The organism is Xanthomonas sp. 3793, from assembly GCF_024806835.1.
In the GTDB taxonomy this organism is placed as follows: domain Bacteria; phylum Pseudomonadota; class Gammaproteobacteria; order Xanthomonadales; family Xanthomonadaceae; genus Xanthomonas; species Xanthomonas arboricola_F.
This window is the reverse complement of the sequence record NZ_JANTYU010000006.1, coordinates 57,157-114,827: the sequence shown is the minus strand read 5'-3', so window position 1 is coordinate 114,827 and position 57,671 is coordinate 57,157. Positions and strand designations below refer to the sequence as shown.

General features: G+C 66.2%; 41 protein-coding genes and 1 pseudogene (2 of these 42 only partly in view). 27 read left to right on the top strand and 15 right to left on the bottom strand.

All coding sequences use genetic code 11. The features are described 5' to 3' along the window. From yidC to mnmE, 3 genes are all read left to right on the top strand, one after another. A protein-coding gene (gene yidC / locus FHY18_RS18745; protein ID WP_259158831.1) for a membrane protein insertase YidC crosses the window boundary here: on the top strand, positions 1-388 show its end. The gene continues 1,337 nt to the left of window position 1, outside the view; the window shows 388 of its 1,725 coding nt (coding positions 1,338-1,725); the start codon falls outside the window, past its left edge; it ends in the stop codon at positions 386-388. Between the two features lie 79 nt (positions 389-467). Then, positions 468-3,173: a polysaccharide deacetylase family protein gene (locus FHY18_RS18740; RefSeq protein WP_259158830.1), complete on the top strand. Its 2,706-nt coding sequence runs from the start codon at positions 468-470 to the stop codon at positions 3,171-3,173. A 144-nt stretch (positions 3,174-3,317) separates the two neighbouring features. Next, entirely contained in the window at positions 3,318-4,661 is a 1,344-nt protein-coding gene (gene mnmE, locus FHY18_RS18735; RefSeq protein ID WP_259158829.1) for a tRNA uridine-5-carboxymethylaminomethyl(34) synthesis GTPase MnmE, read from the top strand. A gap of 106 nt (positions 4,662-4,767) precedes the next feature. Here mnmE and FHY18_RS18730 read toward each other — a convergent pair whose 3' ends face one another. Further along, complete coding sequence (locus tag FHY18_RS18730) at positions 4,768-7,827, bottom strand: carboxypeptidase regulatory-like domain-containing protein (RefSeq protein ID WP_259158828.1); 3,060 nt, start codon at positions 7,825-7,827, stop codon at positions 4,768-4,770. Between the two features lie 765 nt (positions 7,828-8,592). Continuing rightward, the gene (locus FHY18_RS18725; protein ID WP_259158827.1) at positions 8,593-9,435 is read right to left on the bottom strand and encodes a phosphatase PAP2 family protein; all 843 of its coding nucleotides are present in this window, start codon (positions 9,433-9,435) and stop codon (positions 8,593-8,595) included. Between the two features lie 195 nt (positions 9,436-9,630). On the opposite strand from FHY18_RS18725, the gene FHY18_RS18720 reads away from it, so the two are divergent. Both FHY18_RS18720 and FHY18_RS18715 read left to right on the top strand, forming a co-directional pair. Continuing rightward, positions 9,631-11,937 (top strand): TonB-dependent receptor, encoded by a 2,307-nt coding sequence (locus FHY18_RS18720; RefSeq protein ID WP_259158826.1) that lies wholly within the window; start codon positions 9,631-9,633, stop codon positions 11,935-11,937. A 249-nt stretch (positions 11,938-12,186) separates the two neighbouring features. Beyond that, on the top strand, positions 12,187-13,287 hold the full coding sequence (locus FHY18_RS18715) for a glycerophosphodiester phosphodiesterase (RefSeq protein ID WP_259158825.1): 1,101 nt from the start codon (positions 12,187-12,189) through the stop codon (positions 13,285-13,287). An 86-nt stretch (positions 13,288-13,373) separates the two neighbouring features. Here the strand turns inward: FHY18_RS18715 and FHY18_RS18710 are convergent, their stop codons facing one another. Both FHY18_RS18710 and FHY18_RS18705 read right to left on the bottom strand, forming a co-directional pair. Further along, positions 13,374-14,162 (bottom strand): rhomboid family intramembrane serine protease, encoded by a 789-nt coding sequence (locus FHY18_RS18710; protein ID WP_259158824.1) that lies wholly within the window; start codon positions 14,160-14,162, stop codon positions 13,374-13,376. Positions 14,163-14,918: 756 nt separating this feature from the next. Beyond that, positions 14,919-15,875, bottom strand: coding sequence for a TerC family protein (locus FHY18_RS18705; protein WP_259158823.1), 957 nt, complete (start codon positions 15,873-15,875; stop codon positions 14,919-14,921). 260 nt (positions 15,876-16,135) lie between these two features. Between FHY18_RS18705 and FHY18_RS18700 the strand changes: the two genes are divergently transcribed. After that, on the top strand, positions 16,136-17,302 hold the full coding sequence (locus FHY18_RS18700; RefSeq protein WP_259158822.1) for a class I SAM-dependent rRNA methyltransferase: 1,167 nt from the start codon (positions 16,136-16,138) through the stop codon (positions 17,300-17,302). Positions 17,303-17,609: 307 nt separating this feature from the next. After that, complete coding sequence (locus tag FHY18_RS18695; protein WP_259158821.1) at positions 17,610-17,930, top strand: hypothetical protein; 321 nt, start codon at positions 17,610-17,612, stop codon at positions 17,928-17,930. A gap of 338 nt (positions 17,931-18,268) precedes the next feature. Here FHY18_RS18695 and FHY18_RS18690 read toward each other — a convergent pair whose 3' ends face one another. Then, positions 18,269-20,134, bottom strand: coding sequence for an Svx/AvrXca family virulence/avirulence protein (locus FHY18_RS18690; protein WP_259158820.1), 1,866 nt, complete (start codon positions 20,132-20,134; stop codon positions 18,269-18,271). 576 nt (positions 20,135-20,710) lie between these two features. Between FHY18_RS18690 and FHY18_RS18685 the strand changes: the two genes are divergently transcribed. From FHY18_RS18685 to FHY18_RS18625, 13 genes and pseudogenes are all read left to right on the top strand, one after another. Beyond that, on the top strand, positions 20,711-21,298 hold the full coding sequence (locus tag FHY18_RS18685) for an RNA polymerase sigma factor (protein ID WP_259158819.1): 588 nt from the start codon (positions 20,711-20,713) through the stop codon (positions 21,296-21,298). 2 nt (positions 21,299-21,300) lie between these two features. Next, entirely contained in the window at positions 21,301-22,284 is a 984-nt protein-coding gene (locus FHY18_RS18680) for a FecR domain-containing protein (protein WP_259158818.1), read from the top strand. 177 nt (positions 22,285-22,461) lie between these two features. Then, on the top strand, positions 22,462-25,224 hold the full coding sequence (locus FHY18_RS18675; RefSeq protein ID WP_259158817.1) for a TonB-dependent receptor: 2,763 nt from the start codon (positions 22,462-22,464) through the stop codon (positions 25,222-25,224). Positions 25,225-25,235: 11 nt separating this feature from the next. Continuing rightward, a complete protein-coding gene (locus FHY18_RS18670) occupies positions 25,236-27,368 on the top strand; it encodes an acylase (RefSeq protein WP_259158816.1) in 2,133 nt (710 codons plus the stop codon). A gap of 82 nt (positions 27,369-27,450) precedes the next feature. Further along, positions 27,451-27,927: a hypothetical protein gene (locus tag FHY18_RS18665; RefSeq protein WP_259158806.1), complete on the top strand. Its 477-nt coding sequence runs from the start codon at positions 27,451-27,453 to the stop codon at positions 27,925-27,927. Positions 27,928-28,076: 149 nt separating this feature from the next. Beyond that, on the top strand, positions 28,077-29,330 hold the full coding sequence (locus FHY18_RS18660) for a dipeptidase (protein ID WP_259158804.1): 1,254 nt from the start codon (positions 28,077-28,079) through the stop codon (positions 29,328-29,330). A 473-nt stretch (positions 29,331-29,803) separates the two neighbouring features. Next, the gene (locus FHY18_RS18655; protein WP_259158791.1) at positions 29,804-31,114 is read left to right on the top strand and encodes an MFS transporter; all 1,311 of its coding nucleotides are present in this window, start codon (positions 29,804-29,806) and stop codon (positions 31,112-31,114) included. Between the two features lie 23 nt (positions 31,115-31,137). Continuing rightward, positions 31,138-32,307 (top strand): glycerate kinase, encoded by a 1,170-nt coding sequence (locus FHY18_RS18650; RefSeq protein WP_259158783.1) that lies wholly within the window; start codon positions 31,138-31,140, stop codon positions 32,305-32,307. A 368-nt stretch (positions 32,308-32,675) separates the two neighbouring features. Continuing rightward, the gene (locus FHY18_RS18645) at positions 32,676-33,854 is read left to right on the top strand and encodes a sugar diacid recognition domain-containing protein (protein WP_259158775.1); all 1,179 of its coding nucleotides are present in this window, start codon (positions 32,676-32,678) and stop codon (positions 33,852-33,854) included. Positions 33,855-33,992: 138 nt separating this feature from the next. Then, positions 33,993-35,741, top strand: coding sequence for a diguanylate cyclase (locus tag FHY18_RS18640; protein ID WP_259159303.1), 1,749 nt, complete (start codon positions 33,993-33,995; stop codon positions 35,739-35,741). A gap of 270 nt (positions 35,742-36,011) precedes the next feature. Beyond that, positions 36,012-36,401, top strand: a complete 390-nt coding sequence (locus FHY18_RS18635) for a DUF2628 domain-containing protein (protein ID WP_259158768.1) — start codon at positions 36,012-36,014, stop codon at positions 36,399-36,401. A gap of 472 nt (positions 36,402-36,873) precedes the next feature. Further along, positions 36,874-37,119: pseudogene (locus FHY18_RS18630) on the top strand (hypothetical protein); the annotation flags it as partial. Between the two features lie 95 nt (positions 37,120-37,214). Then, positions 37,215-39,689, top strand: a complete 2,475-nt coding sequence (locus tag FHY18_RS18625) for a GH92 family glycosyl hydrolase (RefSeq protein WP_259158766.1) — start codon at positions 37,215-37,217, stop codon at positions 39,687-39,689. A gap of 290 nt (positions 39,690-39,979) precedes the next feature. Here FHY18_RS18625 and FHY18_RS18620 read toward each other — a convergent pair whose 3' ends face one another. The 4 genes from FHY18_RS18620 to FHY18_RS18605 form a co-directional block, all read right to left on the bottom strand. Then, complete coding sequence (locus tag FHY18_RS18620; protein ID WP_259158760.1) at positions 39,980-41,395, bottom strand: amino acid permease; 1,416 nt, start codon at positions 41,393-41,395, stop codon at positions 39,980-39,982. A 474-nt stretch (positions 41,396-41,869) separates the two neighbouring features. Continuing rightward, positions 41,870-42,490 (bottom strand): glutathione S-transferase, encoded by a 621-nt coding sequence (locus tag FHY18_RS18615; protein WP_259158754.1) that lies wholly within the window; start codon positions 42,488-42,490, stop codon positions 41,870-41,872. 200 nt (positions 42,491-42,690) lie between these two features. After that, on the bottom strand, positions 42,691-42,921 hold the full coding sequence (locus tag FHY18_RS18610) for a hypothetical protein (RefSeq protein WP_259159301.1): 231 nt from the start codon (positions 42,919-42,921) through the stop codon (positions 42,691-42,693). Between the two features lie 317 nt (positions 42,922-43,238). Next, entirely contained in the window at positions 43,239-44,162 is a 924-nt protein-coding gene (locus FHY18_RS18605) for a LysR family transcriptional regulator (RefSeq protein ID WP_259158751.1), read from the bottom strand. Between the two features lie 95 nt (positions 44,163-44,257). On the opposite strand from FHY18_RS18605, the gene FHY18_RS18600 reads away from it, so the two are divergent. From FHY18_RS18600 to FHY18_RS18580, 5 genes are all read left to right on the top strand, one after another. Beyond that, positions 44,258-45,265 (top strand): zinc-binding alcohol dehydrogenase family protein, encoded by a 1,008-nt coding sequence (locus tag FHY18_RS18600; RefSeq protein WP_259158748.1) that lies wholly within the window; start codon positions 44,258-44,260, stop codon positions 45,263-45,265. A gap of 723 nt (positions 45,266-45,988) precedes the next feature. After that, positions 45,989-47,509 (top strand): DNA recombination protein RmuC, encoded by a 1,521-nt coding sequence (gene rmuC / locus FHY18_RS18595; protein WP_259159300.1) that lies wholly within the window; start codon positions 45,989-45,991, stop codon positions 47,507-47,509. A gap of 361 nt (positions 47,510-47,870) precedes the next feature. Then, a complete protein-coding gene (locus tag FHY18_RS18590) occupies positions 47,871-48,254 on the top strand; it encodes a hypothetical protein (RefSeq protein WP_259158737.1) in 384 nt (127 codons plus the stop codon). A gap of 152 nt (positions 48,255-48,406) precedes the next feature. Next, the gene (locus tag FHY18_RS18585) at positions 48,407-48,958 is read left to right on the top strand and encodes a glutathione peroxidase (RefSeq protein WP_259158735.1); all 552 of its coding nucleotides are present in this window, start codon (positions 48,407-48,409) and stop codon (positions 48,956-48,958) included. 55 nt (positions 48,959-49,013) lie between these two features. Continuing rightward, a complete protein-coding gene (locus FHY18_RS18580; protein WP_259158732.1) occupies positions 49,014-49,256 on the top strand; it encodes a hypothetical protein in 243 nt (80 codons plus the stop codon). A gap of 197 nt (positions 49,257-49,453) precedes the next feature. Here FHY18_RS18580 and FHY18_RS18575 read toward each other — a convergent pair whose 3' ends face one another. Genes FHY18_RS18575 through FHY18_RS18550 form a run of 6 tightly spaced genes read right to left on the bottom strand, consistent with a single transcriptional unit; the run spans position 49,454 to position 53,562 of the window. Then, the gene (locus tag FHY18_RS18575; RefSeq protein WP_259158730.1) at positions 49,454-50,509 is read right to left on the bottom strand and encodes a VacJ family lipoprotein; all 1,056 of its coding nucleotides are present in this window, start codon (positions 50,507-50,509) and stop codon (positions 49,454-49,456) included. A gap of 10 nt (positions 50,510-50,519) precedes the next feature. Next, positions 50,520-50,813, bottom strand: a complete 294-nt coding sequence (locus FHY18_RS18570) for an STAS domain-containing protein (protein ID WP_259158728.1) — start codon at positions 50,811-50,813, stop codon at positions 50,520-50,522. Further along, a complete protein-coding gene (locus FHY18_RS18565; RefSeq protein WP_259158720.1) occupies positions 50,803-51,465 on the bottom strand; it encodes an ABC transporter substrate-binding protein in 663 nt (220 codons plus the stop codon). The genes FHY18_RS18570 and FHY18_RS18565 overlap by 11 nt, the downstream gene beginning before the upstream one ends. Beyond that, positions 51,462-52,010: an outer membrane lipid asymmetry maintenance protein MlaD gene (gene mlaD / locus FHY18_RS18560; protein WP_259158713.1), complete on the bottom strand. Its 549-nt coding sequence runs from the start codon at positions 52,008-52,010 to the stop codon at positions 51,462-51,464. Before mlaD ends, FHY18_RS18565 begins: the two co-directional genes overlap by 4 nt. 8 nt (positions 52,011-52,018) lie before the next feature. Then, entirely contained in the window at positions 52,019-52,768 is a 750-nt protein-coding gene (locus FHY18_RS18555; protein WP_104535395.1) for an MlaE family lipid ABC transporter permease subunit, read from the bottom strand. Then, a complete protein-coding gene (locus tag FHY18_RS18550) occupies positions 52,768-53,562 on the bottom strand; it encodes an ABC transporter ATP-binding protein (protein WP_259158691.1) in 795 nt (264 codons plus the stop codon). The genes FHY18_RS18555 and FHY18_RS18550 overlap by 1 nt, the downstream gene beginning before the upstream one ends. A gap of 327 nt (positions 53,563-53,889) precedes the next feature. Between FHY18_RS18550 and FHY18_RS18545 the strand changes: the two genes are divergently transcribed. Next, complete coding sequence (locus FHY18_RS18545) at positions 53,890-54,210, top strand: autotransporter domain-containing protein (RefSeq protein ID WP_259158688.1); 321 nt, start codon at positions 53,890-53,892, stop codon at positions 54,208-54,210. A gap of 501 nt (positions 54,211-54,711) precedes the next feature. Continuing rightward, positions 54,712-57,671, top strand: partial view of an exodeoxyribonuclease V subunit gamma gene (recC, locus tag FHY18_RS18540; protein ID WP_259158682.1) — the 5' portion only. It continues 445 nt past the right edge of the window; only the first 2,960 of its 3,405 coding nucleotides appear in the window; it begins with the start codon at positions 54,712-54,714; its stop codon lies beyond the right edge, outside the window.

The following is a 57,671-nucleotide window of genomic DNA, read 5'->3' as shown; positions in this document are numbered from 1 at the left end:
GGGCGGCTGCCTGCCGCTGCTGATCCAGATGCCGATCTTCTTCGCGCTGTACTGGGTGCTGGTGGAATCGGTGGAGCTGCGTCAGGCACCGTGGCTGGGCTGGATCCAGGACCTGACCGCGCGCGATCCGTACTTCATCCTGCCGCTGCTCAACATCGCCATCATGTGGGCCACGCAGAAGTTGACCCCGACCCCGGGTATGGACCCGATGCAGGCCAAGATGATGCAGTTCATGCCGCTGGTGTTCGGCGTCATGATGGCCTTCATGCCGGCCGGCCTGGTGCTGTACTGGGTGGTCAACGGCGGCCTGGGGTTGCTGATCCAGTGGTGGATGATCCGCCAGCACGGCGAGAAGCCGAGCAAGATCATCCAGGCCAACGCCAAGTAAGTTCAAGAAGGCCCGCCGCAAGGCGGGCTTTCTGCATGCACGCCTGTTTCCGTTTGTTGCCATCGCCAAGGACGCCATCGTGAAGCCATTGCCGTTGCATCGCCTGTTGCTGTGCGCAAGCTGCGTGGGACTGCTGGCGCTGGCCGGCTGCGGCAAGCGCGATGCCGGCACCGCGGCACCTGCTTCGGCAGCGGCGACCGGTGGCGCTGCCGATGCCGCTGCGCAAACGGGCGACGCCGCCAATGCGCGTGCGCTGATTGCCCAGCTGCGCGAACAGCTGGATCGGCACCGCCGCATCATCGTGTTGCTGGCCGACGAGGACAAACAGAGCCCGCGCGATCGCGCCACCTCCAGCAGCGTGGGACAGCAGCTGTTCCATGAAAATCTGGAGCAACGCGAACGTATCGCAGCAGCGTTCGAAACGGTGCTGATCTCCAGGGATGCCAGCCGGTTCGCGACGATCGGCGCGGTGCTGGACGAAGTGGAATCGGCGCCGGATCTGTTCGATGCCGACCGCCTGGCGTTTGCCGAGGTACTGCGCGAACTGCATGCGCGCATCGGCAAGGATTCGGCGCTGCCGGCAGTGAAACTGCATCAACGTATCGGCGAGGACCTGGAGGCGCTGGATGAGATCGAACGCAGTTACAACACCGAGCTGACGCAGATCTTCAGTCGCTTCGATCGCAGCCGGGCGATCGTGCCCAAGCGCGAAAAGTGGGACGACTACGTGGCGCATCTGCGAAAGTTGTACACGCGCGAAACCATCCTGCGCGACCACGGCGTGGTGGAACCGTATCCGTTCTCCGCGCGCGATAGCGACAGCGAAGTATTCGGCCGCGACCTGCCGCCAAAGACGGTGGTGCTGACCTTCGACGACGGCCCGCACAAGGCCTATACCGAAGAGATCGTGGCGATCCTCAAGCGGTACGACGTGCCTGGCGTGTTCTTCGAAGTGGGGCGCAACCTCGGCAGCCTGGACGCCGACGGCAAGCCGAAGCTGGCGCCATTGTCCAAGATCAGCCACACGCTGATGGAGGAAGGCTATGCGGTGGGCAATCACAGCCTGACCCATGCGCAGTTGTCCAAGACCACCGGCGATGCGTTGCGCAGCCAGGTGCTCGATACCGACACCTTGCTGCGTGCGGTGGACGACAAACGTGCGCCGCTGTTCCGGTTTCCGTATGGCGCGCGCAATGCGGAAGGGCTGCAGCTCCTGGGCGAAGCCGGGCTGAAATCGATCATGTGGAACATCGACTCGCTGGACTGGGCCGACCCGGTCCCCGAATCGATCGTGCAGCGCGTGCTCGACCAGGTAAACAAGGAACAGCGCGGCATCGTGCTATTCCATGATATTCACGACCGCGCGGTGAAAGCCTTGCCGCAGATCCTGGATCGGTTGATCGCCGACGGCTATCAGTTCGCAGGCTGGAACGGCCGCGAGTTTTCGGTGGCACGGGCACCCAGTGCGGTGGCCGACGCAACGGTGACCACCGGTTACGCCAAGTCGTGGGCCATCGTGATCGGTATCGACGACTACGCGCACTGGCCCAAGCTCGAATACGCAGCCAACGATGCGCAGGCGATCGCCAGCACCCTGACCGGGCCGCTGGGATTTCCGTCCTCGCAGGTGATCGTGCTGAAGAACAGCCAAGCCACCCGCAACAATATCCTCGCCGCCTTCCATGACCGACTTGGAGAGGGCCGCGCGCAGACCAACGACCGCGTGTTCGTGTTCTTTGCCGGCCACGGTGCCACGCGTCGGCTCGCCTCCGGACGCGACCTGGGCTACATCATTCCGGTCGATTCGGACCCGGAGCATCTGGCCAGCGATGCGATCGCGATGAGCGACTTGCAGAATATCGCCGAAAGCCTGCAGGCCAAGCACGTCTTGTTCGTGATGGATGCCTGCTACAGCGGGCTTGGGTTGACGCGTGGCGGGCCGACCTCAAGTGCCTACCTGCGCGAGAACGCGCGGCGGATCGCGCGCCAGATGCTCACCGCCGGTGGAGCCGATCAACAAGTGGCCGATAGCGGCCCGAACGGACATTCGGTCTTTACCTGGGTGCTGTTGCAGGCACTCGCCGGCAAGGGCGATCTCAATGGCGATGGATTGATCACCGGCACCGAGCTGGCTGCGTATGTCGCGCCGGCAGTATCGGCGGTGTCTGCGCAGACGCCGGCATTTGGTAGCTTGCCGGGATCGCAAGGCGGCGAGTTCGTTTTCCAGGTGCCCAGCGGCGAAGAATTCCTGACTGCGGGCACTGCGCAGTTGTCGGCCGATGCGATCGCGCTCAACGGACGCGTGGATGCGGCGCGTCCTGCCGCCACGACCACCGGCGCGGCGGCGGCGGCGGCGCCGATCACCGTAAAGACCTTGCAAGGTGGCGAAGCCAGGCTGGTCTTGCCGACGGCAGTCAAGAGCAGCGATCGCCAACGTGCGCAACTGGCAAACGAGCGTGGTCTGCAGCTGTACAAGGAAAAACGCTATGCCGAAGCCGCCGAGCAATTTGCCGAAGCCTTGAAGCTACGCCCGGATTTTGCGCTGGCGGCGAACAATCTTGGGTTCGTGTATTACCGCCAGGAGCGCTTTGCCGAATCGGCGCGCTGGCTGGAAAACACGCTCAAGATCGATCCATCGCGCGCGGTGGCCTATCTCAATCTTGGCGATGCCTACGCCAAGGCGGGCGAGCGCGACAAGGCGCGCAAGGCGTACTCGACTTATCTGGAACTGCAGCCACAAGGCAGCGGTGCGGCACAGGCGCGTGCGCAGTTGCAGTCGCTTTGATGCATGGTGGCGAGCAGCATGGGCATGTGCACTTTCGAAGAAAAACGCGTGCCATCTAAAGCCCGGCCACCGGTCATGCGCCTGAACGCGATGCCGGTGGTTCGATCACCTGTCTGATTTCCAGTCCACGCAAGAGCAGTGCCCATGTCCGCTTCCACGTCCACCATCGTTGCCATTGCCAGTGCTGCCGGAACCGGCGGGGTGGGCATCGTGCGGCTGTCCGGGCCGCAGGCGGTACAGATCGCAACGCAGCTGGGCATTGCGCCATTGCAGCCGAGGCATGCGTACTACGCGCGCTTTCGCGATGCGCAGGGCGATGTCATCGATGACGGCATCGCGGTGTGGTTCAACGCGCCACGCAGTTTCACCGGCGAAGACGTAGTGGAGCTGCAGGGTCATGGCAGCCCGGTGGTGTTGCGCCAACTGGTTGCACGCTGCATTGCACTGGGCGCACGCCAGGCGCGTGCCGGCGAGTTCAGCGAACGCGCATTTCTCAACGGCAAACTCGATCTGACCCAGGCCGAAGCGATTGCGGATCTGATCGCTGCCGGCGATGCGCGTGCGGCACGTGCGGCGCGGCGTTCGCTGGACGGCGTGTTCTCGCGCCGCATCGATGCGGTGGGCGAGCGCCTGACGCGCTTGCGCGTGCATGTGGAGGCGGCGATCGACTTTGCCGACGAACCGCTCGATACATTGGGCGGCACGCAGGTACGCGAAGGATTGCAGCAGGCGCGTGGATTGCTGGCGCAGCTGCTGCGCGATGCCGAACGCGGGCGCAAGCTGCGCGATGGCCTGCATGCGGTGTTGATCGGACCGCCCAATGCAGGCAAGAGCTCGTTGCTCAATGCGCTGGCCGGTAGCGATCGTGCCATTGTCACCGATGTCGCCGGCACCACGCGCGATACATTGCATGAAGCGATCCAGCTCGATGGGTTCGAGTTGACCCTGGTCGACACCGCCGGCCTGCGCGATGGCGGCGATGCGATCGAACGCGAGGGCATGCGCCGCGCATGTGCCGAATTGCAGCGTGCCGATCTGGCGCTGGTGGTGGTCGACGCACGCGACCCGCAGGCCGCGCGCGATGCGATCGGCGATGGCATCGACGCCGTGCCGCGTCAGCTGTGGATTCATAACAAATGCGATCTGCTGGACAACAGCGCGCCGCTGCTCGATGCCAACGCAGTGGCAGTCTCGGCAACGACCGGCCTGGGACTGGAGCAGCTGCATACCCGCCTGCGCGAGCTGGCGTTAGGCGACGGCATCGAAAGTGCGGGCGGCGAATTCTCCGCACGCACCCGGCATGTGGATGCGCTACGACGTGCCGAGCAACATGCGGACGCGGCCGATCTGGAACTGGGGTTCGAACAACTCGAACTTGCCGCCGAAGAGCTGCGGCTCGCGCATGCAGCGTTGGGCGAGATCACCGGCAAGCTGAGCGCCGACGAGTTGCTGGGCAAGATCTTTTCGAGCTTTTGTATCGGCAAATGAGGCGGGTACGGCGCAATGTGCCGCGACTTCGCTACATCGGTTGGTGCCAAAAAACATCCGGCCTCATTCGAGGCCGGATGTACTGGGCAAACAGCGCCGCTGCGACTTAGAAGTCGTAGCGAGCGGTCAGGCGAAACGAGCGAGGCGTCTGATAATTTTGATCGTTCAAATAGTTCGGACTGATCACGTCGCGAGAGGCTTCACTAAACTCGTTGTACTCGGTAACGCGGTCGTTGTTGAACAGGTTGAAGACATCGAGCTTGATACGCAGCTTGTTATCCGCCCAATTCGGCATGTACACCGCCGCCAGGTCGAACGTCCAGGTCCAGGGTGTCCGCCCTTCGTCACCACGCTGACGCAGCACACGTGTGCCTTCAGCATCCAAGCAATAGAAACTTGAACCACTGTAGTTGGTCAGCGTCCCTTGGTCGGGCTGCGGGATATCGTCCAGCGGGATATAACCTTGGCAATTGACCGGACGGCCGGACTGCAGAATCAGGTTGCCGCCAAGCTGCCATTCCGGTGTAAGCGCGTAAGCGCCGAACAGCTTGAGTGTGTGTTGGCGATCGTTCGGTGTCGGCCCGTAGGTGCCGTCGGTGAACAGACGGTGGTCGAAGTCCTGAGTCAGGCCCGGATCTTCCTGTTCCAGGGTGGAATTGACGTAGCCCTCCACATTGCCGCGTGTTCTGGCAAACGTGTAGGAACCCTGGAAGTTGAACTTTTCCCCGGTGCGCTCCCAGAAGAACTCCAGTGCGGTGTGAATACGACGGTACTCGGGCAGGCCGAGATACGAGGCTGGCAGGGTCGCCAGTTCCACTTCACCATCGCCATTCAAGTCGACATTGATGGTGACGTCGCTACCCGGATTCAGGAAATAGCAGCTGGGAACGGAACTCGGATCGAAGTCGGTAAAGCCATTGTCTGTTGCCCAATCAATCCACGGATTGGTTGTGCAGGTATCGTCCATGCCGGACTTCACTTCGCGGCGGATCATACGTGCGCCCGCCATCCAGTTTTCCGTCAGTTGCAGTTGCCCGCCCAGGATCACCTCATCCTGATACATGGGCGAAAGATTGGTGGATGCAACTGAAGCCGGGTTCGGCGCAACCAGCGAACCGTTGGTCTGGGTTGCACCGATCTGCGCGCCCTGGCCGACTGGCGTGCCGTCGGCCTCACTCCAACCGTTGACGTAGTACCAGTTGGAAACCGTGGATTCCGCCCCCGTTGCACGGATGCTCGAGTTCGTAGCGACCGGAATGTAGTAGCGACCTGCAGTCCCGAACAGCTTCAAACTGGCATCACCTAGCACATCCCACGAGAAGCCAAGCCGTGGGGCGAGCTTGTAGTCGGATTCGACCCAAGCGATGCCATCGCCGTTCTTATTCTCGAACTTCTCGCCGCGCAGACCGAGCACCGCGAGGAAGCTTTCCGTCACTTGCCAATTGTCTTCGACGTAGAAGGCGCTGTTGATGTTTTCATAGGTGGAGCTGCTGGTCTGATAGACACGGGAACGCGCGTAAAGCGCACCACGTGGCACCAATTGACCGTTCACCGTCCGCCCCGGCTGGCCGGCAAAAGCGCCAGTGGCCACGGCGCTGCCGGGAACCGTGTAATACGCCCAGTTGATTCCGCCGGCGTAGGTCTGACCGCGATGACTTGACTCGTACTTCTCCTGATCCACGCCAAAGCGCACGCGGTGGTCACCCAAAACCCACTCGCCATCAACGCGGAATGCTTTGCGGATGTCCTCATCCGGCTCGGCGTCACGATCGGCGACCGTTGAGATCGTGCCAGGATTACAGCCGATGTAGCGATCGACCACGCTGGTGGTCAGGCCGAAACTATAGGCCCACGGACATTCGCTGCCGGCCGGATCGGTCGGCAAGCGTGAATCAATGAGATTGCTCAGATAGCCGTATTGCGCCGACAAGGTGAAATTGTCTGTGAAATAGCCGGTGTACTTGAGGATGCCGACCTTGCCGCCGTTTTCCATCTCGTACCGTTCGATCGGCGCTTCGTGTCGACCGACGTTGTACCGGCTTTCACCGTTGGCATCCGGGTTGTATTCGTAAGTACTGTACTTGGTCTTGGCCTGGTTGTAGATGCCAGTGAACTCCACCAAGTTGCTGTCGTTGATGTACCAGTCGAGTTTGACCAGACCTTGCGGCGTGGTGTCGCGCCGACGTTCGCTGTTGACCGATCTGAAGATATCGATCGTTTCATTGCGGCCCTCGGCCATGGCGAAAAAGAACAATCTGTCCTTGATGATCGGACCACTCGCATAAGCCGAATAGATGGTGCTGTCGAACTGGTTGTCGCTGCGATATTGATAGAGTGGATCCGCAGCATCCGGATCACGGTCACGCACGTTCTTCCCTTTCGCAGCCCCCCAATCCGGGGCCCATTCGACGCTGCCACCGTAGTGCCAGTCATTTGAGCCGGATTTGGTCACGATGCTTACAATGCCGCCCAGCGAGCGACCGTACTCGGCCCCGTAACCACCGGTCTTCACCTGCAGCTGTGCGATACCTTGGAACGGCACATTGGCGAACGACAGGAACGTACGCATGTTGGTGACGTCGAAGCCGTTGATGTAATAGCCGTTTTCGGCCACCGAGGAGCCACCGAACGATGCAAGATTGCCATTGCCGAGACCGTTGTCGCCCAGGCCACCATCGCCTCTAGTGGCACCAGGAGCCAGCAAGGCGACAGAGGAAACGTCGCTGGCCACAGGCAACGAGATCATCTGTTCGGCCGTGAATACCGTGGTGGATTCCACCGAGGACACATCGATGGGATTGAGCGCGCGCGTGCCCACCACATTGATCCTATCCAACTCGGTTGTCTGCTTGCCGAACAGCACCTGCGAGCCGCTACCGACCTTGACATCGACCTCGCGCGTTACCCCGTCCGCAGTGATTACATACTTGCCTGGCGGCAACTGACTGAAGGTAAATCTGCCATCTGCAGCGGCGGTGGCCGAACGGCTCACGCCCGTTTGCGGGCTCTGGATGGCGATTGTGCTGCCGGGCTGCCCACTACCGAAAATGGAGCCAACCGCGCTCTGCGCCTGCACTCCTCCGATCACGCACATGCCTAGCGCCAGGCTCAGCGCGCTGCGCTTGATGTTGCTGGATAACGAACTACGGACCCCTGGACGCGTCATTCCTCTCTCTCCTGATGAACTCGGTCGCGAACACTGCAGACGTGGGACTCGACTGCGAGTGCAGTCGAGGGGGAACTGGGATTCAGGACGTCATGTAGACAACCTGAACGGATGTCACATTTCTGAAGCCTGTCTGAAGATTAATCGAATATGTACAAAAATGTCATCCTCCGGCAACTTTGGCAATTTCGGTGCTTTTGGGCCGGGATTTGGACGCGCGGATGCTGTAAGGAAATGAAGTACTCGGTCGTCGTGCATCGACGCTGGATCGGTGCCGCCGGGGCGGGGGCGAGGCGGTCGAAGCGGTGCGAGGCCAGCGGCGGTGGCGTGCTGCGTCAGATATCGCGGAACAGGCATCGCGCCTGCTCGAGAGATGCGTGCCTATCGACCCTGTGCGACCAGGCAGCGTGGGTCCACCGATCAGGGAAACAAGCTGGATCGGCACTACATTGAGAGTGCGGTCTTGAAGCTGCGTCCAAGTCGATTGGAGCGCCAGCAGCAAAGTGCACGGCACTGTCCGGCCTGATGCCGGTCCTGCATGGCTTGGCTGCTCGATCCATCAATCAGTGGCGCATCGATCCTCGCTAGCGCGCTGCTGCCAGCGCTCCTGGCGCGCGGAGGCTCCCGCGTCGCTGTCGCACGTGCGTCGGCGGCATGGTGCCTGATGGGCGCTGGCCGACTAGTACGACAAGAACACTGCGCCGAGATCAGTGTGCTCAGGTCGGGACGGCAGCTGCCTGCTTACAGAGCAGGCTTCGCTGCTACCTAGAGCACTTCTGGCAACACGGCCTGCAAGGCATCTGTTTCCACCGCGCATGCATCCGGTGCGACAGGCTTGGCCGTTGCGATCTCCCCGCGTGCGGCAGCAAGATCCTTTTGAAATTCCGGGTTGCTGTGCAGCGCGGCGACGGTGGCCGCGCCCATGATGCGGCCCTGCAGGACATCGCTCTGCCAATGCACGTTGCACACCAGGCGGCTGTCGCCGAAGGCGCGGCCGCGTGCCAGTAGCGCGTTGCGCTGGGCGGGAGCGAGTTCCGACAGAATCAGGCCCCAGGCCCAGCCGATGGCGGTGTGGCCGGACGGGTAGGAGCCATTCTTGCGCAGGGCCGCATCGTCGGCCGGGGTGCACATCGGTTGTTCGTTGCGCATGAACGGGCGTGGGCGCTGATAGCGTGCCTTGGCGGCGCTGGTGCTGCTGCTGGCGTCGCGCATGCTGTGTTCGAGCAGGCGCAGCAGATGCGGTGTGCCGGCCTGGTCGATCTGCACGCCGAGCGCGCAGCTGAAGTGGCTGGCGGCATCGGGAAAGCTCAGTACCGCGTCGCGCGTGGCCAGGTCCCAGCGCGGTGTGCCGCGCAGCGCGAGCATGGCCTTGGCGATAGCCTCGTCGTTGGCGAGCGCGGCACTGCCGTCCTGCGGCGGGGGCGGCACCAGCTGCAGGCTGTCGGGCAACTGCGGTTTTTCCAGATATCCCTGCGCGTCGCTGGCGAGCACCGAATCCACCGGCTTTGCCGGTTGCCGCGCAGTGGCCACGCCGCTGCCGATCAACAAGGCGGCAAGGGCGAGGCCTGCCAGCGTCTGTTGGCAGTGGCGAGCGATGCGGTGGGCCATGACGATTCCTCGAAGCAGCACGACTGGACGAGCGCACAGATTACGACGTGCAGATGACACGCGCATGCCAGCACAACGCAGGCGCAGCGCGGGATACGCAGTAGTTGTCTCGGCACTGTCATCTGGGCGTCGCATCGACGCAAGACAGCTGTCGCACGCTTGCCGTCATCTTTTGACTCTTCCCCCATGCCTCTCATGCCCAAGACCCATCTGTTAAGTGCTGCCGTGTTTACCGCGCTTGTGCTGTCGCCAGCCGCACGTGCTGCCGATACGCCGGCCGAGGTGTCCGCCGATACCGGTTCCACCGTGCAGCAACTCGATGCGGTATCGGTGATTGGCCAGGGCGAAACGCGCCAGGTGCAGCGCATCACCCAGCAGGACATTCCGGTGCTGCCGCCAGGCACCAGCATCCAGAAACTGCTCAACCGGATGCCGGGCGTCAACGTGCAATCCAACGATGCCTTCGGTGCCAATGAAGAGTCGCAGACGATCAGCCTGCGCGGCTTCAACGGCACGCGCCTGGGCTACACGCTCGACGGTTTGCCGCTGGGCGATAACGCCTACGGCAATTACAACGGCCTCAACATCAGCCGCGCATTGATCGCAGAAAACTTCGGCGGCGTGGAGCTGGCGTCGGGCATCGGTGCGTTGGGCACCGCGTCCACCAGCAACCTGGGCGGCACCATCCAGTACTACTCGGCCGACCCGTCCAGCGTGTTCGGTGGGCAGGTGTCGCAGACGGTGGGGTCCGATGCCAACCGTCGCACCTTCCTGCGCGTGGATACCGGCGACTACAACGGATTTTCTGCGTATCTGTCGGGTATCGAAGCCACCGCGGACATGTGGGCGCGCCCGGAATCGCCGACGACTACGCGGCAGTTCAACGCCAAGGGTGTGTATCAATTCGATGGCGGAAAACTGACCGCCTTTGCCGATACCTCGCGCACCTCGCAGGCCGACTATTCCTATCTGTCCAAGAGCGGCATGGCGCGCGGCCTGGGCTGGGACTGGAACCTGTATGCGCCGGACTGGAACCGCGCCCTGGCAGCGGCGTACTGCGCGCCGGCCACACGCAATGCCGCACGCTGCGGCTTCAGTGGCGGCGTGGACAACGTGGACGATGCGTACTACCAGAGCCGTGCGTTGCGCGACGACGACCTGTTCTACGTGGCCGGCGACTTCCAGCCCAACGATGCGATCAGCCTGCACACCCAGGTCTATCACCACGAAAACAAGGGCCAGGGCCACTGGTGGTCGCCGGGCCAGGCCTCCAATCCGGGCACGCCGCAAGCACTGCCGATCTCCATCCGCAGCACCAACTACTGGATCAACCGCACCGGCGGCATCGCTTCGCTGGGCTGGGACCTGGGCCCGCATCATCTGGAAGCCGGCCTGTGGTACGAGCGCAACCACCACGATGTAGAGCGCAATTTCTACTGGATCGATGGCCCGGTCAGCGACGACAAGTTCCTGCAGAATCCCAACCGCCGCCTGTTCTCGCAGAACTACGTGATCACCACGCGGCAGTTCTATGTGCAGGGCAACTTCAAGTTTCTCGATGAGCGTCTGAGCCTGGATCTGGGCATCAAGAGCCCGAGCACCGAAATGACCGCACGCGAGACGCCGGGCATCGCGGTGGAAGCGCCGGTGGCGACCGGGTCGATCAAGGCCAGTGAGTCGGTGCTGCCGCAGATCGGGCTGGGCTATCGGCTGGCCGAAGGCCAGGAAGTGTTCGCTTCCTATGCAGAAAACATCGCCGCGTTCCAGGGCGGTGGTGCCGGTGGCCCGCTGCTGGTGACGCAGGCCTCGTTCGATGCCAGCGTCGGTGCGCTGGAGCCGGAAAAATCGCGCACCGTGGAAGCGGGCTATCGCTTTGTACGCGACCGTTTCGAAGCCTCGCTGGTCGGCTACGACGTCACCTTCGACAACCGTCTGCTCTCGCTCAACCCCTGCGCCAGCATCCAGCAGGGCACCACGCCCGCCTGCACCACGCGCTTTTTCAACGTTGGCTCGGTGAGCAGCCGCGGTGGCGAATTGACGGTGATCTGGAAGCCTACCAGCTACCTGCAGTGGTACAACTCGGCCTCGATCAACCGCTCCACCTATGACGACAACTACGTGCAGAACGGGGTGATCATTGCGACTGCCGGCAAGACCACGGTCGATACGCCCAAGCGCATGTTCGCCAGCGAAATCGCCTTCAATTACGCCGGCTGGAACGTCAATCTACGCGGCAAGTACACCGGTGAGCGCTTCTACACCTACACCAACGATCAGGGCTTTGGCGGCTATACCTCGTTCGATGCCGGCGCCGGCTACGAATTCGGCCAGGTCGGCGTGTTGCAGGCGCTCAAGCTCTCGCTCAACGTCACCAACCTCACCGACAAGCGCTACGCTTCCAACCTCACCGCGTTCGCCAACAGCGATCCGAATGGCCGGCAGCTGGCGTTTCACGCCAGTGCGCCGCGGCAGGTGTTTCTGACGCTGGATGCCAAGTTCTGACGACGGGATTGGGGAGTCGGGATTGGGGATTGGTAATAGCGGGTCTTGTTGCTGCTGACTGATTCCCGTGTCGACCGGTGTGGATGGTTTTAGAGTGGCTGGCAAGGCTTGGCGCGTGGTTGTCAGGCGGGTGCGGACGATGGGGAGCAAGCGGGGTGTGCGGTCGTACACGCCGCCTCGATCATCGGCCGAGCTCGCCTGGCAGTGACGCAGTGGGTGTTGATGGCTGCTTTTTCGTTGGAGAAAGGCATGATGCAGTTCCACCGTGTGTTGGTGTTGGGAGCGATGATGGTCGGCATGAGCGGGTCCGCGTTGGCAGAGGCGCCGTTGGCGAAAACGGTGCAGATCTTTGCGCATCGTGGTGCCAGCGCGTTGCGCCCGGAGCACACCCTGGCCGCGTATGCCAAAGCCATTGCCGATGGCGCGGATTTTGTCGAGCCGGACCTGGTGTCCACCAAGGATGGTGTGCTGGTGGCGCGTCACGAGAACGAGATCGGCGGCACCACCGATGTGGCCAGCCATCCGGAGTTTGCCGCGCGCAAGACGCGCAAGACCATCGATGGTCAGGCAATGGACGGCTGGTTCACCGAGGACTTCACGCTTGCCGAATTGAAGACCTTGCGCGCACGCGAGCGCTTGCCGCAGTTGCGTGGCACGCGCTGGGACGGGCAGTTTCAGATTTTGACCTTCGACGAGATCATTGATTTCGTCGCAGCCGAATCTGCCGCGACCGGCCGCACGATCGGGCTGATTCCGGAGATCAAGCACCCGAGCTATTTCAGTGGGCTGAATCTGGCGATGGAAGACAAGGTGCTGACCACCTTGCAGGCACATGCCTACACCCGTACCGCGCCGGTGGTGATCCAGTCGTTCGAGACCGGCAACCTGCGCTACCTGCGCGGCAAGATCGGGCGCAACGGCAATATTCGCTTGCTGCAGCTGCTGGGCGGCGCGCAGATGGCGCTGCCCGATGCGGGCGTGGGCAATGCGCCGCGCACCTACGCGCAGATGATTACGCCCGAAGGGCTGAAGCAGGTCGCCAGCTACGCCGATGCGATCGGCCCGGACATCCGCAGCATCATTCCGCTGGATGCGCAGCAACGCCTGGGCACGCCGACCGGCCTGGTGCACGACGCGCATGCGGCAGGACTGCAGGTGCAGCCGTATACCTTCCGCCCGGAGAATTACTTTTTGGCCGCCAACAACCGCAGCAGTGCTGCGGTGACCGAGCGTAACGAGGCCGGTGCATTGGCCGAGTTGAAGGCGTATCTGGATGCCGGTATCGATGCGTTCTTTGCCGACGATCCGGGCCTGGCACGGCGTGCGTTGAGCGAGCGTGCAACGCGTTAAACGTTGGACGCATATGCGGTCCGTAGGAGCGCGCTTGCGCGCGATGGGGCTTTATCGGGAACGCCCCATCGCGCGCAAGCGCGCTCCTACGTCCCAGGTGGCCGTTCGCGCGGCGGGAAGTGCAGCACCACGTTTTCCGAGCCGTCTTCCTGGCGTTGCCAGAGCACCGGTACCTGACGTGGAGGTGGCGGTTCCAGCATCGCGTGTTCGGGGTTGTTCACTTCCCACGCAGCATCTTCGTCCTCGTCTTCCCAGCTGTAGCGGGGCCTGGCCTGCTGCGGGTCGCGCAGGCGCAACAGCAGCGCGGCGATCAGGCCGGCCACTGCGCCGCCCAGATGCGATTGCCAGGACACGCCGGCTTCGTGCGGCAGGATGGTCACCAACATGCCGCCGTAGAACAGAAAGGCGATCATGCTGGTGGCGATCGCCGGGCGGTCGCGGCGCAGCAGGCCCAGCACGAACACCAGGAACATCAGCCCGTGGGTGACGCCACTGGCGCCCAGATGGCGGCTGCCAGGCTCGCCCAACAACCACGCCCCCAGGCCCGAGCCCAGCCACAGCAACGGCAATGCCATGGCGGTGGCGCGCGGATACACGCTGCCGGCCAGCGTGCCCAGGATCAGCAGCGCCGCCGCGTTGGCGCCCAGGTGCGCGAGCGAGCCGTGCAACAGCGGTGCGGTGAGGATGCCGATCAGGCCGTCTGCCTGCAGCGGCGCCACCGCCCATGCGCGCCAGTCGAACATGCCCTGCGCGGTGAACACCGCCACCAGCAGCAACACGGCCGCCAGGCTGAAGTTGAAGGCACGCAAGATCCTGGAACGGTCCAGGCGGTCTTGGGTGGTGGTGTCGTCGGTGGCAACAGGAGGCGGTGTCATACCTTCACGGATGGCGTCGCGTGGGTTTTTTTACAAGCCTCTCCGGCGCGGGATAAGCAGGCCCGGCGACGGGATAATCCAGTCCCGCCGCCGATCATTGGCACAGCGGTTTACGTGACATCACGCAGGTGACCGAGGCGCGCCACCGAACGTGCCGCAGCATCCCGCCCCCACCGGTTCGGCCCGGGAACGCCCCAGCGACCTGGAGCCTGAATCCTGGCGGCCTTGAGAGGTGATTGAACGGTGGGGATGCGTCGGTCGCAGAGCGGACGATCTGCGGCTTGGTTGCAGCGCCCTTGCCCGCCCACCGTCGCGGGACACGCCGTGAATCCGTCCGTGGAGGTGGCCGGGGCGCGACACCGAACGCTGCCGCATCCGCCCTTACCAGTGCAGCCCGGAAACGCCCCGGCGACGTGGAGCCTGAAATCCTGGCGGCCTTGAGAGGTGATTGAACGGCGGGGATGCGTCGGTCGTAGGGCGGACGATCTGCGGCTTGGCTGCAGGGCCCTTGCCCGCCCACCGTCGCGGGACACGCCGCAAGTACGTCCCTGTAGGCTCTTACGCGGCATCCATGCCGCGTAAGGTCCCGCGACGGTGGCAGGCAGGGACCAGTCGAGAGAGTCGGTGTGCGCAGTTGCCAGCAATGCACATGGAACTACCGTTCCCGATTCCCGATTCCCGATTCCCGAATCCCGAATCCCGATTCCCGAATCCCGAATCCCGAATCCCGAATCCCGAATCCCGAATCCCGGCCCCTCAGTGCCCGGCCGGCTTGGGCGGGCGCAGCAGGCTCAGCACGATGGTGGCAACCAGGATCGTGACCACCACCGCCAGCGACACCAGCACCGGGATCTTGTAGAAATTGATGATCATCATCTTGGTGCCAATGAACACCAGGATCACCGCCAGGCCATACGGCAGCAGGTGGAAGCGGTCGGCCATGCCGGCCAGCAGGAAGAACATCGCGCGCAGGCCCAGCACGGCGAACACGTTGGAGGTCAGCACGATGAACGGGTCGGTGGTGATCGCGAAGATCGCCGGGATGCTGTCCACCGCGAAGATCACATCGATCACCGCGATCAGGATCAACACCACAAACAGCGGGGTGAACCAGCGTTTGCCGTCTTTCATCACACTGAGCAGGTTGCCGTGATACTGCGGGCTCAGGCGCAGATGGCTGCGCATCCAGCGCAACACGGGGTTGGTTTCCAGATCCGGCTCCTTGCCGGCGGAGAACCACATCTTGATACCGGTCAGCAGCAGGAACGCGCCGAACACGTACAGCAGCCAATGGAACTTGGCCAGCAGCATCGAGCCGGCGAAGATCATGATCGCGCGCAGGACAATCGCGCCCAGTACGCCGATGATCAGCACGCGCTGGCGCTGTTCCTCCGGCACGCCGAAGTAGGTCATGACCATCAGGAACACGAAGATGTTGTCGACCGCCAGCGATTTTTCGACCAGGTAGCCGGTGAGGAACTGCAGCCCGATCTGGTCGGCCTGCGCATCGCCCAGCGTGCCCTGCAGGTACCACCACAGCCCGGCGTTGAAGGCCAGCGCCAGCAGCACCCAACCGATGCTCCACCAGGTGGCCTCCTTGAAGGTCACCTTGTGGGCGCCGCCATGGCGCATCAGCACCAGATCGATCAGCAGCGCGGCGATCACCACGACCCCGAAACCGCCCCATAACCAGACATTGCCAATGGTTTGCATAAAGAATCCCGAAAAGTGAAACGACCTGGACAGCCGGTGGGCTGAGGCCTTGTGACACGGAAATCGTGGATTCCGGGTGACGGACCTTCGCCTGCGCGGCGAAGGTCTCGCTCGCAACCGGCCTGGCCGGTTGCCGTTGCACCGGAGCCTGGCTGGCAGGACTCGTCATGACGGCGACAACGCTGGGAGCTACTCCCCTTCTGGCGCCGATTCTGCGGGCAGGGGCCGGGCACGTCAATCCAGCCGGATACAATAGGTGAATGAATACTCCTGTCCCCGTCGTCCGACTCAAGAATGCGTGGCGCTCCAGCCACCCGTGGATCTTCCAGAAGCTGGTGGAAAAGCCCGCCGCCAAGCCCAAACCCGGCACCATCGTCGATGTGGTCGGCGTGGATGGGGAGTGGGTTGGCCGCGGCTTTTACAACGGCCACTCGCGCATCGCCGTGCGCATCCTGGAGACCGACCAGTCGGTGCCGGTGGATGCGGGCTGGTTCTCGCGCAAGATCGCCGCGGCAGTGAGCCTGCGCCGCGACTGGCTCAAGCTCGACGCGGTGTCCGATGCCTGGCGCGTGGTGCACAGCGAAGGCGACGGCCTGTCCGGCCTGGTGGTGGACCGCTACGGCGATCTGGTGGTGGTGGAGTTCTTCGCCGCCGGCATGTTCCGCCACCGCGAATGGATCTACGCCGCGCTGCGCGAGCAGTTCCCGGGCTGCCGCTTCCACAGCTTTGCCGACGAACACGTGCAGAAGCAGGAAAGCTTCGATTTCCACGGCAACACCACCACCGAAGCGTCGGTGATCACCGAATACGGCATCAAGTTCCGCGCCGACCCGGCCGGTGCGCACAAGACCGGCTTCTTCGCCGACCAGCGCGAAAACCGCCAGTGGCTGAGCGAGCAGGTCGAAGGCAAGAGCGTGCTGGACCTGTGCTGCAACACCGGCGGCTTTGCGGTGTATGCGGCCGCGCGCGGTGCGTCCGAGGTGCTGGGCGTGGACATCGACGAGGACGTGATCGCCATCGCCAAGGGCAACGCCAAGCTCAACAACGTGCGGCCCAAGTTCGTGCAGGCCGACATCTTCCCGTGGCTGCGCGATGCGTCCAACCGCGGCGAGCAGTTCGATGTGGTGATCCTGGACCCGGCCAAGATGACCCGCGACCGCGAGCAGGTGATTCCGGCACTGAAGAAGTATCTGGACATGAACAAATTGGCGTTGGGCGTGGTCAAGCCTGGCGGCTTGTTCGCCACTTTCTCGTGCACCGGGCTGGTGGCCGAGCAGGAGTTCCTGGACATGTTGCGCCGCGCCTCGTATTTCTCCGGGCGCACCATCCAGATCCTGAAGGTGGCCGGTGCCGGCCCCGACCATCCGTTCATGGCGCATGTGCAGGAATCGCGCTATCTCAAGGCGGTGTTCTGCCGCGTGGTGTGATGGCGGTGGCCGTGAGGCAGCGGGCGATGCGTAGCGCCCGTTGCGTGCTTGTGCAGGTCAATGGCATTGCAGACGTGGCCGCCAAACGATGACGTCACACGGCGCCGGCTGCCGGCAAGCGGTGCAGGGCGGGCACTGGCAAGTGGCCACCGCATCGCCTGGCGTGTGATGGTGCGTGCAGCGCGGATGACGCGATGCGACTGTCGTCCATCGTGCAACAGGCGTAACCCGTGCGCGACGGCACCGGTGTATCGCAGCGTGCTGCAGCCGGGATTCAACGCAGACATTCACTAGGGAGCGGCAGCCGATGAGGTCCAGCGACGAAGACGAACGCAAGGCACTGCGCCGTTTGCTGCGCGAGATCGAGCGGCCCCATGCCAGCCTGCTGGCCAGCAACTGGCCGGTGTTCGGCGTATGGCTGCTGTTTTCCGGGGCCTTCATGTATTTGTTCCAGACCGGCAGCGGCTCGCCGTTGCATCCGTTGACGCTGGCGCTGGGCTCGACCTGCCTGGGCGTTTTCGGCGCCTGGATCGTGCTGCGCTCGGTGTGGGCGCGGCAGTGGCTGCATCTGCGCGAGCACGTCGATGTGGACAGCGTGCGCGCGCGGTTGGCCGAACTCGAGGATTGAGCCTGCGTCGAACGTGCAGTGATGCATGGCAGCGCCAACCTGCATCGCTGGTGCGCATGCGGCCTTGGCGCTGCAGCAGACGCACGCCTGCAGGCGATCGCAGGCAACCCCACCCATCGCGCAGGACCGCACGCCGATTCGAACGGGTGGCAGCGGTGATGCGGTGACGTGACTGGAACAAGCAAGTCATAGCCGACGTGCCGGGCCAGGCGACCCGCACTTGCCAGTGACGCGCGCAATCGGTGTACGCGTTGCGCGCGTCCACCGATGGCTGTCCCTGGCCTGTCTGTCGTGTCTTGTCGGACTGATGCGCAGTTGCTGGGTGCAGCTGCGCCAGATCACCAGCCGGCCGGTCGCGCGGTGATTTCCGGCACCGCCTGGCGCAGGTCTGCACCGAACTCCGGGTTGGTCATCGTGGCCGGATCGATAAATCCGTAGAACACCCCCTGCACAGGCGAGGCGCCTTGTTCTTCGACATCGCCACGCAACTGCGCGGTGCCGCCGACGTTGATGGCACCGAACGCGCCCGGCCCCATGAACACCGTATGCGCCTGCGCATTGGCGCCGATGGTGGCGCCCGGATGCCACACGGTGAGCCCGCCGAGCACCGCGTTGCCCTGCACCGTGCCGCCCATCACCGTGGCGCGGCCATCGATGCGCGCATTGCCCAGCACATTGCCGGCCAGCACACGTGCGCGTGGCCCCACGTAAGCGGTGGAGGCGACGTTGGCGGTGTTGGCGACCCAGCCGCCGCCGTTGGCGTGGCGACGCCCCACCGGGGTGGGCGTGGGCGCGTTGGGCTGGCTGCCGGCCGGCGCGGCATTGGTCAACGTCACGCTCCACGGGTAGCGGTAGATCGCGTAGTAGGACTGGTCCCACTTGATCTGCTGCATGGTGCTGGGGGCGCCCATCACCATCAGGTACACCGCGCGGTCGCCGCCCTTCAGCGGCACGCTGACGTTGGCCTTGGCGCCGCGCTGCAGCGTGCTGTAACGCGCCTTGCCGGTACTGTCGATGGCCACCACGCCCCAGCGCCAGTCCGAGTCCGGGTTGGGAATGCTGGGTGGGTCGTTGAGCAGGCCGGGCAGGCTGGTGACCGCAGGTGCGCTCTGCACCTGGCCCTCGAAGGCGACCTGGATCGTGGTGGCGCCGCTGGCGGGGATCAGCTGCACCAGGTTGTAGCCCCAGCGCTGCGGCGCCCATTCGAACGGCACGCGATAGCGGTTGGCCTGGCCGGCCACCGGGTCGAGCACGGTCATGCGCAAGGCGCGGTCGCGGTTGTCCCAGTCCTGGGTGCGCTGCGGGTCGAACGACAGATTGCTGCCGTAGCGCGCCCGATACAGCACGCCCTGGTCGCTACCGTCGGGATTGGTGTAATCCCAGTTGACGTTACGCATCGCCCAGTCGCCGAATACATCGTTCATCTGCGACTGCGTCCAGCCCATGTTGGCCTTGATCACCGAGAACGGATCGGCGCTGCGCCGCGCCGGGTTATCGATGCCCGGCGCCTTGCTCCACATGTCGTTGATGATGGCGTAGCCGTAGCGGTTCTTCAGGTACTCCATGAACTGCCAGTTGCAATAACGGTCGCGCGTGGAGCCCAGATACACATGCGGGTAATTCACCAGCATGCTGGAGCAATGCACGTCGCTGCTGTGGAATTCCGGCAGCTGATGGGTCATCCAGTTGGCGTGCGATTCCCAGATCCAGCCGGTGTACTCGGACTCCTGCAAACCGCCGGCCTGGTACTGCAGTGCATGGGTGAGTTCGTGCGCCAGACCCCAATGGTCGCGCAGGCCGCCCGGCGCCATCCACATGCCCATGCCGCCGCTGCCGGTGGCACCGCCACTCAGGCCGAAGCTCGGGTCCAGATGCAGGTTGGCCTTGTACTTGGTGGCCACGTTGCAGAACGGCTCGGGAAACTGCAGGCGATTGATGAAGGTGTCCCAGACCATTTCCAGGTGCTCGCCGGCGGCGCGCACGTCCGCATCGGAGACGCCGTTGCCATTCCAGCGGAAGGCGAAGTGCGCCGTTTCGTAGCGCACCGGCGGCATGCCGACTTCATTGACGCGCGCGACCCAGCTGCCGGCCGTGCACGCCGCGCTGGCGCTGGAGGCCGCGCCCAGGCCGGTGGCGATCATGGTGGCGGCCAACAGGCGGCGGGTGAGCTGCCGACGCGGCAGCGGAGACGATGCGGTGGACATGACAATGCTCTCGCAGACAGGGAATGGAAGACGCACGCGCAGCCACACGCACGCAGCCGGGCGTGGTGTCTGAGTGAGCTGGGGAATGCCGCCGGCAGCGGGGACTGCGCAAGTGTGCGGAGCCGCGCGCACCGTGCAATTGATTCAATGATGTATTTTTCCGAACTGCAACGCGTGCATCGCTCGTGCTGTGGCGCGGGTCGGAGTTGTGCGCTCCGGTACGGCAGCGACGCGATGGCGATACGTGACGCACGTCTGGCGCATGCGCATCTGTGGACACGTTGAGCGATCGCGACGATCGGCCGCGCACGCAACGCTGACGTGCGCTCGCATCTGGCGCGATCGCGCAGTCGGTGCGCCAGGCCCGCCTGCTCCCAGCACACAGGGTCCGAACCCCGTACCTACCGCGATTGATGCGGCGGGTAGTGCCGCAACGTCACCCCACCCGTCATACGCAATGGCGGATCGGTGCCCCTGGTCCATCGTTGACAAGGGAGCAGGGGATTGGCTCGACACTCGGAGAATGCAATGACGTCCTCACCGCAGCGTGCCGACACCGCACAGGCCATGGCCTAGATGCCGGCCATCGACTCACAGCGCGCCGCCTGGCTGGCGACGCAGATCCTGCCGCACGAGCCGGCGCTGCGGCGTTGGCTGCGCAAGCACGCACCGGGCAACGTCGATTGCGACGACGTCATCCAGGAGACCTACGCCATCCTTGCCGGGCTGGGCGAGGTGGCCCACATCGCCAACCCGCGCGCCTATCTGTTCACCGCCGCGCAGTCGGTGCTGTTGCAACAGGTGCGCCGCGCCAGGATTGTTTCCATCGAAAGCGTGGCGGAAATCGAGCGCCTGGACATCACACAGGACGAGCGCTCACCCGAGCGCCACGCCATTGCCGGTCAGGAGCTGCGCCGCATCGGTGAAGCGCTGGCGGCACTGCCGGACAAATGTCGCCAGGTATTTGTGCTGCGCAAGGTCGACGGCCTGTCGCAGCGCGAGATCGCCGCGCGGCTCGGAATCAGCGAGAACACCGTGGAAAAACACATCGTCAAGGGACTGCGTTTGCTGATGGCCCGGATGGGCCGCAGTGCCGCCCCCGCACCGGCCGCCACTGCCGGCACTGTGGCGTCGCAGCGCGTCGAAGAGCAGCACGGGCACTAGGCATGAGCGAAATCGACGACATCGCCGCTGCCTGGGTGGGACGCGAGGACGGCGACCGCCTGACCCAGGCCGAGCGCACACAGCGCGACCGCTGGCTGGCCGCCGATGTGCGCCATCGCGGCGCCTATGCGCGTGCGCATGCAGTGCACCTGCACTTCGATCGCGCGCGTGCGTTGGGGCAGGGCTTTACCGCCGAAGCGACGCGCCCACGCCGCACGCATCGACGCGGCACCTGGCTGGCTGCACTCGCTGCCAGCGTGGTCGCTGCGGCCACCGGCATGCTGGCATTGCAGCAGTCCGTCCCCGGACATGGCGCGCCCGGCAGTGAAGCGCCCGGCAGCGGCCATCACCTCACCCGCATCGGCGAGGTGCTGCGGCTGCCGTTGGCAGACGGCTCGGCAGTGACGCTGAACTCCGGCTCGGAAGTGGTGGTGGAGTTCAGCGCCAACCGGCGCCAGATCCAGTTGCTGCGTGGCGAGGCCTTGTTCGATGTGGCCAAGGATCGCCACCGCCCATTCGTGGTGATGGCGGCCGGCTCGCAAGTGCGCGCGGTCGGCACCAGCTTCAGCGTGCGCCGCCGCCAGGACGATGCAGTCAAGGTCGTGGTGCGCGAAGGCACCGTCGAAGTGGATGCCGACCAGCGCGCACCGCAACGGGTGGCAGCCAACATGCTGGCCATGGTCAGCCCGACGCGGGCAGTGCAGCTGCAGCCGCTGGATGCGCAACGCGTGCAGCAGTTGCTGGTCTGGCGCGACGGCATGATCGCCTTCGATGGCGACACGCTGGCGCAGGCGGCCGCCGAATTTGCCCGCTACAACGACATGCGCATCCTGATCGACGACCCCGCCGTAGCGCGACGCACCGTGGTCGGCCTGTACTCGGCCAACGATCCGGAAGGCTTCGCGCGCGCTGTCGCACTGAGCATGGGCCTGCAGATCGAACACACCCGTGGCGGCATCCATCTGCGCGGGGCAATCGCGCAGTGATGCCCATCGATCTGCAGCCAGGCCGCCGGCAGCTGCGATGTCGATGTCGATGCCGATGGCGGAAACGCGGCGGCTGCGCATCCAACCACATGCGAGCAAGACAACAACGGTGACGACGACCAGACAGCGGCGCACGCGCGCCAGCGGAGACCAGTGATGCATGCAGCAACCAGGCGTTTGAGCAAGGCAATCGCGGCGGCAACCGCAATGATGGCAGCGGGACATGCGGTGGCAGCGTCACCGCAGGGGCGCACGTTCTCGCTACCGGAGGGCAATGCGGTGGCGGCATTGCCCGAATTCGCGCGGCAGGCCGGCGTGCAGATCGTGGCGCCGGGCGAGTATCTGCAGCAGGTGCGCACACCGGCGGTGCAGGGCACGCTGGAATCGCGCGTGGCATTGCGGCAGTTGCTGGCCGGCACCGGCTTGAGCGTGGTCGAAGACGATGGCGAACGCATCACCCTGGCCTCGGCGCAACCGATGGCGGCCGCGTTGCACGGACATCCCGGCGTGGGCTACGCACAGGTGGACGCATCCGCAACCACGCCGGCAGCGGCAGCACCGCCCGCCGATGCCGCCGTCGACAATCTGGATGCGGTGGTCGTCACCGGCGCACGCGGCGTGCAGCGCACCGTCACCGAGAGTCCCACCCCGATCGATGTGATCGGCGCGGCGGAACTGGAAAAGACCGGTCGCCCGGGCCTGCTGGCGGCGCTCAACGATCTGGTGCCCTCGTTCAATGCGCCGGCCAAATCCGGCAACGGCACCTCGTATGTGATCGCCACCGGCGGGCTGCGCGGGCTCAACCCGGATCACACCCTGGTGCTGGTCAACGGCAAGCGCCGCCATCGCACCGCCAGCATCAACATCGCCGGCATCGTCGGCCGCGGTTCGGTGCCGGTGGACATGAGCCTGATCCCGGTCTCGGCGGTGGACCACATCGAAGTGCTGCGCGATGGCGCCGCCGCGCAATACGGTTCGGACGCGATCGCCGGCGTCATCAACATCCTGCTCAAGTCCGATGCCGACGGCGGCAAGGCCGACATCCTGTGGGGCCAGAACATCGACCGCGCCGATGGCGACAGCAGCAGCGCCAGCATCGGCAAGGGCCTGGCACTGGGCAGCGACGGCTTCGTCTATCTGGCCGCCGACGCCCGCTATCAACAGACCTCCAACCGCGCGGTGCCGGTGGCCGACGACTACCGGCTGTACTACCCGGTCAACGGCCAGCCGGACCCGCGCGAGGCCACCGTCAACCGCCTGATCACCCCCAACTTCGGCCAGCCCTGGCAGAAGGGCGCCAACCTGTCCTACAACGCCGAACTGGGCCTGGGCGGCGACCTGCGCGGGTATTCCTACGCCACTTACAGCCGCCGCCTGAGCGACCTGGAATGGTCGTTCCGCAATCCCAATGCCAACAACACCCTGCAGGAGATCTATCCGGACGGGTACAGCCCGCGCCTGCGCATCGACGAGACCGATTACGAGTTCACCGCCGGCATCAAGGGCCTATGGGGCCAATGGGATTGGGACCTGGCCAGCAGCTACGGCAGCAACGCCTCCGAACGCGACGGGCTGCACACGCTCAACGCCAGCCTGGGGCCGACCAGCCCCACCGAGTTCTATCTAGGCCAGCTGACCTCCACCGACTGGACCACCAGCCTGGACATCACCCGCGGCCTGCAACTGGCCGAGCGCCCGCTGCAGGTGTCGCTGGGCGTGCAGCATCGCTACGAGAAATATGAGATCCAGGCCGGCGAGCAGGCGGCCTATGCGGCCGGCAGCTACGTGTTCCCGGCCGGGCATCCGCGCGCCGGGCAGGCGCCGCCGCCCGGCGCGCAGGGCGCGATCACCTTCCAGCCCGACGAAGCCGGCAGCCTGGATCGCAACAGCGGCGCGGCCTATGTCGACCTGACCTGGGACGTGGCCGACAGCGTGTCGCTGGGCCTGGCCGGCCGCTACGAGCGCTTCGACGATTCGGCTGGCGACACCGCGGTGGGCAAGTTCACCGCGCGCTGGGCCATCACCCCGACCTTCGCGCTGCGTGGCGCGGCCAGCACCGGCTTCCGCGCGCCGGCCCTGGCGCAGGCCTTGTACGCGGCCACCAACAGCAGCTGGCGCACGCTGGATAACGGCGACCGCGAGCTGTTCCTGGCCAAGACGCTGCCGGTGGATTCCCCCGCCGCGCTGGCACTGGGCGCCGAGCCGCTGAAGCCGGAAGAATCCACCAACACCAGCATCGGCTTCACCTACAACCCCACCCGTGCGCTCAGCCTCACCGTGGATGCCTACCGCATCGATCTGGACGACCGCATCGGCATGACCGGCTACATCACCGGTGCGGCGATCACCGACCTGCTCACCCGCGCCGGCGTGTCCGGTGTCGACAGCGCGCAGTACTTCACCAACGCCATCGACACCCGCACCGAAGGCGTGGACGTGGTGGCGACCTGGCGCATGGAGGCCGGCGACTGGGGCCGGGTCAACTGGAACCTGGGCTACAACTACAACAAAACCGAGATCACCCGCATCGCCGACAACCCGGCCGCACTGGACTCGCTGGGCGCCGGCTACGAACTGTTCGACCGCGCCTCGCGCGGCTATCTGTCGCGCACCCCGCGCAGCAAGTTGTTGCTGGGCGGCAATTGGGTGATCGGCGACTTCGCGCTCAACGTGCGCGTCAACCGCTTCGGCAGTTTCGACGTGCTGGAGAACAACCCGGCCAACGACGAGCACGTGCCGGCCAAATGGATCACCGATCTGGAAGCGTCCTACGCATTGTCCGGGCGCATCACCTGGACGCTCGGCGCCAACAACCTGTTCAACCAATACCCGAACAACATCGGCGCGGTCGCCAGCACCGGCAGCGGTTTCTACGTGACCAGCGTGCCGTACGGCTTCACCGGCGGGTCCTATTACACCAAGTTGACCTACACCTTTTGAGGAGTGATACAGTGCCGCGACTTTCTTCGATGCGGGCGCCTGCGCGCAGCGCTTCCATCCGCGCAGGGCTGTTGATCGCGTTGGTATGCGCTCCGCTGGCGGCGCTTGCCGGCGCCGGCAAGGACACCGGCGAGATCCTGTGGGACCGCTACGGCGTGCCGCATGTCTATGCCAGGACCGAAGCCGGCACCTTCTACGGCTTCGGCTGGGCGCAGACCCATAGCCATGGCAATCTGCTGCTGCATCTGTATGGCGAAGCACGCGGCCGCGCGGCCGAATACTGGGGCGAGAAGTACGCCGAACAGGATCGTTGGCTGGCCACCAATGACGTCTACCCGCGCGCGCAGCAGTGGTACCGACAGCAGGCCCCGGGCTTCCGTGCCGACCTGGACGCCTTCGCGCAAGGCATCAACGACTATGCGGCCGCACATCCCGAGGCGCTGGATGCAGAGGTCAAGGTGGTGCTGCCGATCACCGGCGTGGACGTGGTGGCGCATGCGCACCGGCTGATGAATTACGTCTACATTGCCTCGCCTGCAAAAGTACTGGGCGAGCCGCCCAAGGACGGCCAGGCCCGCGATGGTTCCAACGCCTGGGCGCTGATGCCAAAGAAAACCCGCGATGGCCACGCCATGCTGCTGGCCAACCCGCATCTGCCCTGGGGCAGTGGCTTTTTCACCTACTACGAAGCACATCTCAACGGGCCGGGTGTGGATCTGTACGGCGCCACCCAGGTCGGCCTGCCGATCCTGCGTTTCGGTTTCAACAAGCAGCTGGGTTTCACCAATACGGTGAACACGCTGCTGGGCCAGACCACCTACAAACTCACGCTGTCGGGCGAGGGTTATCTGCTGGACGGCAAGGTGCTGCCGTTCAAGCGTGAAACCAAAGCGCTGAAGGTTCGTCAGGCCGATGGCTCGCTGAAGGAAGAAACGCTGCAAGTGCGGCATGCGATGCAAGGCCCGGTGTTCGAGCGTTACGACGGCAGCACCGTGGCGCTGCGTGTGGCCGGCCTGGATCGCCCCGACATGCTCAAGCAGTACTGGGACATGGGCAAGGCGCAGGACTTTGCGCAGTTCCAGCGCGCGCTCAAGCAACTGCAGGTGCCGATGTTCAACATCGTCTATGCCGACAAGGCCGGCAACGTGCTGTTTCTCGACAACGGCATCCTGCCCAAGCATGCGCAAGGCGATTTGAAGTACTGGAGCGGGCTGGTGCCGGGCGATACCGCGTCCACGTTGTGGAGCGAGGTACACGGCTACGACGAGCTGCCCAAGGTGATCAACCCGGCCGGCGGTTTCGTGCAGAACACCAACGACCCGCCGTGGCTGGCGAGCTGGCCGCGCGTGCTGGACCCAAGCGCATTTCCGGCCTATGTCGCACCCACCGGGCCGATGTCGCTACGGGCGCAGAACTCGGTGAAGATGCTGGCCGAACACGACAAGATCGACTTCGATCAGCTGGTCGCGCTCAAGCGCACCGCGCAGGCGCTGGCGGCCGATCGTACATTGCCGCAGTTGTACGCCGCTGCGGCGGACAGCACCGACCCGGACATTCTCGCCGCGATCAAGGTGCTCAAGGCCTGGGACCGCCACTTCGAAGCCGACAGCCGCGGGGCGTTGTTGTTCGAGGAATGGGCGCGCCTGTTCACCGGCGATGCGCGCTACCTCTCGCAGGCCGGCTATGCCACGCCGTGGTCGCTGGACGCGCCGCTGACCACACCCAGCGGCTTGAAGGACCCGGCGCTGGCGCTGCGCCAACTCAAGCAGGCCGTCGCCAGCACCAAGAAGACCTATGGCGCCATCGACCGGCCGTACGGCGAGGTGTCGCGCTTCCACCTGGGCGGGGTCGATGTGCCCGGCCGCGGCGGTTTCGGCAATCTCGGCGCGTTCGACGTGATCACCTGGAACCCGCCCAATGCCGATGGCCAACGCCTGCCGCAGCACGGCGAAACCTGGGTCTCGCTGGTGGAGTTTTCCACGCCGCTCAAGGCCAAGGGCCTGATGAGCTACGGCAATGCCAGCCAGCCTGGCTCGGCGCATATCAACGACCAGTTGCAGCTGCTGTCCAAAGGCGAGTTCCGCACCTTGTGGACCACCCGCGAGCAAGTCGAACAGCACCTGGAATCACGCACTGACTTCTGACGACTACTCCTGACGATCTCCCCAGCTTGAAGCAGCTACCCGACAGCACCGCCCACCATCCCAGCATCCAAGGACACCGCCCATGCGCACCTTTCTGACCGCCGCCTTGTTCGTCGTCTCGGCGTTGACTGCCACGTTCGCCGCATCGGCGGCCGATCCGCACGACGGCGCCTGGACCCTGGTGGAATCCAAATCCAACTGGAGCGACGGCAAGTTTCCCAAGGGCATGCGGCTGACCATCAATGTGCAGTTCTCCGACAACCGCATCGAATACCACTCCATCAACACCACCCGCCCGGCCACGCCGTACAAGGTCGATTACGTCACCACGCTGGATGGCAAACCCAGCCCGCTCAACGAGCAGGCGCGCTTCAACCAGATCGCGGTGAGCAAGACCGGCGCCGACACCTACCAGATACTCAAGATGAAGGACGACGACGTGATCGTCGGCGAGTTCTGGACGTTTTCCGCAGACGGCAAGACGCTGATCCGCAATGGCGTGGGCAAGTCGCCGGAAGGCAAATCCAAGGCGTATCACGAGTTCTTCGAGCGCAAGTGACGCGTTGGTGCGTGGTCGCAAGCGGTGATGTCTGCGACTGCGCATCGCGTCAGCCCGCGCCCCGTGCACTCACGTTCTGCGTTCTGCGTAGGGATCGGCCGATCCCTGCGCGGCTATGATCGATACACCCCCACCTTCTGCGAGCTGCCATGACCCTGTATCGCCTGTGCACTGCCATCGCGCTGAGTCTGGCCGTGGCCGCACCCGGCCACGCGCTGGAGTTTTCCAAGGCCGAGCTGGCGCGCGCCACCGCCTTGCAACAACGCCTGGTCACGCTGGATTCGCATCTGGACACGCCGGCCAATCTGGAGCGCCCCGACTTCGACGTCCTGCAGGCGCATGCCGGCAACCGGCTGTCGCAGGTGGATTACCCGCGCATGGTCGAAGGCGCGCTCGATGGTGGCTTCTGGGCGGTCTACACCGGGCAGGGCAATCGCAGTGCGGCCGCGCACCTGGACGATCGCGATGCCGGCCTGCAGCGGTTGTTGAAGATCCACACGCTGCTGGCCGCGCAACCGCAGCGCTTCGCCTTCGCCACCACGCCGGCCGATGCCGCGCGCATCAAGGCCGATGGCAAGCGCGTGGTGTACATCAGCATGGAAAACGCCAGCCCGCTGGTGGCCGACCCCACGTTGCTGCGCTTCTATTACGCGCAGGGCCTGCGCCTGATGAGCACCGTGCATTTTCTCAACAACGAGTTCGCCGACTCGGCCACCGACCCCAAGGGGCCGGAGTGGAAGGGCCTGAGCCCGGCCGGCAAGCAACTGGTGCAACAGGCGCAGGCGCTGGGCATCGTGATCGATCAATCGCATGCCTCCGATGCGGTGTTCGACCAGTTGATCGCGCTGTCGCCGGTGCCGATCGTGCTCTCGCACAGCGGCGCGCGTGCGGTGTTCGACCACCCGCGCAATATCGACGACGCACGGCTGAAGGTGCTGGCTGCACACGGCGGCGTGATCCAGGTGAATTCCTATGGCGGCTACCTGGTCGACAGCGGCGCCAGCCCCGAGCGCAAGGCCGCCGAGAAGGCGCTGACCGAGCAGTACGGCGGCTGGGAGCACATCAAGATCGCCGACGGCACCGCCCTCAGCGCCGCGCTCAAGGACCTGGATGCGCGCTACCCGATCAAGCGCGCCACCGAGGAGGATTTCTTCGCCCATCTGGAGCATGTGCTCAAGGTGGTCGGGCCCGAACACGTGGGCATTGGCATGGACTGGGACGGCGGCGGTGGCGTGGTCGGCCTGGAAGACGTCTCCGACCTGCCGCGCATCACCGCCTGGCTGCTGCGCAAGGGCTACACCGAGCCGCAGATCGCCGGCATCTGGGGTGGCAACCTGCTGCGGGTGATGGGGCAGGCGCAGGCGTATGCGGTGGGGAATCGGGAATTGGGAGTGGGGAAGTAGTGCTGGGATTGGGGATTGGGGAGTCGGGATTCGCAAAGCCGGTCTGTCGTGCGGGGCTGTTCCTGCATAGGGCCGGGCGGTGGGGCACCGGCGTAGTTGTTGGTGCAGGGCTGGGATGCAGGCGCGTTGCTGCTGCGGCGTCGCCGGATTGGCTGATCGGGGAGCGGAGTGCGTCAGCGCTAGCTATAGGCAGGTGGTCGCGTGGTCGCGGCCGTGCTGCATTGGGGCGGCCAGCTCTGCACTAGCCGCATGACGGGCAGTGCGACTGCCGTGGCGCTCCGAGCCCGCAGCACCCCGGGTGCCTGGTGCGGATTTGGGCATTTGCACAAAAACCGGCGTTTGCCTGCCCGCAGATTGGCAGCAGCCTGACGATGCTTCCGGGAAAAACCTCCAACTAGAATGCGCCGACCCCTGTGTGGTGCCGGTGCCAGGGCACTGCGCGCCGGTGGGCCCACCGACTGCTGGAGCGTGCGATGACCCAAGCCTCCCGGCCCCTGCCGCCCTCCGACGGCCTGGGCCCGACCTACCGCAGGATCCTGTGGCGGCTGATCCCGTTCCTGTTCGTCTGCTACCTGTTCAACTACCTGGACCGGGTCAATGTCGGCTTCGCCAAGCTGCAGATGCTGGGCGATCTGGGCATGAGCGAGACGGTGTATGGATTGGGCGCGGGCATCTTCTTCGTCGGCTACCTGGCCTGCGGGGTGCCGAGCAACCTGATCCTGCAGCGCATCGGTGCGCGCCGCTGGGTGGCGATCATGATGGTCAGCTGGGGCCTGCTCTCCACCTGCCTGATGTTCGTGCGCACCCCCGCCGGTTTCTACACCCTGCGCCTGCTCACCGGTGCGGCCGAGGCCGGCTTCTTCCCTGGCATCGTGCTGTACCTGACGCGCTGGTTCCCACGCGCGCAGCATGGCCGGGTCATGACCGTCTTCATGTCGGCCATCCCGATTTCCGGGGTGTTGGGCGGGCCGTTGTCGGGCTGGATCCTCAGCCACTTCTCGGCCGGGCAGGGCGGCCTGGCCGGCTGGCAGTGGATGTTCCTGCTACAGGGCCTGCCCACCGTGCTGCTGGGCATCGGGGTGTGGTTTCTGCTCAGCGATGGCGTGCAGCAAGCCACCTGGCTGGACCCACAGGAGAAGCAGGCACTGACCCGCGCGCTGGCCGCCGACGAAGCAGGCAAGCCGGCCGGTGCCTCCACCTCGCTGGGCGCGGTGCTGTGCAACCCGGCGGTATGGATGCTGGGCACGGTGTACTTCTGCATCCAGAGCGGGGTGTATGCGATCAATTTCTGGCTGCCCTCGATCATCCAGGGCAGCGGCGTCACCGACCCGACCCGGATCGGCCTGATGAGCGCCATCCCGTACCTGGCCGCAGCGGTGTTCATGGTGCTGATGGGCCGTTCGGCCGACCGCCGCGGCGAACGCCGCTGGCACCTGGTGATCCCGTTGCTGATGGGCGCGGCCGGCCTGTGCATCGCCGCCAGCGTCACCGACAACCTGGGCCTGGCCCTGTTCGGCATGACCCTGGCCACGATGGGCGCGGTCAGCGGCTTGCCGCTGTTCTGGCCGCTGACCAACGGCTTTCTCACCGCCGCCGCCGCGGCCGGTGGGCTGGCGCTGATCAACTCCACCGGCCAGGTTGCCGGCTTCGTCAGCCCGTACCTGGTGGGCTGGATCAAGGACGCCACCCACAGCACCGAGCTGGCGCTGTACGTGCTGGCCGGGGCCATGCTGCTGGGCGCGGCGCTGGTGCTGCGGGTGCCGGCACGCGCGGTGAACCAGTGATGTCCATCCAGGTGAGTGTGCCCATGAAGATCGTCATCGCCCCCGATTCCTACAAGGAAAGCCTGTCCGCGCTGGAGGTGGCCACCCAGATCGAGGCCGGCTTCCGCGAGGTGTTTCCCGATTGGCACTACAGCAAGGTGCCGGTCGCCGATGGCGGCGAGGGCACGGTCGACGCCCTGGTCGCCGCCACCGGCGGGCGGGTGATCGCCTGCACCGTCAGCGGCCCGCTCGGCACCCCGGTGCCGGCGTTCTTCGGCCTGACCGGCGACGGCCGCACCGCAGTGATCGAAATGGCCGCCGCCAGCGGCCTGGCGCTGCTGCCGCCGGCCGAGCGCGCGCCGTTGCGCACCAGCACCGCGGGCGTGGGCGAGTTGATCCTGGCCGCGCTGGATGCCGGCGCGCGGCGCTTCATCATCGGTATCGGCGGCAGTGCCACCAACGACGGCGGCGCCGGCCTGGCGCAGGCCCTGGGCGTGCGGTTGCTGGATGCGCGCGGCGAGCCGATCGGCCCCGGCGGCGGCGCGCTGGCGGCGCTGGCCCGGATCGAGACCGACGGCCTGGACGTGCGCCTGCAGGACTGCCAGTTCGAGGTGGCCTGCGATGTGGACAACCCGCTGATCGGCCCGACCGGCGCCTCGGCGGTGTTCGGCCCGCAGAAGGGCGCCACGCCCAGCATGGTGCGCCAGCTCGATACCAACCTGCAGCACTACGCCAACCTCCTGCAGCGCGACCTCGGTGTGTGCCTGCACGAACTGCCCGGCGGCGGTGCGGCCGGCGGCCTGGGCGCGGCGCTGGTGGCCTTCCTGGGCGCGCAGTTGCGGCCCGGGGTGGAGATCGTCGCGCAGGCGCTGGGGCTGGATGCACTGGTCGCCCAGGCCGATCTGGTCATCACCGGCGAAGGCCGCCTGGACAGCCAGAGCCTGCACGGCAAGACCCCGGTGGGCGTGGCGCGGCTGGCGCAGCGCCACGGCAAGCCGGTGATCGCCATCGCCGGTTGCCTGGGCAATGGCGCTGCGCTGCTGCATGGGCACGGCATTGATGCGATGTTTGCGGTGGTGCATCGCGCCTGCACGGTGGAGCAGGCGCTGGCCGAAGCCGCCGGCAACGTGCGCATTGCCGCACGCAATGTGGCGGCGGCGCTACAGGTAGGCCGGGCATTGGCGCAGGTGCCTGCACTCGGCGAAGGCCGCTGACGGCAGCGCATGGATTCCTGACGCAGGCCCTCCTCGTGCCACCTGTCCCGCTGCAGCACATCGCCGCGCAGAGCAGGCCTGGCGCCCGCAGGGCGACCGCGCGACGCGGCGCGTTGCCGGTTTGACTGCCACCGATTCCGGGAGGCCGGCTGCTTACCGACAACGGGTGCGCAGCGTGCCGGCAGCAGGCGTCGCAGCGCGCCGCATCTTCGCCTGACGCATCCGCATCGAACCGCGCGCGGCAGGCTGTCAGCAACGGCGGTCGAAGCACCCGCCGCCGCACCCTGCACCGTCACACACGTATCGAACATGCATGCGCCGACCATGGCACCGTGAACTTCCTCGATCGCGTCAACAGACCCCAGCCCATGCTCACGCTCGACCGCACCCTGGCGCAGTCCATCGTCGACCGCGCGATGACCATCCTCGACGGCAACGTCAATGTGATGGACCACACCGGCGTCATCATCGCCAGCGGCGAGCCGGCGCGCCTCGGTCAGCTGCACGAAGGCGCGCTGCTGGTGCTGTCCAGGCAGGGCCGGGTGGAGATCGATGCGGCGCTGGCGCAGCAACTCGATGCAGTGCGCCCCGGCGTCAACCTGCCGCTGATCGCCGATGGCCGCATCGTCGGCTGCGTCGGGCTCACCGGCGACCCGCAGCGGATCGGGCAACAGGCCGAACTGGTGCGCATGGCCGCCGAAGCCATGCTGGAGCAGGCCGGCCTGCTGCGCCTGCTGGCCCGCGATGCGCGCCTGCGCGAGGAAGTCACGCTCGGCCTGATCCGCGCCGACGGCCCCACCCGGGCACTGGCCGGCTGGGCCGAACGGCTCGGCATCGCGCTGGACCTGCCGCGCGTGGCCGCGGTGATCGAAGTGGAGAGCGACACCCTCGACCTGGACGCCATGCTGGTGGAACTGCAGCGCCTGCACACGCTGCTGTCCACGCCCGAGCGCGGCAACCTGATCGCCGCCACCGCGCTCAACGAGCTGGTGGTGCTCAAGCCCGCACTGGACCGCCGCGGCCACTGGGATGTGGACGAACAACGCCGTCGCGCGCACACCTTGCTCGAGCGCATGCGCGCCAGCAGCCCGCTGCGGATCCGCCTGGCGTTGGGGCAGTATTTCCCACAGCCCGGCGGGCTGGCGCTGTCGCACCAGATCGCACGTACCACCATGCGCATCGGCAAGGCGCGCGCGCCGCAGGCCGATGCGTTCTTCTACGACGACCATCGCCTGCCGGTGCTGGTGGACGACCTGCGCCAGGCCTGGCAGGCCGAGGAACTGCGCAAGCCGCTGCAGGCGCTGCTGGCACAGGATCGTCGCGGCGACCTGTTGCAGACCCTGTCGGTCTGGTTCGGTGCCGGCATGCGCATGGCATCCACTGCCAAGACACTGGCCATCCACCGCAATACGCTGGATTACCGCATGCAGCGCATCGCAGAATTGTGTGGCGTGGACCTGCGCAACACCGACGACTGCGTACGCCTGTATCTGGCCTTGCAGATGCGCGATGACGGCGCCGCCCCGCAGGCCGATGCCCACACCTGACGGCGCGCCGGCAACCCGGCACCGGCACGCCCCGGCGCCGCTGTGTGCAATGGCGCACGGAACGTCGCGCGGCCGTCGCTAACAGGTATGCCCGGTCCGATAGACTGGGCGGATTACCGGGCACGAGCGAGCTTGCCGTTGAATCAGCGCGACACCGTTGCGTCATCCACCACCCGCGAAGCGCAGCGTCTGGCGCGGCTGGCGCTGTTGCAGGTGATCGACACCGACTCCGAACCGTTCTTCGATGCGCTGGCGGCGGCCGCGCAGGCCATCGCCGGCACGCCGATCGCGCTGGTGTCGCTGGTGGACGAGCATCGGCAATGGTGGAAGGCCAATATCGGCTTGCCCGGCGTGTCCGAGACCGCGCGCGAGCTGGCGTTCTGCGCCTACGCCATCCAGGACGATGCGGTGATGGAGGTGCCCGACGCCCCGGCCGACCCGCGCTTTTGCGACAACGCCTTGGTCACCGATGCGCCCGGCATCCGCTATTACGCCGGTGCCCCCATCGTGCTGTCCGATGGCCTGCGCATGGGCACGGTGTGCGTGATCGACCAGCGCCCGCGTCACCTGGAGCCGGCCCAGCTGGCGGCCTTGCAACAGCTTGCCAAGGTCGCCGCCGAAGGCCTGGAGCAGCGCCGCGAGATGCTCGAGCGCGCCGACACCAATGCCCGGCTGCAGCAGCGGCTGCGTGAGAGCGAGGCGTTCCTGGAACGCACCGGGCGGGTGGCCGGCGTGGGCGGTTGGGAAGTGGACGTTGGCACCAATACGCTGACCTGGTCGAATGAAACCTGCCGGCTGCACGACCTGCCGCCGGGCTACCAGCCCACCCTCGGCGAAGCCATCGCGTTCTATCCGCTGGAAGCGCGCGCGGTGATCACCGAGGCGGTGGATGCCTGCGTCAATGAGGGCATTGCCTGGGATCTGGAGCTGCCGTTGATCAGCAGCACCGGTCGCCACCTGTGGGTGCACAGCACCGGCGCGGTGGAACATGTGGATGGCCGCATGCGCCTGGTCGGCGCCATCCAGGACGTCACCGACCGGCACCGTGCGGTGGATGCGCTGGCGGCCAGCGAACGCAAATTCCGCAAGATGTTCCAGTACAGCCTGGGGCTGATCTGCACCCACGACATGGAGGGCCGCCTGATCAGCGTGAATCCGGCGGCGGCGCGCTCGCTGGGCCGCAGTGTGGAAGAGATGGAAGGCCGCTCGCTGTTCGAGCTGATCCGCCCGGAGCGACATGGCGGCCTGCGCGGCTACCTGTCGCGCATGGTGCTGGACGGCCAGGATTCGGGCGTGATCGAACTGGTGGCCGGCGATGGCAGCCTGCGTCACTGGAAATACCACAACGTGCTCGACGTGGAAGCCGACGCCACCCTGGTCCTGGCCCACGCCCAGGACATCACCAACCAGTATCAGCAGGAAAAACAGTTGCTGGAATGGTCGTTCACCGACCCGCTGACCAACTGCTCCAATCGCCGCCTGCTGGACGATCTGGACAGGCGCGATGCCAGCGTGCGCTGGGGCTGCGTGGTGGTGGACCTGGACAAGTTCAAACTGGTCAACGACACCTACGGCCATCAGCGCGGCGATGAAGTGCTGGTGCAGATGGCCTGGTTTCTCAACGATCCGCTGCGCCGCCAGGACCACCTGGTGCGGCTGGGCGGCGACGAATTCCTGGTGCTGCTGCACCAGGCCAGCGAGCAGCAGCTGCAAGAGCTGGTGCGCACCTACCTGGCCGCCGGCGACAACGCGCCAATCCAGTTCACGCTGGGCACGGCCTTGCGCCAGGAAGGCGAAGCGCTGACCGCGGTGGTCGACCGCGCCGACCATGCGCTCTACGCGCGCCGCCGCGCGCGCCGCGGCACCGGTGTCAGCCAGCAGCGATAGCGGCTGGCCTTGCAGGACCCTGGCCTCGGGCCTCGTGTTGGAGTCGGCCGGGCACTCCCTGGCCCGCGTGCGCTGGCCGGCGCCGCCGCCGCGCGCGCCCCGGCACTGGTGTCAGCGAGCAGCGACAGCGGCTGGTATTGCGGGACGGAAGTCGGCCGGGCAATCGCTGGCTCATGTGTGGGCCGGCCTGGTGTCGAGCTCGCTGTAAAACACGTGCCGCTGAATACGCAATCGCCTATCATGTAACCGTTTTCAACTACATGGATTGGAATGGACACCTTTGACCGCACCCAGCTCAGCCCCAAGTGGCAGTTCCGCTTCGACTTCTTCGACCGTCACGGCGGCCCCAAGGATCCTGCCTACAAGGAAGCGCTGAAGACACTGCCGTTCGGCGAGAAGCTCAAGGTCGGCATGAACTTCTACGCGCTGTTCTTCGGCTTCATCTACTTCTTCATCCTGGGCTTGTGGCGCAAGGCGTTGGGCTTGATCGGCATCGGGTTGGTGGTGGGCATCATTGCCTCGTTCCTGCCCGGTTCGCTGGGCAATGCTTTGAGCATCCCGCTGGCCCTGCTGGCCGGCATGAGCGCCAACTACGCCTACTACCTGGACAAGGTGAAGGACAGCACAAGCTTCAACCCGTTCGAAGGCATGCGCTGGTAAGTCACGGCCGCCAGGCGGCGGACCCTCCCACTGCCGCCCTGACGCCAAGCCCGGTTCGACGACCGGGCTTTTTTATGGGCGGCTCATAGACGGGCCGTACCCGCCGCTCCCTCCCACCGACCTCGTCCTCTGCCGTGCACACGTGTCAGAAGACGTCTGCTGCAACGGCGGCTGGCACCGCTCGCCGCCACTCGCCCTGCGCTTGCAGTTTCAGCTATTCCCCCGCAGCGCCTCCGGGTAGATCCACAGCGCCCGTCCGGCAATGGCTACCCACCCGGCTGCGTGCAGCAAGGATCCGCCATGCACTCAAGCCAGCTCACCCGTTGGTTCTGCCGACAACAGGCCTGGCACCAGGACTGAACCGATCAAGGCCTTGATCCAATTGAACTCCAATCCGAAGAGTCTGCTTGAGGCCGCCAGCCTTGTTGCGACGCGGCGTGGAGCATCGGACGCCGAATGCTTACTCTTTGCGTTCGGCTAGAGCACCCGCAAGTACTACGGCCGCGTAAGCCCGGCGATCACCTGGAACGTCAATCCTGGCTACCGCATCACTCCGGCGATGAAGCTCAACCTCTACGTCAACAACCTCTTCAACAGCACCGGCTACAACCACAAGGACCCGTACAAGCTCGATCACGAGTTCTACAACAGCCGCCTGTTCCGCCTGTTCCGCCCGGTCGGCCGCGAGATCGCGGCAGAATACGTGTTCGATTTCTAGAACGCAGTTGCGCGTGCCTGCCGGCGCCTCGGCGCGGCAGGCACGCTTCCCACCTGCGACGTTCGCGTCGCCCTCTCCCCCGAGGTGATTCCCGCATGTTGTCTGCCGTGTCCCGTGCCACCGCTGCATCGTCCCCGTCTTGCTCCTGGTGGCGCCGCGCCGCCGCCAGCCTGTGCCTGCTCGGCGTCACACTGGCCGGCCCGCTGGCTGCGCAGGACCCGGCACAGGTCAACACCTTCATCGGCAGCAAGGACGACGGCAATACCTTTCCCGGCGCGTCGGCCCCGTTCGGCCTGATCCAGGTCAGCCCGATCGGCGCCCACTACGCCGGCTGGCGCTACGACGACCCCAGCATCCGCGGCTTCGGCCATTCGTTCCTGTCGGGGGCCGGCTGCTGGGAGCAGGGTGGGCAGGTCTCGGTATTGCCGGTCACCGGCAGCATCGGCCCGGGCGGCGACTTCGATACCAGCGACGCCAAGGCCTTCGACCACAAGCGCTACGCCGCCCGCTACACCCACGACGGCGAAGTGGGCCAGGCCGGCTACTACAAGGTGCGGCTCACCGACTACGGCGGCATCGACGCCGAAGCCAGCGCGCTCACCCGCGCCGCTGCCGAGCGTTACACCTTCGCGCCCGGCGCCGACACCGGCCATGTGCTGATCAACGTGGCCCAGGCCAACGACCGCCACGTGGTGATCGGCAGCCAGGTGCAGATCGTTGGCGACCGCGTGGTCGAAGGCAAGCTGGTCACGCAAAGCTTCTGCGGCGGCCATGAATACACCACCTGGTTCCGGCTGGAATTCGACCGCCCGTTCACCGCGCACGGAGTGTGGGGCGAAGACGGCGGCGTACCCGGTGCGCGCCACGGCATGGGCGGCGAACTCAAGCCCAACGGCGCCTGGCTCAGCTTCCCGCTGGGCAAGGGCAAGGATGCGCGCGCGGTGACCGTGGTCAGCGCCATCTCGCACGTGGATGCCGAGGGTGCACGCAACAACCTGCGCGCCGACGGCATGCTCGGCGGCAAATTGCTGGGCCTGGAGCAGATGCGCCAGCGCGCGCAACAGGCCTGGCGCAAGGAACTGGCCAGCCTGCAGCTGGCCGGCGCCAGCGCCGACGATCGCACGGTGGCCTACACCGCGCTGTATCACGCCTTGTTGCAGCCGCTCACCGGCAGCGATGCCGATGGCCGCTACCGCGGCTTCGACGATGCGATCCATCGCGCCGATGGTTGGACCTACTACGAGTATTTCTCGCTGTGGGACACCTATCGCTCGCAGAACCAGCTGCTCGCCTTGCTGCAACCGGCGCGCGCGCGCGACATCGGCCGCTCGCTGCTGGCCATCCACGAGCAGGGCGGCTGGCTGCCGCGCTGGGGCTATGCCAACTTCGACACCAACATCATGACCGGCGATCCGGTCACGCCCTTCATGGTCGACCTGTGGCGCTTCGGCGCGCTGCAGGGCAACGAAGCCCAGGCCTACGCCGCGTTGCGCCAAAACGCCTTCGGCCAGCCGCCGATCAACTCGCGGCATTCGGGGCGCTCGGGCAACGCCAGTTATCTTGCCAATGGCTACGTGCAATACGACCGCGCCTTCCCCTCCAAGGGCATGGACGTGGACCCGCACCACGGCGGCTCGGCCACGCTGGAATACGCGCTGGCCGATTGCGCGCTGGCGCAGATGGCGCAGGCGCTCGGCCACCCCGACGACAGCGCGCTGCTACGCACACGCGGCGGCAACTGGCACAACGTCTGGGACGCCGGCGTGCGCGATGCGGACACCGGCTTCAGCGGCTTTCCGCGCCCGCGGCTGGAAGACGGCAGCTGGTACGCACCCTCGGACGATCACTACAGCCCACGCTCGCAGCACGGCTTCCACGAAGGCACCGCCTGGCAATACCAATGGCTGGTGCAGCAGGACATTCCCGGCATGCTGCAGGCCATGCACGGCAGCGAGCAGGCCGGCAAACGCCTGGACGCCTTCTTCGCCTACGAGGACCTGCTCAAGGATCCGCTCAACGGCGCGCGCACGCACTGGGTGGTCGGCCCGTACAGCTACTACAACCAGTACCGCTACAACCCCAACAACGAGCCGGACCTGCATGCGCCGTGGATGTACACGTTGATCGGCCAGCCATGGAAGACCGCCACCGTGGTGCGCGCTGCGCAGCAGTTGTTTACCAACGCACCCAACGGCGTCACCGGCAACGACGACCTCGGCACGATGTCGGCCTGGTACCTGTTCAGTGCGCTCGGCCTGTATCCGGCGGTGCCGGGCAGCGGGCAGTTCCTGCTGCACGCCCCGCGCTTCAAACGCGCCACGCTGGAGCTGGGCAACGGCAAGCGCCTGCGCATCGACGCACCTGGCGCGGACGGCCGCGCGCTGCAATACGTGGACAGCGTGCGTTTCAACGGTAGACCGCAGCGGCAGGTGTTCCTGGACTGGGCCCAGCTGCAGCAGGGCGGCACGCTGTCGGTTGCGCTCACCAGGCAGGCACCCACGCAAGGCTGGGGCACCCAGGCGGATGCACGTCCAACCTCGTTCTGCGCCACACCTGCAGCAGCGCAGTGAGCGCAAGCGTCGCTGCGTCGAGCGAGCGACGCCTGGCCTGAGCCGCTCTCCTTCGGGCGAGAAGGCGCTACTTGCGCGCCGTGGCGCGCGTGCGCTGGAGCACCCGCGGCGCAAGCGTGGACCAGTAGTGTGCAGCTTGAAGCCCCTCTCCTGGCGGAGAGGGGTTGGGGTGAGGGTACGGGGCAAAGCCACTGACCAAGGTGGATGACACCAGGCTTCGCCCGTCCCCTCATCCGGCCCTTCGGGCCCCCTTCTCCCCCATGCAGGGGGACAATGTCCCGCCGGGAGAACTACTCCACCTTCGCCAGCCGGCTATTGCGCCGCCCATAGGCCAGGTACACCAGCACGCCCAGCGCGTTCCACAGCAGAAACCAGCCCTGCGTGGTGCTCGGCAGGCTCCAGAACAGATACAGGCAGCCAAGGATCGCCACCGGTCCCACCACCCAGGCCAGCGGCGTGCGGAAAGCCCGCGCACGGCTGGGCTCGCGCACGCGCAACACCAGCAGGCACGCCGCCACCGCCGTAAACGCGGCCAACGTACCGGCGTTGGCCAGCGCGGCGATCTCGTCCAGCCGCGCCACACCCGCCAACGCGGCCACCAGCACCGCGGTGAACAAGGTGATCGCCACCGGCGTGCCAGTGCGTGCGTTGACCTTGGACAGGCCGCGCGGCAACAGGCCATCACGCGACATCACGAAGAAGATCCGGCTCTGCCCGTACAGGAATGCCAGCAGCACCGTCGGCAGCGCGATGATCGCCACCGCACCGATCACCAGCGCCGCCTTGCCGTGGCCGAGTTCGCGCATGATCAGCGCCAACGGCTCCGGGCTCTTGCCGAACACGGTAAAGCTCATCGCGCCCACCGCCGACAACGCCACCAGCACGTAGATCAGCGTGCAGCCGATCATCGAGCCGACGATGCCGATCGACAGATCGCGCCCCGGGTTCTTGGTCTCTTCGGCTGCGGTGGAAATGGCATCGAAGCCGTAGAAGGCAAAGAAGATGATCGCCGCTGCCGCCATCACCCCGCGCTCCACGCCATCCGGGCCCATCGCCTTGGAGAAGCCATACGGCATGAACGGCTGCAGGTTGGCGCTGTTGAACGCCGGCAGCGCGATCGCCACGAACACGCCCAACGCAATGATCTTCAACACCACCAGCACCGCGTTGAGCGTGGCGCTTTCCTTGGTGCCGGCCATCAGCATGCCGGCCACCAGGAAGGTGATCACCACCGCCGGCAGGTTCACGACGCCGCCGGCATGCGGCCCGGCAATCAAGGCATGCGGCAGATTGACCCCCAACCACTGCAGGAACCCGACGAAATAGCCCGACCAGCCCACCGCCACGGTGCTGACCACCAGCGAATATTCCAGCACCAGGCTCCAGCCCACCACCCAGGCGATGCTCTCGCCGAGCGCGGTATAGCTGTAGGTATAGGCGCTGCCGGCGGCCGGCATCATCGTGGCCATCTCCGCATACGCCAGTGCCGCGCAGGCGCACACGATGCCGGCCGCCACGAACGACAGCAGCACCGCCGGCCCGGCCTTGTCCGCGCCCACGCCGATCAAGGTGTAGATGCCGGTGCCCACGATCGCGCCGATGCCCAGCGCGATCAGGTGCGGCCAACTCAGGCTGCGCACCAGTTGCCGGCCAGCCTCGTGCACGGTGACCTGATCGATGGATTTGCGCCTGAGCCAAGACGACATGCGGACCTCGAAGGAACCAAAAGAATCCGCGAGTGTCGCCCAACGCGCTGCAGCAAAGCTATCGGTCCAAGGTCATGCGGCCGAAGCGGGCAGGGCACGCGCGTCGCCTGGCAGCAGAGCGACAAGTCGCACCCTCCATGCCGCGATTCCTGCAACGAGCGCGCCGTCGCCCGGGCCGAAACAGTCGGGTGCAGACCTTGTGGGGCTGCGTCCGGCTCGGGCGCACGCACAGGCAGGATGCGCAAGCGTCTGGCGGGACGTGACCCAAGTGCCGAGCGCGAGCGGCGTGGTGGCGGGCGCTGCTTACCGGGGGTGTGCCTGCGATCGGCACGCACGGCCGTGCAGGCGCTGCGCGGCCGCCAGGCCAACGCTGCCATGCAGCGACCCGCGCGACGGCGATGACCGCGCGATACGCCGTATGCCATGCGCACTCGCAGCGTCTGGCATGCGCCCTGCGGCCATGGCACGACGCATTCAAGGCGCCGTGCAGCCGTGGCGCTGAAAGCCCGCCCGGGTCTTCAACAGCGCGTAATACGCCGCAACCGCCGCCAGCGGCGGGCGCTCGATGGGACTGGCGAACCAGCGCTGCGTGGACACGCCCAGCATGATATCGGCCAAGGTAAAGCCCGCGCCCAGCACATAAGGCCCGGCGCGCTGCAGCTGCGCCTCCAGGATGGTCATGTGCCGGTTCCACTCGGACACGCTGGTCGCGATGCTGTGCAGATCGGTATGCGCTGCACTGCCGCGCACGGTGGCCATGAACGCGTAGCGCCATGCGGTGTTGAGTTCGGTGGCCTGCCAGTCCATCCATTGTTCGACCAGCGCGCGCGCGGCCGGCGCGGCCGGCAGCAGATCCGCGCGCTGGCTGTGTGCGGCCAGATAGCGGCAGATGGTGTTGGACTCCCACAACACCAGGTCGCCATCGCGCATCACCGGAACCAGGCCGTTCGGGTTGAGCGCCAGAAACTCGGGTGTGTCTACCGCGGCGAACCCGCTGCCATAGGCATGCAGGCGGTAGTCCAGCGCCAACTCGTCGCATAGCCACAGCACCTTGCGCACGTTGATCGATGTCGGCTTTCCGTAGATGTCCAGCATAGGCGCCCGAGGATGGATGTGGTGAGTGCGCGGAGACGACTGCGCTGGTTGCTGCGCTGCGTTTTGCGAATGCGTCGATGCATCATCGCAGCAGCACGGCTGCCGCGTCTGTGTTCAACGCAGCGGCTGCTGCAATGTGCAGTTGTATCTTCATGCAACCGTGCAGAGCGACGCGTGCAACCTGCTCGGTCGCCGCTCGCCTACAACGCACTCTTGTCCGCATCCCTGTCGCGCACGCTCTGGCTGATATACGTGCTCAAGCCGCGACCCGCCTTGGCCAGGCGCTGCATGGTCGCCACCACCTCGGCGCCGGCGCTGTCGGCGGTGTACACATAGGTTTGGCCACTGCCAAAGCGCACGGCGATCGCTCCGTCTGCCAACGCATAGGCCACAACGCCGGAGTGGCCTTGGCGATTGCCGTAGCGCTGCATCGACGGCAAGCGGCGGGCTGACATGCACGCAGGCCAGAAGCCGCGCAGTGACGGGCGCCTCAACGAGCGCGGCAGTCGCGCAGACCTATGCCGCGCTGCGATGGCATGTTGGTCGTAACCGACGCTTCGCCTTCCTCAACGGAATCGCCCTGGCGAGGCCGCCGAATCCACTACCGAAGCGTATCGATCCGGCAGCAGCGGGGCGCAGGAACGCCGATGCATCCGCTGCGGGCGCAATGCGCCTGGCCCGTCCAACGATACGTGCGGCTTGCCGAAGCGCGTGTCCATCCATCGCGTCCATCTTCCGGCGCAGCAGGTCAACGCGCATCGGAAGCCAGCGGGTACAACGCCGTCATCGCCTGGCAGCGCTGCGCGAACTCTGCATGCAGCTGGCGGATGGCGAGTGAGAACTGCTTGCGATGTGGGCAGACCAACTGCAGCGGCAGCCGGTCGCCGTATACGGGCAGCACCACCTCCAGACGCTCCGCCTGTACATCGGCGCAGACATCCAGCCACGATTTGTAGGCGATGCCTTCGCCGGCCACCGCCCACCGCCGCACCACGTCGGCGTCGTCGCACAGCATCGCCCCGCGTACCGGCACGGTCTGGCGGCGGCCATCGACCTCGAACTGCCAGCGCTCATACGGGCGCCCGGCCAGCACGTACAGCAGGCAGGCATGGTCGCGCAGTGCCTCCAGCGTGTCCGGTCGCCCATGCCGGCGCAGATAGTCCGGCGCGGCCACCAGCACCCGGCGGTTGTCCGGTGCCAAGGGCAGCGCCACATGCTCGGCATCGTCGATGCGCCCGAGCCGGAACGCCACATCCACCGGCGCGCGATACAGGTCCGCCACCTGGTCGGACAGGTGCAGGCGCAAGGTGAGCCGTGGATGCGCCGCGCGGAACGCGGTCAGCCAGGGCAGCAGCACGTTGCGTCCCAGATCCGAAGGCGCGGTCACCTGCAACAGCCCGTGCAGTGCCTGGTCGCCGCCGCGCACCTGCTCGTGCCCATCGCGCAGCAGCTCCAGCACCTGGCGTGCGTAGGGCAGGTATTGCTCGCCCTCGGCGGTGAGCCGCAGGCTGCGCGTGGAGCGCGCAAACAGGCGCAGGTCCAGCGCCCGCTCCAGCCGGGCGACGGCTGCACTCGCCTGGCCGGGCAGCAGGTCGGCCTCGCGCGCGGCGCTGGAAAAGCTGCCCAGCGCGGCGGTGCGCACGAACAGTGCCAGGTCATCGAACCGGACCATCTTCTCTCCAATGGTGAAACTGCTTGCGCAGTTTGCCGGTTTTTCCGGGAATCGCGATGGCGCACCCTGCAGTTCCCCGCTCAACGGTCAGCCCCATGAAAGCCATCGCCTATCCGCAACACGGCCTGCCCATCGACGACCCGCACGCGCTGGTCGCACTCGAGCTGCCGCTGCCCGAGCCCGGCCCGCGCGACCTGCGCGTGCGCATCCATGCCATCTCGGTCAATCCGGTCGACACCAAGGTGCGCGCCAATGCGCCGGTGGAGTCGCCGCGGGTGCTGGGCTGGGATGCCAGCGGCGTGGTCGATGCAGTGGGCAGCGAGGTGAGCCTGTTTCAACCTGGCGACCCGGTGTACTACGCCGGCGCGCTGACCCGCCCGGGCACCAATGCCGAATACCATCTGGTGGACGAGCGCCTGGTCGGCCGCAAGCCTGCCACGCTCGACGACGCGTCCGCCGCGGCGCTGCCGCTGACCGCCATCACCGCCTGGGAGCTGCTGTTCGACCGCCTGCGCATCGCCGAAGGCGGCGGCCAGGGCCAGGCCCTGCTGGTGGTCGGCGCCGCCGGTGGGGTCGGTTCGATCCTGGTGCAGCTGGCGCGCACGCTGACCAGGCTGACCGTGATCGGCACCGCCTCGCGCCCGCAGACCCAGGATTGGGTGTATGCGCTCGGTGCCCACCATGTCATCGACCACACCCAGCCGCTCAGCGAGGGCTTGCAGCGCATCGGCATCGCCCAGGTCCAGCACGTCGCCAGCCTGACCCACACCGACCAGCACTTCACTCAGCTGGTCGACGTGCTCGCGCCGCAGGGCCAGCTTGCGCTGATCGACGACCCGGCCACGCTGGATGTGCTGCCGCTCAAGCGCAAGAGCGCGTCGCTGCACTGGGAATTCATGTTCACCCGCTCGCTGTTCGCCACCGACGACATGATCGCCCAGCACCACCTGCTCAACCGCGTTGCCGCGCTGGTGGACAGCGGCACGCTGCGCAGCACGCTGGGCGAGCACTACGGCCGCATCAGCGTCGACAACCTGCGCCGCGCCCACGCCGCCCTGGAATCGCATCGCACCCGCGGCAAGCTGGTACTGGAAGGGTTCTGACTGCAGCCAGGCATCGATCGCGCCATGTTCCGGTGCGCCGAGCAATGCGTGCTTGCCGTAGAGCGGGCGTCTGGGCGGGGTCGGCCTCGAACAGGGCCGGGCGCAGCGCGATGCACAGGACGCGGCGCACTGCAGTGTCCAGCCGCCGCCCGGAATCGCCGACGTGCAGCGCCCGGGAGCCGCTACGCGTCAGTGTCTCTGGCGACGTGTCGCCGCGTGCAATCCTGCCGGGCGCAGGTCGTGCGATCGCCAGACACGGCATTGCGCACGCGCACCGCTGGGCGATGTGCATTGCGGAGCGATATGCGCCAGGTCGTCGTGGGCGACTGCGCGCGTCGCAGTACGTCATGCGGCGATCGTGTCGGTCCGACGATGCGACCGAAGCGATGTCGTTGCCGGATGGCCTGCATGGTCCTCTGCGACGACCGCCGCGCTCATCCCGCGCGCAGGCGATCGCCACCGCTTGCAGATCGCAGCTGTCGGCGCGTGGCAACGATTGGCTACCGACAAGCTAAGTGGCGCACGGCCCGGCTCGCCACGCCGTTAGCCGCACTGAAGTCGCCGATGCGCATTGCCGCAGGCGCAACGTCCCGAGCGCCTGCGGCCTGATCACCGACCACCCAGGCCGCCTCGCACCGACGCAGCCGCTGCGACCGGCCCGGCTACACTGCACGCATGTCATCCGAATCCCTGATCCTTCTCGGACTCCTCGTGGTAGTCCTGGTGTTGCAGCTGCTGGCCCTGCTGCGGCGTCCCTCCACCACTGCGCTGGAGCATGCGCTGCGCAGCGAACAACGTGACGGCCGCGGCGAACTGCGCGAGCAGCTCGAAGGCCTGGCGCGCCAGCAGGACGGCCGCCTGGAAACCTTTGCGCGCAATCTCACCGAACTGTCCACCCGCACCGACCAGCGCCTGGACCTGCTGCGCGATGCGCTTGGCGAAGACGCCCGCAAGGCGCGCGAGGAAAGCGCCCTCGCGCAACAACGTACCGGCGAACTGCTCACCCTGCGGCTGACCGAATTGCGCACCCAGCTCGATGGCTTCGGCCAGCAGCAGGAAACCCGCATCCAGGTGTTCGGCCAGCAACTGACCGAGCTGATCGCACGCACCGACACCCATATGGCCGCGCTGCGCGACGCGCTGGCCGAAGATGCCCGCAAGAGCCGGCAAGAGGCCGGCGAGTCGCAGCAGCGCTTCACCGAGGCGCTGGGCCAACGCCTGACCGAACTCACCCAGCGCAACGAACTGCGCATCGGCGAAATGCGCGCCACGCTGGAACAACAGCTGGCCAACCTGCAGAACGACAACGCCAGCAAGCTGGAACTGATGCGCGCCACCGTCGACGAAAAACTGCAGACCACGCTCAATACACGCCTGGATGCCTCCTTCAAACTCGTCTCCGAGCGCCTGGAGCAGGTGCAGCGCGGCCTGGGCGAAATGCAGCAGCTGGCCACCGGCGTCGGCGATCTCAAGCGCGTGCTGAGCAACGTCAAGGACCGCGGCGGCTGGGGCGAAGTGCAGCTGGAGAACATCCTCGAGCAGACGCTGACGATGGAGCAGTACGCGCGCGGCGTGCGGGTCAAACCCGACAGCGCTGAAGCAGTGGACTTCGCGATCCGCCTGCCAGGGCGCGGCGATGACACGGTGGTGTGGTTGCCGGTCGACGCCAAGTTCCCGCGCGAGGACTACGAACGGCTGATCGACGCGCAGGAAAAAGGCGACCTGGACGCGATCAAGAATTCCACCGCGCAGCTGGAGCGCGCCATCCGCGTGCAGGCCAAATCCATCAGCGACAAGTACGTTTGCCCGCCGCACACGACGGATTTCGCGGTGATGTTCCTGCCGACCGAAGGCCTGTACGCCGAGGTCATCCGCCGCGCCGGCCTGGTCGATCTGCTGCAGCGTGAACATCGCGTGGTACTGGCCGGCCCGACCACGTTTACCGCCCTGCTCAACAGCCTGCAGATGGGCTTCCGCACGCTGGCGATCGAAAAGCGCTCCAGCGAGGTCTGGCAGGTGCTGGGCGCGGTGAAGAGCGAGTTCGGCAAGTTCGCCGGCATTCTGGAGAAGGCCGAGCGGCAGATCAGCACCGTCGGCAAGAGCCTGGGCGAGGCCAGCCGCAAGACCCGCACCATCGAACGCCGCCTGCGTGGCGTGGAAACGCTCTCCGGCGACCAATCCCAGGCGCTGCTGGACGATGCCGCGAACGGCATCGACGACGACCCCGGCGACGAGCAGGAATGATCCACCCTCAGACGCCAGCCCACACCCAGCACACGTAGGAGCGCACCCGGGCGCGACAGGGCATTACCGATAACGCCTCGTCGCGCCCAGGTCCGCTCCTACAACGCTGGCTGCAGCAAACGGCAATGGCCCGACGCTACTTCCAGCGACAGGCAGCAGCGATCCACAGATGGCATCGCAACAACCAACAGACAGCCCACCGTAGGAGCGCACCCGGGCGCGACAGGACATTACCGATAACGCCTCGTCGCACCCAGGTGCGCTCCTACAACGGCATATTTTTTTGGCATCCCATGCCGACCACGCCACGCAGACATCGCCACCGCGATGCTTGTAGGCCCCTTGTCCCAGAGAGATTCCCATGGCGGCCCGATGGATCCACCCGATGTTGTGCGCGCTGCTGCTGGCCGCATGTAGCAATACGCCTGCCGCCAAGTCCGGCGTTGCAGCGAGCGCGCCACCGGCTGCGAACGCAGGTTCCACCGATGATGCTGCCGCCTGCACCGCAAAAGGCGGCCAACTGCGCCCGGTAGGCCGCATGCAGATTCCGCGTTGCATCGTGCCGTATGCCGATGCCGGCAAGACCTGCACCGACAATGCCGAGTGCAGCGGCGATTGCCTGGCCACCAGCATCGTGCCGACCGGTACCGCCACCACCGGCACCTGCCAGCGCGACAGCGACCGCTTCGGTTGCCGCCAGGAAGTGATCGGCGGCATGGGCCAGGCCGCGTTGTGCATCGATTGATGGCTTCAAATATGTCCAAGCGCTTGCACGGGCCGATCAGCCGCTTGGCCCGTGCGCGTCGCTGGAGATAACTGCAAGCGCCATGAGCCAGCCGCGTCGCTCGCGCCATTTGGCGGTTTATGCTCTCGGCTCTACCTGTCCAGGACGTATCGATGAGCCAGACGCTGTACGACATCCCCGTGGCCCGCATCGACGGTGAGCCCGCCACGCTGGCCGACTACCGCGGCAAGGTGCTGCTGGTGGTCAACGTCGCCTCCAAGTGCGGCCTCACCCCGCAATACGAAGGCCTGGAAGCGCTGTACCGCGACAAGCACGCCGCGGGTCTGGAAGTGCTGGCGTTCCCGGCCAACGACTTCAACGGACAGGAGCCCGGCAGCGAGGCGGAGATCGCGCAGTTCTGCCAGCTCACCTACGACGTCACCTTCCCGCTGTTCTCCAAGATCGCCGTCACCGGTACCGACACCCATCCGCTGTATCAGGCCCTGACCAGCGCACGCCCGAGCGCCACCGGCGATGGCCCGATGCGCGAGAAACTCGCCGGCTACGGCATTGCCGCAAACCCCGCGCCGGGCGTGCTGTGGAACTTCGAAAAATTCCTGGTCGGCCGCGACGGCACGGTTATCGAGCGCTTCGCTCCCGACGTGCCGGCAGACGATGCGCGCTTGCGTCAGGCAGTGGATGCGGCACTGGCCGCCACTGCATGACGCAGGCAGTCGTCCTTCAATGCCAGGCAAGTTACTCGTTCGAGCCGGTGTTCTGATGCTTATCCTGAGCAGCGCCCTTGCCTGTGTAACGGGCGTGGTGCTGCTGTATCACAGCCGCCTGGCCAATCCATGTCCTGATGGCGCGCTCATCAATGGCGAGCCGGCAACTTGCTTTTACCGTGTCCAATGGACCACAGGATGGCCAATGGTGGCGGTTGCGCTTGTGGTCGGTTTTGCGTTTTGCCTGTTGTCTTCGTGGCTCTCGTTCAAAATTCAAGGTCTCCGCAAGCGGATGTGACCACGCCTAAACAGTTTTTCTGTGGTCTTTCGATCAAAGAACGAGACCAGATGTCTGCATCGAGTCCGTCGGACCCAGGCCAGGGACGGAATCAAGCGCGGTCACGCGGCAGTCAATGATGGACATCCACACGAAGCAAAAAAAGCCCGGGATCGCTCCCGGGCTTTCGTATTGATTGCAAACCGCAGCGCAGCCGATCAACGCACCCAGTTGGGAATCGGCATCGCATCCACCGGCACCGTGCTGTCCTTGTCTTCGCGCAGGTAGTCGGGCAGCTCGTTGTTCTTGTCGCGATGGCTGCGCAGATCGCGCACGATCTGGTAGTTGCGGCGCTGCATCCACGCATCGCGGGTCAGTGCGTATTCGTCCGGTGCCTGGTCGCGCAGCGAATCCAGCGACATCAGCTGCGAGCGCGTATCCACCAGCTGCAGGCCCTGCAGGGCGAAACGCGCGCCGCTGTCGTCGACCTGACGCAACGGCGAGAGCGGAATGTCGCCGCCCAGGCCGAAGGTGTCGCGTACGGTGCGTGGGCCGAACAGCGGCAACTCGAAGTAGCGCGAATTGCGCCAGCCCCACACACCCAGGGTCTGACCGAAGTCTTCGCTGCGACGCGGAATGCCGGCTGCGGAGGCCGGGTCGAACAGGCCGGCCACGCCCAGCGTGGAATTCATCACGAAGCGGCCCAGCGACTGCACCGCATACACCGGGTGGCCCTGCAGCAGCTGGTTGACCATGGTCAGCGGCGTGCCGAGATTGTCGAAGAAGTTGGTCACGCCCAGGCGGGCCGGACGCGGCACCACCTTGGTGTAGCCGGTGGCCAACGGACGCGCCACGCCACGGTCCACCGCCAGGTTGAAGCGGTGCATGCCGCGGTTGTAGCGCTCCCACGGGTCGTAGGCCGGTGCGGCGCCCGGCTGTGCCGGCGCACCGTCGGCGCCGGCCTGCGGGGTGGCTGTGCCATACAGCGCAGCGAAGTCGTCTTCGGCCGAGGTCGGCGCACCTGCCGCGTCGGTACCGGCATCGCCAGCGGGTTGCTGGGCGGGCGCCGCGGCCACGCTGGCAGGCACCGCATCGGGCGCGGCAAAACCGGCGGCGGCCGGTTGCGCGGTCACTCCGGAATCGTCACGCACCGGTGCTTCCGTACTGGATGGGGTATCGGCACTGGCCGACGGCGGCGCCGACTTCGGCGCCTGGCTGGCGCAGGCGCCCAGCAACAGGCAGGCCAGCAAGGGGAGGGGGCGTAACTGGGTCATGGCGTGGCGCTCAGGCCTGAAAATCGAGAGTGGGAGACAAGCGATAGGCGGCGCGCAATTCGTCCAGACCGGACGCCTCGCCCACCACCGCCACCGTGCCGTTGCCGCGTAGCCGCGCGGCCAGTTCGGCCAGCATCGCAACGCCGGCACTGTCCAGGCGTTGTACACCTGTCAGGTCCAGCGTGCGAACGCCATCGAGCTGGGCGATCGCCTGCGGCCAGGCCGCAGTGACCGCGGTACGGTCGAGCACGCCGCTCAGCGCCAGCGTGTCGCCGTTGCGTTGCACGGTGCTGTTACTTGCCATTGGCCGGTGCCGCACCGACCTGCAGGTTGCCGCTGCGCAGATCGGCGGCGACCTTGGCGATGCCCTTCTCGCGCAACGGGCCATCGAACTGGGTCTTGAAGGTCTGTACGTAGGAAATGCCTTCGATCATCACGTCGAAGATCTTCCACTGGCCACCGCTGTTGCGCATCAGGTAATCGACCGGGGTCGGGTCGTTGCCGGCACGCAGCAGGTCGGTGGAGACCTTGACGCCGCGGTTGCCCGGCAGCGCGCTCTCGGACTTGGCGCGGAAGGTCGGCTTGCCTTCGAAGTTGAGCAGCGCAGTGCCGTAGCGCTGCATCAGGTTCTCGGCCAGTGCGTCGGCAAACAGCTTGATGTCCGCGTCGGAGGCGCCACGGCCGTGCACGCCCAGCACCAGGCGGGCGGAGTAGTCGCGGTCGAAGGCCTTGTTCAATTCGCCGTTGATGTACTGGCGCAGGGCGGCCGGGTTGCTGCGGAACTCGGCGCGGCGCTGGTCCAGCGTGCTCAGGATGCGGGTGCTGCTGTCGATGACGGTCTTGGTGGCCGCGCCCTGCGCAGGCGCGCTGGCGGCAGCCGGCTGCGCCAGCACGGTGGCCGGTGCGCACACCAGCAGGGTCGAGGCCAGGACGGCGGAGAGCAGGGTGGTCTTCATTGGTGTGGTTCCGTGGAGGGAGGAGCGGGCTGGGCAGGCGCGGGGGCCTGGCCATTGGTGGCGGCCGGGGCATTGCTGCCACCACTACCGCCACCACTGAACATGTACTTGCCGACCAGCTGCAGCAGATCCACCGCCGGTTGGGTGAAGCCGATCTCTTCGCCCGGCTTGAGCGTGTCCGGGTCGCCGCCCGGCTGCAGGCCGATATAGCTCTCGCCCAGCAAGCCGCTGGTGAAGATACCGGCCGAGGTGTCGGCGGGGAGGTCCTTGTATTTGGTGTCCAGCGACAGCGTCACCACCGAATCGAACTTGGTCGGATCCAGGCTGATCTCGGACACCTTGCCGATGGTCACCCCGCCGATCTTCACCGGCGCCTGCGCGCGCAGCTGGCCGATCTGGCTGAAGCGCGCGGTCAGCGTGTACTGGCTGGACCCGAAGCCCCAGCGTTGATTGGTCGAGGCCACCGCCAGCACCAGCAGCGAGGCCAGGGTCAGCAGCAAAAAGGCGCCGACGGCGAATTCGAGTCGTGGTCCACGCATGGCCATGGGCTATCTCACCTAAACAACATTGCAGAAAGGACGAAGTTGAACATCAGCACCAGCAGCGAGGCGTTCACCACCGCGCGGGTGGTGGCGATCGAGGTGCCTTCGATGGTCGGCTCGGCATGGAAACCCACGTAGGCGGCCACCAGCGCGGCGGTGCCGCCGAAGATCGCCGACTTGAGCATCGCCACGCCAAAGTCGTCCCAGAAGTCCACGCTGTTGCTCAACCCCGACCAGAATGTGCCGTTGTCGATGCCCAGCACGTGCACGGCTTCGAAGTAGCCGCCGGTAATGGCCAGCGAGCAGAACACGCCGGTCAGCAGCGGCACCGTCAGCACCGCCGCCCAGAAGCGCGGTGCCACCGCCTTGGCCACCGGATCGATGGCCATCAGCTCCAGCGCCTTGATCTGGTCGGTGGCGCGCATCAGGCCCAGCTCGGCCGCAATCGAACTACCGGCCCGGCCAATGAACAACAACGCGGTCAGCACCGGTGCCAGCTCGCGGTACAGCGACAGCCCCAGCAAGGTGGACAGCGCATCCGACGCACCATAGGTGGTCAGCGTGCGGTAGCCCTGCAGGGTCAGCACCAGGCCGACAAAGGCGCCGCCGACGGCGATGATCGGCAGCGAGCGCGCGCCGACCTTGTAGATCTCGCGCACCAGTTCGGCGATGAAGTCGCGCGTGGGCACCGAGCCGCGCAGCACGGTCAGCGAGAACAGCCCGGCGCGGCCGAAGGCGCGGATCGATTCGACCATGGCCATCAGGCAGCACTCCGGTCGCGCCGCGGCGCCGCATCGAAGGCGATCGGCCCATCCGGCTGGCCATGCAGGAACTGCTGCACCAGCGGATCGGTGCTGTCCTGCAATTGCGCCGGCGTGCCGGCGAACACGATCCCGCCATTGGCGATGACCACCGCCTGGTCGCAGATCGGCAGGGTCTCGTGCACGTGGTGGCTGACGATGATGCTGGTCAGGCCCAGGCTGTCGTTGAGGCGCTGGATCAGGCTCATGATCACGCCCGAGGCGATCGGGTCCAGCCCGGTCAGCGGCTCGTCGTAGATCATCAATGGCGGGTCCAGCGCCAGCGCGCGCGCCAGCGCCACACGCCGTGCCATGCCGCCTGAAAGTTCGCGCGGCCAGGCATCGGCGGCAGCCAGCAGGCCCACCGCATGCAGCTTCATCTGCACCAGGCGCTGCAACACCGGCGCCGGCAGACGGGTATGCGTGCGCAGCGGCAGCGCGACGTTGTCGGCCACGCTCAGGTCGGTCAGCAGGCCATTGCCCTGCAGCAGCACGCCGACGTTGCGGCGCATCTCCAGCAGCGCACGGCTCCCCTGTGGAATCGCGTTGCCGAACAAGGTCACCGTGCCGGCCACCGGGCGCAGTTCGCCGGTCAACGCCGCCAGCATCGTGGACTTGCCGCTACCGGAAGGACCGAGCACGGCAGTGATGCTGCCGCGTGGCACATCGAGCGAAACGTCGCGCAGGATCGTGCGACCGCCGCGATCGATGCGGACACCGGACAATTGCACGACAGGAGAGGCGGACGCCGTCATCGAAGCCTTTAACAGAATTCCAACGCAATAGAGTAGCCGTCACACGGCTGAACATAACCGAACCGCTGCGTGCAGTATTGTCGCATTCATGCCATGGGCGATGTGGCCGACCATGTCGCCATCTGCGTAACAGCGTGTCCCGCAACGCACGAACTGCCGCACGACATGGCATCGCGGTTCAACATACGCGGCGGTAGGGTTCACCTGCTGAGAGCCTGCGGCATCATGCAGATGCGAGCGCGGCAGTGGAAGGGCGCGCAAAGATCGCAATGACGCTATTGACCCTGGCTTTTGCGCAGTGGGTCTCGCGTCTCGTCTCCGCAGCTGATGTGGATAGAGGAGATCGGCATCTTTCTAGCGTGGTTGGCAGTAGCCTCCAGTAGACACCCGACCCCGCAGCTGCGCGTGGAATATCAGCGCGATTTCCAGGGCCGTGGCGATGCCACGCTGAGCTACGCCGATCTGTCTGGCGGGCCGTTCTATCGCACCGGGCAAAGCGCGTTCGATCGCAATCGCCTGATGGTGGGCATCGACGCGGCGTTGCTGACCGAACAAGGCCTGTCCACGCGGTTGAAATACCGCGGCATCACCGATGGCGACAGCGGCAACGACCAGACCTGGATGATCAATCTGGAAAAGAAATACTGATCGCGCAGCACGCGCCGCAGTAAAGGCAATGCGATGGGTCGGGCAATGCTCGGCCCATCGCATTTGCGGCCGCTGCAATCGTGGCCGGTGGAGTGCAGCGATCGCACAGGCACCCGCACCGGCGAGCTGGCATGGCAGATCCCGCACAGTGCGGCGGCAACCCCGTCATTGACGTCTGTATGGCAGATCCCGCACAGTGCGGCGGCAACCCCGTCATTGACGTCTGTCTGGACCAGAGCGGCTCTTGCCTGTCGCGTGGAATTGACCATGCGCGCAGGCAGCAAGGACGTCGGCGAATGCATGAACATTCGCGCATCCCGCGCATCCCGCGCACCGACGACGCGATACCGACCGAAGGCACTGGCCGCGCTCGCCTGAGCGTTGCTGCATGTCCATTCCACGCACGCCGCGCATCTGCGCAGCAGGAGCGAACACATCGACGGGCCTGCACCCTGCAGGTCAACGCGCATTACTTCGGCATCCGGCACAATGCGCCCACGCATGCACGCCACCTCCGCGCCCGATTTCCGTCTCTATCCTTCCAATGCGCTGGATACCCTGGCTGCCTTGCTCGCGCAGGAGTTGCGGCAGCCGGTGCGCGGTCAACCGGTGTTGCAGCCGGAGGTGGTGCTGATCCCGCAGGTGGCAATGCGGCGCTGGCTGCAGTCCACGCTGGCGGCCGAGCATGGTGTGGCGGCGAATCTGGAATTTCTGACTCCTGGCGAATTCGTGGCGCGCGCGCTGGAGTGCAACCTCGGCGCGGCCGACGACGATCTGGACATGGCCACCACGCAGTGGCGCCTGTACGCCGCATTGCAGGCCGACCTGGGCAGCGATGCGGCACTGGCGCCGCTGGCAGGCTATCTGGCCGACGGCGATGCGCTCAAGCCCTGGGCATTGGCCGGCGAGCTGGGCAACGTGTTCGAGAAATACCAGGCCTGGCGACGCGACTGGTTGCTGCGCTGGGAAGGCGGCGCCGACCCCGATGACCCGCAGGCGCGCCTGTGGCGCGGCATCGCCGCCGGCAGGCAATACCGCGCGCGCCGCATCGGCCAGTACCTGGATCGCTACGCGCGCCCGGATGGTCCGCTGCCGCAGGGCTTGCCCAGGCGCTTGTTCGCGTTCGCCATCCTCAATATTTCGCCCGACGTGCTGCGCGTGCTGGCCACGCAGGCGCGCGTGGGCACGCTGCATTTCTACCTGCCCACGCCCACGCAAGGCTATTGGGGCGATCTGCAGACCTTGTGGCAGCGTCGCCGCGAAGACGGCGCCGTGCAGCTGTTTGCCGATCAGGTGCAAGAGAATCCGCTGTTGCAGGCCTGGGGCGCGGCCGGACGCGACTTCATGGCGCTGGTCGGCGACTACGAGGTGGTGCATCCGCTGGCCGAGATCGCCGCCTATGCCGATCCGCTGGAGTCCGGCCGCCGCGCACTGGCCGACGGCGGCCTGGGCGACAGCCTGCTGCGGCGCATGCAGAGCGACCTGTTCCACCGCCGCGCGCCAGGCGTGCCTGCCGCGTTGCCGACGGTGAATCTGCACGACCCCAGCCTGCAGGTGCACGCCTGCCACACGCGCCTGCGCGAGTTGCAGGTATTGCACGACCACTTGCGCGCCTTGCTCGACGACTCACGCTTCGACCCGCCCTTGCAGCCACGCGAGATTGCGGTGTTGTCGCCCAACATCGACCCGTACGTGCCGTACCTGGACGCGGTGTTCGGCAGCCACGGCAACGACGACGCGCTGCCGTACGCGCTGGCCGATGCCAGCCCCTTGGCCAGCGAGCCGTTGGCCGAGGTGTTTTTGACCTTGCTCAAGCTGCCGATCGCACGCTTTGGGCTGCATGAAATCCTGGACCTGCTGGCCAGCGCGCCGATTGCCGAGGCCGCCGGCCTGGACGAAGCCGGGCTGGAACGCCTGCGGACCTGGCTGCACGCGGCCGGCGCGCGCTGGGGGCTGGATGCGGCGCATCGGCGTCAGCACCAGGCACCGGGCGACGACGCCTACACCTGGCGCTTCGCGCTGGACCGGCTGCTGCTCGGTCATGCCAGCGGCGCCGACGACGACATCGATGGCGTGGCGCCATGGCCGCAGCTGGAAGGCAGCGCGGTGGCCGCACTGGACACGCTGCTGCGCCTGCTGCGCGTGCTCGAACGCCATCAGTCCATCCTGGCCGAGCCGATGCCGCCCGGGCAATGGCGCGAGCGGTTGCTTGAATTGCTGGAGGCGTTGATTCCCAACGCGCCATCGGCCCCGCGCGCGCAGCGCGCGCTGGATCGGCTACGCAGCCTGATCGATCAATTCGCCCGCGATGCGCAACGCGCCCAGTACGCCGGCAAGGTGCCGGCCGAGGTGGTGCGTGCGCACTTCGCTGCGGTGCTGGGCGAATCGGACACGCGCGCGCCGCTGCTCACCGGTGGCATCAGCTTCGGCCGCATGGTGCCGATGCGCCTGCTGCCGTTCCGGGTGATCTGCCTGCTCGGCATGAACGATGGCGACTTTCCGCGCCGCGACCCGGCCGCCGGGCTCAATCGCCTCACTGCAGAATTGGGCACCGAGCGCCGCCGGCATGGCGATCGTTCAACCCGCGAGGACGACAGGTTCTTGTTCCTGCAATTGTTCGCCTCTGCGCAGGAGGTGTTCTACCTGAGCTATCTCGGTGCCGATGCGCGCGACGGCAGCGCGCGCGAACCGTCGGTGCTGGTCAGCGAGCTGCTGGGCAGCGCCGCGCAGTACCACGCCGACCCGGCGGCAATCGACACGCTGGTGGTGCACCACCCGTTGCAGCCGTTTGCCGCCGCGGCCTTCGGTGCGGCGGGTGATCACGGCACCGACCCGCGCCGTTTCAGTTATCGCCGGCAGTGGCGCCCGGCCGTGGACAGCCTTGCCGGCCAGCGCCAGCCGCTGGCGCCGTGGGTGGCCGGTGTATTGCCGGCCGATCACATCGGCCTGCCCGCCAGCGTGTCCATCGACGATCTGCGCCGGCTGTTCGGCGACCCGGCCGGGCAGTTCCTTCGCCATCGCCTGGGGATGCGGCTGCCCGACCCGGCCAGCGAAGACAGCGATCTGGAACCGCTGCTCGCGCCCACGCGCGGGCTGGACCAATACGGCCTGCAGCAGCAGGTGTTCGAGGCGGCATTGGCGGGCGAGGTGGATGGGCTGTACGAGCGGCTGCGCGCGCGCGCATTGCTGCCATCGGGCCCGCTCGGCCGTCGTCAACTCGACGAACGCGTGGCGCAGCTGCGCCCGTATGCCGACGCCTTTCGGCAGTGGCGCGGCGATGCGCCGGCCGATTCGCGCCGCTTGCAGGTGCGCATCGGCGATACCGACGTCCACGGTCGCGTGCCCGGCTGGTATGCCGATGGCGTGGGGCGCGTGCAGGTCGGTGCGCTCAGTGGCCGCAGCGCGATCCGCCACGGCCTGGAATGGTTGCTGTTGCGCGCCGCCGGCGAGCGCGTGCCGTA

What these genes read in the sequence shown, in the direction of transcription:
- mnmE (WP_259158829.1), top strand. Translation starts at nt 3,318, where the DNA reads ATGTCCGCTTCCACGTCCACCATCGTTGCCATTGCCAGTGCTGCCGGA.
- FHY18_RS18730 (WP_259158828.1), bottom strand. Translation starts at nt 7,827, where the DNA reads ATGACGCGTCCAGGGGTCCGTAGTTCGTTATCCAGCAACATCAAGCGC.
- FHY18_RS18725 (WP_259158827.1), bottom strand. Translation starts at nt 9,435, where the DNA reads ATGGCCCACCGCATCGCTCGCCACTGCCAACAGACGCTGGCAGGCCTC.
- FHY18_RS18720 (WP_259158826.1), top strand. Translation starts at nt 9,631, where the DNA reads ATGCCCAAGACCCATCTGTTAAGTGCTGCCGTGTTTACCGCGCTTGTG.
- FHY18_RS18715 (WP_259158825.1), top strand. Translation starts at nt 12,187, where the DNA reads ATGATGCAGTTCCACCGTGTGTTGGTGTTGGGAGCGATGATGGTCGGC.
- FHY18_RS18710 (WP_259158824.1), bottom strand. Translation starts at nt 14,162, where the DNA reads ATGACACCGCCTCCTGTTGCCACCGACGACACCACCACCCAAGACCGC.
- FHY18_RS18705 (WP_259158823.1), bottom strand. Translation starts at nt 15,875, where the DNA reads ATGCAAACCATTGGCAATGTCTGGTTATGGGGCGGTTTCGGGGTCGTG.
- FHY18_RS18700 (WP_259158822.1), top strand. Translation starts at nt 16,136, where the DNA reads ATGAATACTCCTGTCCCCGTCGTCCGACTCAAGAATGCGTGGCGCTCC.
- FHY18_RS18695 (WP_259158821.1), top strand. Translation starts at nt 17,610, where the DNA reads ATGAGGTCCAGCGACGAAGACGAACGCAAGGCACTGCGCCGTTTGCTG.
- FHY18_RS18690 (WP_259158820.1), bottom strand. Translation starts at nt 20,134, where the DNA reads ATGTCCACCGCATCGTCTCCGCTGCCGCGTCGGCAGCTCACCCGCCGC.
- FHY18_RS18685 (WP_259158819.1), top strand. Translation starts at nt 20,711, where the DNA reads ATGCCGGCCATCGACTCACAGCGCGCCGCCTGGCTGGCGACGCAGATC.
- FHY18_RS18680 (WP_259158818.1), top strand. Translation starts at nt 21,301, where the DNA reads ATGAGCGAAATCGACGACATCGCCGCTGCCTGGGTGGGACGCGAGGAC.
- FHY18_RS18665 (WP_259158806.1), top strand. Translation starts at nt 27,451, where the DNA reads ATGCGCACCTTTCTGACCGCCGCCTTGTTCGTCGTCTCGGCGTTGACT.
- FHY18_RS18660 (WP_259158804.1), top strand. Translation starts at nt 28,077, where the DNA reads ATGACCCTGTATCGCCTGTGCACTGCCATCGCGCTGAGTCTGGCCGTG.
- FHY18_RS18655 (WP_259158791.1), top strand. Translation starts at nt 29,804, where the DNA reads ATGACCCAAGCCTCCCGGCCCCTGCCGCCCTCCGACGGCCTGGGCCCG.
- FHY18_RS18650 (WP_259158783.1), top strand. Translation starts at nt 31,138, where the DNA reads ATGAAGATCGTCATCGCCCCCGATTCCTACAAGGAAAGCCTGTCCGCG.
- FHY18_RS18645 (WP_259158775.1), top strand. Translation starts at nt 32,676, where the DNA reads ATGCTCACGCTCGACCGCACCCTGGCGCAGTCCATCGTCGACCGCGCG.
- FHY18_RS18635 (WP_259158768.1), top strand. Translation starts at nt 36,012, where the DNA reads ATGGACACCTTTGACCGCACCCAGCTCAGCCCCAAGTGGCAGTTCCGC.
- FHY18_RS18625 (WP_259158766.1), top strand. Translation starts at nt 37,215, where the DNA reads ATGTTGTCTGCCGTGTCCCGTGCCACCGCTGCATCGTCCCCGTCTTGC.
- FHY18_RS18620 (WP_259158760.1), bottom strand. Translation starts at nt 41,395, where the DNA reads ATGTCGTCTTGGCTCAGGCGCAAATCCATCGATCAGGTCACCGTGCAC.
- FHY18_RS18615 (WP_259158754.1), bottom strand. Translation starts at nt 42,490, where the DNA reads ATGCTGGACATCTACGGAAAGCCGACATCGATCAACGTGCGCAAGGTG.
- FHY18_RS18610 (WP_259159301.1), bottom strand. Translation starts at nt 42,921, where the DNA reads ATGCAGCGCTACGGCAATCGCCAAGGCCACTCCGGCGTTGTGGCCTAT.
- FHY18_RS18605 (WP_259158751.1), bottom strand. Translation starts at nt 44,162, where the DNA reads ATGGTCCGGTTCGATGACCTGGCACTGTTCGTGCGCACCGCCGCGCTG.
- FHY18_RS18600 (WP_259158748.1), top strand. Translation starts at nt 44,258, where the DNA reads ATGAAAGCCATCGCCTATCCGCAACACGGCCTGCCCATCGACGACCCG.
- FHY18_RS18590 (WP_259158737.1), top strand. Translation starts at nt 47,871, where the DNA reads ATGGCGGCCCGATGGATCCACCCGATGTTGTGCGCGCTGCTGCTGGCC.
- FHY18_RS18585 (WP_259158735.1), top strand. Translation starts at nt 48,407, where the DNA reads ATGAGCCAGACGCTGTACGACATCCCCGTGGCCCGCATCGACGGTGAG.
- FHY18_RS18580 (WP_259158732.1), top strand. Translation starts at nt 49,014, where the DNA reads ATGCTTATCCTGAGCAGCGCCCTTGCCTGTGTAACGGGCGTGGTGCTG.
- FHY18_RS18575 (WP_259158730.1), bottom strand. Translation starts at nt 50,509, where the DNA reads ATGACCCAGTTACGCCCCCTCCCCTTGCTGGCCTGCCTGTTGCTGGGC.
- FHY18_RS18570 (WP_259158728.1), bottom strand. Translation starts at nt 50,813, where the DNA reads ATGGCAAGTAACAGCACCGTGCAACGCAACGGCGACACGCTGGCGCTG.
- FHY18_RS18565 (WP_259158720.1), bottom strand. Translation starts at nt 51,465, where the DNA reads ATGAAGACCACCCTGCTCTCCGCCGTCCTGGCCTCGACCCTGCTGGTG.
- mlaD (WP_259158713.1), bottom strand. Translation starts at nt 52,010, where the DNA reads ATGGCCATGCGTGGACCACGACTCGAATTCGCCGTCGGCGCCTTTTTG.
- FHY18_RS18555 (WP_104535395.1), bottom strand. Translation starts at nt 52,768, where the DNA reads ATGGCCATGGTCGAATCGATCCGCGCCTTCGGCCGCGCCGGGCTGTTC.
- FHY18_RS18550 (WP_259158691.1), bottom strand. Translation starts at nt 53,562, where the DNA reads ATGACGGCGTCCGCCTCTCCTGTCGTGCAATTGTCCGGTGTCCGCATC.
- FHY18_RS18545 (WP_259158688.1), top strand. Translation starts at nt 53,890, where the DNA reads ATGTGGATAGAGGAGATCGGCATCTTTCTAGCGTGGTTGGCAGTAGCC.